The sequence below is a fragment of the Frankia sp. AiPa1 genome (assembly GCF_023243075.1).
Lineage (GTDB): Bacteria > Actinomycetota > Actinomycetes > Frankiales > Frankiaceae > Frankia.
Window position 1 is genome coordinate 1 of record NZ_JALKFZ020000162.1, and the last position, 57,671, is coordinate 57,671.

Annotated in this window: 43 protein-coding genes and 1 pseudogene (1 of these 44 running past the window's edge); 15 read left to right on the forward strand and 29 right to left on the reverse strand. The window is 71.8% G+C overall.

Translation table 11 applies throughout. The annotated features are described in order from the left end of the window. Positions 1-25 precede the first annotated feature (25 nt). Both MXD95_RS18600 and bsaP read left to right on the forward strand, forming a co-directional pair. On the forward strand, positions 26-256 hold the full coding sequence (locus MXD95_RS18600) for a biotin/lipoyl-binding carrier protein (protein ID WP_250641972.1): 231 nt from the start codon (positions 26-28) through the stop codon (positions 254-256). Between the two features lie 63 nt (positions 257-319). After that, positions 320-538: a biotin synthase auxiliary protein BsaP gene (gene bsaP / locus MXD95_RS18605; protein ID WP_250641935.1), complete on the forward strand. Its 219-nt coding sequence runs from the start codon at positions 320-322 to the stop codon at positions 536-538. A gap of 126 nt (positions 539-664) precedes the next feature. Here the strand turns inward: bsaP and bioB are convergent, their stop codons facing one another. From bioB to MXD95_RS18620, 3 genes are all read right to left on the reverse strand, one after another. Further along, a complete protein-coding gene (gene bioB, locus MXD95_RS18610) occupies positions 665-1,750 on the reverse strand; it encodes a biotin synthase BioB (protein ID WP_374122071.1) in 1,086 nt (361 codons plus the stop codon). A 239-nt stretch (positions 1,751-1,989) separates the two neighbouring features. After that, on the reverse strand, positions 1,990-2,706 hold the full coding sequence (gene bioD / locus MXD95_RS18615) for a dethiobiotin synthase (RefSeq protein WP_250641936.1): 717 nt from the start codon (positions 2,704-2,706) through the stop codon (positions 1,990-1,992). Positions 2,707-2,797: 91 nt separating this feature from the next. Continuing rightward, positions 2,798-4,033 carry an 8-amino-7-oxononanoate synthase gene (locus MXD95_RS18620; RefSeq protein ID WP_250641974.1) on the reverse strand — a complete coding sequence of 412 codons (1,236 nt, stop codon included), beginning with the start codon at positions 4,031-4,033 and terminating at the stop codon, positions 2,798-2,800. A 161-nt stretch (positions 4,034-4,194) separates the two neighbouring features. On the opposite strand from MXD95_RS18620, the gene MXD95_RS18625 reads away from it, so the two are divergent. Then, positions 4,195-5,658: a sensor histidine kinase gene (locus MXD95_RS18625; RefSeq protein ID WP_251078620.1), complete on the forward strand. Its 1,464-nt coding sequence runs from the start codon at positions 4,195-4,197 to the stop codon at positions 5,656-5,658. 473 nt (positions 5,659-6,131) lie between these two features. Here MXD95_RS18625 and MXD95_RS18630 read toward each other — a convergent pair whose 3' ends face one another. After that, positions 6,132-6,380 (reverse strand): WhiB family transcriptional regulator, encoded by a 249-nt coding sequence (locus tag MXD95_RS18630; protein ID WP_250641938.1) that lies wholly within the window; start codon positions 6,378-6,380, stop codon positions 6,132-6,134. Between the two features lie 536 nt (positions 6,381-6,916). On the opposite strand from MXD95_RS18630, the gene MXD95_RS18635 reads away from it, so the two are divergent. Then, positions 6,917-7,687: a glycerophosphodiester phosphodiesterase gene (locus MXD95_RS18635; protein WP_250641939.1), complete on the forward strand. Its 771-nt coding sequence runs from the start codon at positions 6,917-6,919 to the stop codon at positions 7,685-7,687. 49 nt (positions 7,688-7,736) lie between these two features. Here the strand turns inward: MXD95_RS18635 and MXD95_RS18640 are convergent, their stop codons facing one another. Then, a complete protein-coding gene (locus MXD95_RS18640; protein WP_250641940.1) occupies positions 7,737-8,792 on the reverse strand; it encodes a diacylglycerol/lipid kinase family protein in 1,056 nt (351 codons plus the stop codon). A gap of 154 nt (positions 8,793-8,946) precedes the next feature. Here MXD95_RS18640 and MXD95_RS18645 point away from each other — a divergent pair, with 154 nt between their 5' ends. Continuing rightward, positions 8,947-9,483, forward strand: coding sequence for a hypothetical protein (locus MXD95_RS18645; RefSeq protein ID WP_250641941.1), 537 nt, complete (start codon positions 8,947-8,949; stop codon positions 9,481-9,483). A 46-nt stretch (positions 9,484-9,529) separates the two neighbouring features. Here MXD95_RS18645 and MXD95_RS18650 read toward each other — a convergent pair whose 3' ends face one another. From MXD95_RS18650 to rfbC, 4 genes are all read right to left on the reverse strand, one after another. Continuing rightward, entirely contained in the window at positions 9,530-10,657 is a 1,128-nt protein-coding gene (locus tag MXD95_RS18650; protein WP_250641942.1) for an RNA polymerase sigma factor SigF, read from the reverse strand. Next, entirely contained in the window at positions 10,654-11,190 is a 537-nt protein-coding gene (locus MXD95_RS18655) for an ATP-binding protein (protein ID WP_250641943.1), read from the reverse strand. Before MXD95_RS18655 ends, MXD95_RS18650 begins: the two co-directional genes overlap by 4 nt. 367 nt (positions 11,191-11,557) lie before the next feature. After that, positions 11,558-12,118 carry a GNAT family N-acetyltransferase gene (locus MXD95_RS18660; protein ID WP_250641944.1) on the reverse strand — a complete coding sequence of 187 codons (561 nt, stop codon included), beginning with the start codon at positions 12,116-12,118 and terminating at the stop codon, positions 11,558-11,560. Then, on the reverse strand, positions 12,115-12,765 hold the full coding sequence (rfbC, locus tag MXD95_RS18665; protein WP_250641945.1) for a dTDP-4-dehydrorhamnose 3,5-epimerase: 651 nt from the start codon (positions 12,763-12,765) through the stop codon (positions 12,115-12,117). The genes MXD95_RS18660 and rfbC overlap by 4 nt, the downstream gene beginning before the upstream one ends. Before the next feature lie 1,111 nt (positions 12,766-13,876). Between rfbC and MXD95_RS18670 the strand changes: the two genes are divergently transcribed. Further along, positions 13,877-15,106 carry an NAD(P)-dependent malic enzyme gene (locus MXD95_RS18670; protein ID WP_308301525.1) on the forward strand — a complete coding sequence of 410 codons (1,230 nt, stop codon included), beginning with the start codon at positions 13,877-13,879 and terminating at the stop codon, positions 15,104-15,106. 191 nt (positions 15,107-15,297) lie between these two features. On the opposite strand, the gene MXD95_RS18675 is transcribed toward MXD95_RS18670, so the two are convergent. Further along, a complete protein-coding gene (locus MXD95_RS18675; RefSeq protein ID WP_250641946.1) occupies positions 15,298-15,666 on the reverse strand; it encodes a hypothetical protein in 369 nt (122 codons plus the stop codon). A gap of 191 nt (positions 15,667-15,857) precedes the next feature. Here MXD95_RS18675 and MXD95_RS18680 point away from each other — a divergent pair, with 191 nt between their 5' ends. Beyond that, complete coding sequence (locus tag MXD95_RS18680; protein WP_250641947.1) at positions 15,858-16,832, forward strand: zinc-binding dehydrogenase; 975 nt, start codon at positions 15,858-15,860, stop codon at positions 16,830-16,832. Positions 16,833-16,865: 33 nt separating this feature from the next. Here MXD95_RS18680 and MXD95_RS18685 read toward each other — a convergent pair whose 3' ends face one another. The 3 genes from MXD95_RS18685 to MXD95_RS18695 form a co-directional block, all read right to left on the reverse strand. Beyond that, complete coding sequence (locus MXD95_RS18685; RefSeq protein WP_250641948.1) at positions 16,866-17,045, reverse strand: DUF6104 family protein; 180 nt, start codon at positions 17,043-17,045, stop codon at positions 16,866-16,868. 124 nt (positions 17,046-17,169) lie between these two features. Beyond that, positions 17,170-21,054 carry a multifunctional oxoglutarate decarboxylase/oxoglutarate dehydrogenase thiamine pyrophosphate-binding subunit/dihydrolipoyllysine-residue succinyltransferase subunit gene (locus MXD95_RS18690; RefSeq protein ID WP_250641949.1) on the reverse strand — a complete coding sequence of 1,295 codons (3,885 nt, stop codon included), beginning with the start codon at positions 21,052-21,054 and terminating at the stop codon, positions 17,170-17,172. A gap of 1,510 nt (positions 21,055-22,564) precedes the next feature. Further along, complete coding sequence (locus tag MXD95_RS18695) at positions 22,565-23,755, reverse strand: thiamine-monophosphate kinase (RefSeq protein ID WP_250641950.1); 1,191 nt, start codon at positions 23,753-23,755, stop codon at positions 22,565-22,567. 255 nt (positions 23,756-24,010) lie between these two features. Between MXD95_RS18695 and MXD95_RS18700 the strand changes: the two genes are divergently transcribed. After that, a complete protein-coding gene (locus MXD95_RS18700; protein ID WP_250641951.1) occupies positions 24,011-25,366 on the forward strand; it encodes an acetamidase/formamidase family protein in 1,356 nt (451 codons plus the stop codon). On the opposite strand, the gene MXD95_RS18705 is transcribed toward MXD95_RS18700, so the two are convergent. Next, positions 25,346-30,253 carry a PDDEXK-like endonuclease domain-containing protein gene (locus MXD95_RS18705; RefSeq protein ID WP_250641952.1) on the reverse strand — a complete coding sequence of 1,636 codons (4,908 nt, stop codon included), beginning with the start codon at positions 30,251-30,253 and terminating at the stop codon, positions 25,346-25,348. The two genes, MXD95_RS18700 and MXD95_RS18705, sit on opposite strands and share 21 nt — an antisense overlap. A 480-nt stretch (positions 30,254-30,733) precedes the next feature. Here MXD95_RS18705 and MXD95_RS18710 point away from each other — a divergent pair, with 480 nt between their 5' ends. Beyond that, entirely contained in the window at positions 30,734-34,258 is a 3,525-nt protein-coding gene (locus MXD95_RS18710; RefSeq protein WP_250641953.1) for a UvrD-helicase domain-containing protein, read from the forward strand. Here the strand turns inward: MXD95_RS18710 and MXD95_RS18715 are convergent. The 3 genes from MXD95_RS18715 to MXD95_RS18725 form a co-directional block, all read right to left on the reverse strand. Next, positions 34,237-34,752: a hypothetical protein gene (locus MXD95_RS18715; RefSeq protein ID WP_250641954.1), complete on the reverse strand. Its 516-nt coding sequence runs from the start codon at positions 34,750-34,752 to the stop codon at positions 34,237-34,239. The genes MXD95_RS18710 and MXD95_RS18715 overlap by 22 nt on opposite strands. A gap of 220 nt (positions 34,753-34,972) precedes the next feature. Further along, the gene (locus tag MXD95_RS18720) at positions 34,973-35,536 is read right to left on the reverse strand and encodes a dihydrofolate reductase family protein (protein ID WP_250641955.1); all 564 of its coding nucleotides are present in this window, start codon (positions 35,534-35,536) and stop codon (positions 34,973-34,975) included. A gap of 101 nt (positions 35,537-35,637) precedes the next feature. Continuing rightward, positions 35,638-36,375: a class I SAM-dependent methyltransferase gene (locus tag MXD95_RS18725; protein ID WP_250641976.1), complete on the reverse strand. Its 738-nt coding sequence runs from the start codon at positions 36,373-36,375 to the stop codon at positions 35,638-35,640. Between the two features lie 791 nt (positions 36,376-37,166). Here MXD95_RS18725 and MXD95_RS18730 point away from each other — a divergent pair. After that, complete coding sequence (locus MXD95_RS18730) at positions 37,167-38,351, forward strand: aminotransferase class I/II-fold pyridoxal phosphate-dependent enzyme (protein ID WP_250641956.1); 1,185 nt, start codon at positions 37,167-37,169, stop codon at positions 38,349-38,351. Between the two features lie 83 nt (positions 38,352-38,434). Here the strand turns inward: MXD95_RS18730 and aat are convergent, their stop codons facing one another. From aat to MXD95_RS18740, 3 genes and pseudogenes are all read right to left on the reverse strand, one after another. Next, positions 38,435-39,172: a leucyl/phenylalanyl-tRNA--protein transferase gene (gene aat, locus MXD95_RS18735; RefSeq protein ID WP_250641977.1), complete on the reverse strand. Its 738-nt coding sequence runs from the start codon at positions 39,170-39,172 to the stop codon at positions 38,435-38,437. 219 nt (positions 39,173-39,391) lie between these two features. Beyond that, positions 39,392-39,571 (reverse strand): annotated as a pseudogene (locus MXD95_RS29725) (hypothetical protein); the annotation flags it as partial. Positions 39,572-39,604: 33 nt separating this feature from the next. Further along, positions 39,605-42,067, reverse strand: a complete 2,463-nt coding sequence (locus MXD95_RS18740) for a putative bifunctional diguanylate cyclase/phosphodiesterase (RefSeq protein WP_250641978.1) — start codon at positions 42,065-42,067, stop codon at positions 39,605-39,607. Positions 42,068-43,608: 1,541 nt separating this feature from the next. Here MXD95_RS18740 and MXD95_RS18745 point away from each other — a divergent pair. Further along, positions 43,609-45,417, forward strand: coding sequence for an NsdA family TPR-like regulatory protein (locus tag MXD95_RS18745; RefSeq protein WP_250641957.1), 1,809 nt, complete (start codon positions 43,609-43,611; stop codon positions 45,415-45,417). A gap of 177 nt (positions 45,418-45,594) precedes the next feature. Further along, positions 45,595-46,197: a hypothetical protein gene (locus tag MXD95_RS18750; RefSeq protein ID WP_250641958.1), complete on the forward strand. Its 603-nt coding sequence runs from the start codon at positions 45,595-45,597 to the stop codon at positions 46,195-46,197. A 287-nt stretch (positions 46,198-46,484) separates the two neighbouring features. On the opposite strand, the gene MXD95_RS18755 is transcribed toward MXD95_RS18750, so the two are convergent. From MXD95_RS18755 to MXD95_RS18795, 9 genes are all read right to left on the reverse strand, one after another. Further along, positions 46,485-47,666: an MSMEG_0565 family glycosyltransferase gene (locus MXD95_RS18755; RefSeq protein WP_250641959.1), complete on the reverse strand. Its 1,182-nt coding sequence runs from the start codon at positions 47,664-47,666 to the stop codon at positions 46,485-46,487. After that, a complete protein-coding gene (locus MXD95_RS18760) occupies positions 47,663-48,646 on the reverse strand; it encodes a carbon-nitrogen hydrolase family protein (RefSeq protein ID WP_250641979.1) in 984 nt (327 codons plus the stop codon). Before MXD95_RS18760 ends, MXD95_RS18755 begins: the two co-directional genes overlap by 4 nt. 2 nt (positions 48,647-48,648) lie before the next feature. Further along, positions 48,649-49,947: an MSMEG_0569 family flavin-dependent oxidoreductase gene (locus MXD95_RS18765; RefSeq protein ID WP_250641960.1), complete on the reverse strand. Its 1,299-nt coding sequence runs from the start codon at positions 49,945-49,947 to the stop codon at positions 48,649-48,651. Beyond that, entirely contained in the window at positions 49,944-50,849 is a 906-nt protein-coding gene (locus tag MXD95_RS18770) for a carbon-nitrogen hydrolase family protein (RefSeq protein WP_250641961.1), read from the reverse strand. The genes MXD95_RS18765 and MXD95_RS18770 overlap by 4 nt, the downstream gene beginning before the upstream one ends. Beyond that, positions 50,849-52,282 (reverse strand): MSMEG_0567/sll0787 family protein, encoded by a 1,434-nt coding sequence (locus tag MXD95_RS18775; RefSeq protein ID WP_250641962.1) that lies wholly within the window; start codon positions 52,280-52,282, stop codon positions 50,849-50,851. Before MXD95_RS18775 ends, MXD95_RS18770 begins: the two co-directional genes overlap by 1 nt. Before the next feature lie 7 nt (positions 52,283-52,289). Further along, a complete protein-coding gene (locus tag MXD95_RS18780) occupies positions 52,290-53,348 on the reverse strand; it encodes an MSMEG_0568 family radical SAM protein (protein ID WP_250641963.1) in 1,059 nt (352 codons plus the stop codon). A 3-nt stretch (positions 53,349-53,351) separates the two neighbouring features. Continuing rightward, positions 53,352-53,873: an MSMEG_0572/Sll0783 family nitrogen starvation response protein gene (locus MXD95_RS18785; RefSeq protein WP_248815047.1), complete on the reverse strand. Its 522-nt coding sequence runs from the start codon at positions 53,871-53,873 to the stop codon at positions 53,352-53,354. 255 nt (positions 53,874-54,128) lie between these two features. Further along, complete coding sequence (locus tag MXD95_RS18790) at positions 54,129-54,956, reverse strand: amidohydrolase family protein (RefSeq protein WP_250641964.1); 828 nt, start codon at positions 54,954-54,956, stop codon at positions 54,129-54,131. 182 nt (positions 54,957-55,138) lie between these two features. Further along, the gene (locus tag MXD95_RS18795; protein ID WP_250641965.1) at positions 55,139-56,023 is read right to left on the reverse strand and encodes a DUF2127 domain-containing protein; all 885 of its coding nucleotides are present in this window, start codon (positions 56,021-56,023) and stop codon (positions 55,139-55,141) included. A 220-nt stretch (positions 56,024-56,243) separates the two neighbouring features. Between MXD95_RS18795 and MXD95_RS28995 the strand changes: the two genes are divergently transcribed. From MXD95_RS28995 to MXD95_RS18810, 3 genes are all read left to right on the forward strand, one after another. Beyond that, positions 56,244-56,375 carry a CGNR zinc finger domain-containing protein gene (locus MXD95_RS28995; protein ID WP_250641966.1) on the forward strand — a complete coding sequence of 44 codons (132 nt, stop codon included), beginning with the start codon at positions 56,244-56,246 and terminating at the stop codon, positions 56,373-56,375. Between the two features lie 89 nt (positions 56,376-56,464). After that, complete coding sequence (locus tag MXD95_RS18805; RefSeq protein WP_250641967.1) at positions 56,465-57,148, forward strand: class I SAM-dependent methyltransferase; 684 nt, start codon at positions 56,465-56,467, stop codon at positions 57,146-57,148. A gap of 405 nt (positions 57,149-57,553) precedes the next feature. Beyond that, positions 57,554-57,671, forward strand: partial view of a DUF6924 domain-containing protein gene (locus MXD95_RS18810; RefSeq protein ID WP_250641968.1) — the 5' portion only. It continues 44 nt past the right edge of the window; 118 of the gene's 162 nt are visible here — the first part of the coding sequence; the start codon lies at positions 57,554-57,556; its stop codon lies beyond the right edge, outside the window.

Sequence of the window (57,671 nt, forward strand, 5' to 3'; positions counted from 1 at the left end):
CCCACCGCCGGTGAAGGGGGCGTCGATGACCGAAGAGGTCCGCGCGGAGATGGTCGCGAACGTGTGGAAGGTCGTCGTCGGCGAGGGAGACGCGGTGGCGGCAGGGGATGCGCTGGTCATCCTCGATTCCATGAAGATGGAGATCCCGGTGATCAGCGAGGACGGTGGCACCGTGGCGCGGATCGCGGTTCAGGAGGGCGATGTCGTCCAGGACGGCGATCTGATCGCCGTCGTCGAGTCCGTGGTCGCAGGCTGATACCTGGCGATCGACGCCTCGTCCCGGCGGAGGCGTCGCGCCGCCGTACCTGGGACCACCTGTGTGCCATGCCTTAAGCTGATGTTCATGGACGCCTCGTTCTGTGACCGTTGCGGTCAGCTTGCCGGTGTGGGTAACCATGAGGCGTGCGCACGAGCCCGCGAGCTGGAGCCACCGCGTTACTGCCGGATCTGCCGTCGGCGGATGGTCGTGCAGGTGACTCCCGCAGGCTGGTCGGCGCGCTGCGCCGAACACGGGCTCATGACGGCGAGCAACGCCTGACGATCTGTCGTCGGCCGCTGCCGGAGTACCGCGCCGCGAGCGGCGCCTGCGCGGTGGTGCGCAGGCCGGTCTCCTCTGCGGGGCAACGCGTCCGTTCTGCCCCCGCAGAGGATTCTGAGCCGCCGGTCAGAGGGTGGACTGCAGGGACTTGATCGGCATGCTGAGGTCGGCGAGCATCTTCAGGTCCGCTTCGGCCGGCCGGCCCAGCGTCGTCAGATAGTTGCCGATGATGACGGCGTTGATACCGCCGAGCATCCCCTGCACCTCGAGATCGCCGAGGGTGATCTCACGGCCGCCGGAGTAGCGCAGAATCGTGCGTGGCAGGGCGAGGCGGAACGCGGCGATGGCCCGAAGGGCATCCCGCGGCTCCACCGGGGGAAGGTCGCCGAAGGGGGTGCCGGGGCGCGGGTTGAGGAAGTTCAGCGGAACCTCGTCGGGCTGGAGCAGCGCGAGCTGCGCGGCAAGCTCGGCGCGCTGCTCCAGCGACTCGCCGACGCCGAGGATCGCGCCGCAGCACAGCTCCATCCCCGCTTCGCGGACCATTTCGCAGGTCTCCCACCGCTCCTCCCAGGAATGGGTGGTGACGACCTTCGGGAAGTGCGACCGGGCGGTCTCGAGGTTGTGGTTGTAGCGGTGCACGCCCATCGCGGCGAGCTCGTCCACCTGTTCCTGGGTGAGCATGCCCAGCGAGCAGGCGACGTTGATCTCCACCGCGGCCTGGATGGCCGCGACGCCCTCCTTGACCTGGGACATCAGCCGCTGGTCGGGCCCCCGAACGGCCGCCACGATGCAGAACTCGGTCGCCCCGGTCGCGGCGGTCTGGCGGGCGGCGTCGACCAGGGACGGCACATCCAGCCAGGCCGAACGGACCGGCGAGTCGAACTTGCCCGACTGCGAGCAGAAGTGGCAGTCCTCCGGGCAGCCCCCGGTCTTCAGACTGACGATGCCCTCGACCTCGACCTCGGGCCCGCACCAGCGCAACCGCACCTCGTGGGCCAGCGCCAACAGGTCGCTGAGTGACTCGTCCGGCAGTCGCAGCACCGCGAGCACGGCGGCCGCGTCCAGGCCTCGTCCACCCTCGAGCACCTCGCGGCGGGCGTACGCCAGGATCGCCGCCGCGTCGGCCGTCTCCTCGTACGGGGAAGCGTCGGCCGGCTCCAGCGGGGATCCCACCGACGCGGGGGCGGGATGCACGGTCACGGGTGCGGTCACGGTGGCCTCCAGGCGAGGACTAGGCGAACGGGGTCGGGTGGATGGTCGGGTCTGCGCCCGTGGTTTCGTCCCCGTGGGTCTGTGGTCGTGGGTCTGTGGTCGCGGCGGCAGCGGGTGGGGGCTTCTGCCCGTGGTCGGATCGTGAGGGCGGGCGCCACCATTGTCGAGCTCTGGCGGTGGGGGCGCTCCCTTTTTGGGCGCGACATGGGGCACTTTCGCCACCCGTCCGGGACTGCACATTACATTCTGTTGCTAATGTGAAACTCTCGTATACGGAACGTGCCGTCAAGGGCGGGTTCCAGTGATCGTCGGGCGGTCGCGAGGAAGTCGGCCCGGTTCAGCCGGCCGGCGCCGGCCGGCAGCGCTCCGGACAGTGGGCGGCCGGCGAGGGTCGCCAGGTCGGCGAGATTGCTACGGCAGGCGAGGTCCGGCTCGGCCGGCCAGGAGCCGATCACCACCCCGGCGAGGTCGAGGCCGCGGTGCGCGAGAGCCTCGAGGGTCAGCGCGGTGGTATTGAGCGTACCGAGTCCGGCGGCGGTTACGACGAGGACGGGCGCGCTCAGCATCCGGGCCAGGTCGGCGAGGGTGGCGCCGTTGTCGTCGTAGCGCACCAGCAGGCCGCCCGCACCCTCGACCAGCACCAGGTCGTGGTCGGTGGCCAGCTTGTCGATCCGGACCGCGACCTCGGCGAGGTCGAGCGGAAGGGTCCTCGCCCGGCGGGCGGCCGCCGCCGGCGCGAGCGGATCCGGGTAACGGGCCCACTCATGGACGTCACGCAGGCCGGTGAGGGCGGTCACCAGGTCCACGTCGCCGGGCTCCCCGGGCGCGAGCCCCGTCTGCGCGGGTTTCACCACAGCGACGGACCGGCCCCGGTCGTGCGCGAGCGCGGCGCGCGCGGCGGTGACGATCGTCTTGCCGATCTCGGTACCGGTGCCGCTGACCACGAGGACGCTCACGCGTCGACCCGTCCCGTATCCACCGGACGTCCGGGGACCGTTGAGCCTCCCGGAAAGGCCGGACGGGCCGGGACCTTCGGACGCCGCGCGGTCATCGGGCCAGCACGCCGGCGGCGGCGAAGGCGTCGGTGACCAGATCGAGGTCGGCCCGGGTGAGGTCCGCACGGGCGGCCAGGCGCAGCCGGCTGGTGCCAGCCGGGACCGTGGGCGGCCGGAAGCAGCCGACGGCGACCCCGTGCGCGCGGCAGACCGCCGCGGCGGCGAGCGCCACCTCGGGCTCGCCGAGGACGACCGAGACGACCGCCCCGGCCGGCGGGGGCGCGCCGGTCAACTCGGCGAGATGGCTGGCGTGCGCCCGCACCCTCGCCGCCAGCTCGGGGTGGGCCCGCAGATGGGTCAACCCGGCGAGCGCCGCGCCGACGTTCGCGGGGGCAAGCCCGGTGTCGAAGATGAAGGTGCGGGCGGTGTCGATCAGGTGGTCGCGCAGGGCTGCCGGGCCGAGGACGGCGCCGCCGAGCCCGCCCAGGGCCTTGGACAGGGTCGCGGTGGCCACCACGTCCGGCGCGCCGGCGAGTCCGGCGGCGTGCAGCGCTCCGCGACCACCCGGGCCGACCACCCCGAGACCGTGGGCCTCGTCGACGACCAGCAGCGCGCCGTGGGCGCGGGCGACGGCGTGCAGCGCGGTCAGCGGGGCGGCGTCGCCGTCGGCGGAGAACACCGACTCGGTGACGACGAGCGCCCGTCGCCAGCCGCCGGCGTGCAGCGCGGTCGCGACGGCGGTGACGTCCGCGTGCGGTGTGATCACGACCTGGGCCCGGGACAGCCGGCAGGCGTCGACGATCGAGGCATGGTTGAGCGCGTCCGAGATGATCAGATCGCCTGGGCCGGCCAGGGCCGTGAGGCAGCCGAGGTTCGCGGTGTAGCCCGAGGAGAACACCAGAGCCGCCTCGAAGCCGAGGTGCGCGGCAAGGGCTTCCTCCAGCTCGTCGTGCAGCGTCGTCGATCCGGAGACCAGCCGGCTTCCAGTGGAACCCGCGCCCCAGAGCCGCACGGCGCGCACCGACCCCTCGACCAGGGCAGGATGGCGGCCGATACCGAGGTAGTCGTTGCCGGCCAGATCCACCCGCGCCACGCCATCCCACTGTGCCCCGCCGGATGCTCGTGCCCCGCCGGACAGCTCCTCCTCGCCAAGCGGCTGCGCGTCGGCCGTGCGGGGATGCAGTTCGCGGCGCAGCCCGGCGGCGCGACGGGCCCGGGCGTGCTCGTCGAGCCACGCCAACGGCCCCGCGGGACCGTCCGGCATGGCCGGTATGACACCGTCCGGCATGGCCGGTATGACGAGGTCGGCCGGAGCGGGCCCTGGGGTGGGTGCGTCGTCGACGGTCACGACGGCGAGCGTACGGGGCATCGAGCACGGATGTCGGGTGCCCGCCAGCTCACAACAGTCGCTGGTCTGGCAGTGTGCAGGCCGTGGGAACCCTGGCCGACATGCTGCGCGCGAGCACGGACCTCAGTGACGACGACATCGACCACCTGCACGCGCTTGTCGCGGACTGGGCGCTGCTCGCCGACCTGTCGTTCGCCGATCTGCTCCTGCTCGTGCCCGCCCGGTCGGGCTCGGCCTCGGGGCGCGGCGGTCATACCAGCGGTACCGAGTTCCTGGTCGTCGCCCAGGTCCGGCCGACGACGGGACCGACGGCGTACCACAACGACGAGGTCGGCAGCGTCGTCATCAACCGGTGGGTCGTGCAGAATGCCTGGCGCGAGCATCGGATTGCCCGGGAGGGCGAGCCGGAATGGGACGGCGGCGTGCCGGTGCGTACCGAGGCGATTCCGGTGCGGCACGGGAACGAGGTCATCGCGGTGCTTGCCCGCGACACGAATCTGGTGAACCCTCGCACGCCCAGCGACCTCGAGTCCTCGTATCTGCAGGGGGCCAACAACCTGGCGTTGATGATCGCGGAGGGTGCGTTCCCGTTCCGCGGGAGTTCCGCGGAGCTGTCCGAGTCGCCGCGGGTGGGTGACGGGATGATGCGGCTCGACGGCGCGGGCAAGGTCGTCTTCGCCAGTCCCAACGCGCTGTCGGCCTACCGCCGCCTCGGGTACACCGGCAACGTCACCGGCGAGGACCTGCGCACGGTGCACCGGGCGCTGAACCTGCCCGCGACGACGCCCGCGGTCTGGCACGCGATCGGACGTCGCCGGCCGGTCGAGGTGGAGGCCGCGGTCGGCAGCACGGTGGTGCTGCTGCGGGCGATTCCGCTGTTCCCAGGTGCGACCCGGGAGGTGCTCGTCCTGGTGCGGGACGTCTCGGAGCTGCGCCGGCGGGAGGCCCTCCTGCTGAGCAAGGACGCGACGATCCGCGAGATCCATCACCGGGTCAAGAACAACCTGCAGACCGTGGCCGCCCTGCTGCGCCTGCAGATGCGGCGGACCAAGGTGGACGAGGCCCGGGCGGCACTGCGGGAATCGGTGCGCCGGGTGACCTCGATCGCGGTGGTGCACGAGACGCTGTCGCAGAGTCTGGGCGAGAGCGTGCCGTTCGACGAGATCGCCGATCAGATCACGTCGGTGACGGTGGACCTCGCCTCCACTGGGACGCGGGCGAACACCCGGCGCTCGGGGTCGTTCGGGCACCTGCCCGGCGAACTCGCCACGCCGCTGGCACTTGTGCTTTCCGAGCTTCTGCAGAATGCTGTAGAACATGCGTTCGATGGCTCGGCGGGCTCGATCGAGATCCGTGTGGAGCGCTCGACGGGCCGGCTCGACGTCGTGGTCGCCGACGACGGCGCCGGCCTGCCGGAGGACTTTCAGCTCGAGCACTCACCTCGGCTGGGGCTGCAGATCGTGCGCCAGCTGGTGCTGGGGGAGATGCATGGCACGATCAGGCTCCAGGCGGGTCCGCAATCCGGGACGGAGGCGCTCCTGTCCATCCCACTTTCTGAAAGTTGAGTGTTTAGGGCCGCGGGCGGTGGGTATCCCCTGGATGTGTCCCTCGTCCGTGGTCGGTGTGGCGATGGCCCACGCCTTCGCGCGGGAGCGGTTGCTGTGGCGTTCGTCACGGGCGCGGTCTCACGAGGGGGCGCGCGACGCAGCCGGCCCGATGCGGGAACCACGGTCGTTGCGGAGCCGCCCGGGGTCGGCAGCGTGAGCGCCGTGGGTGCGGAAAGCGAGACGGCCGCTCCGTCCGCGTCGCGCCGCATCACTGCGGCGGACGCGCGGACAGAACGGCCGATGGTGCTGCCAGGCTCGTCAGCGCGCAAGCACGTCACGTGGCCTGGCTTCGAGCGGGAGCCGCTGTGGCCGGTCAGCGGAAAACAGAAACGTTCCGGCGCTCAGGGCCTGCCGCAGGTGGAGGTCGGAGATCCGACCTGGGTCAGTGCTGCACCCCGGTCCGCGGCGCGTGGCCACCGGGGGTGGTGCGATCAGGCGGTTCGGACCCGGAGGCGAACCTGGCGCTTGAGCGCTCGGCGTTCGTCCTCACTCATCCCGCCCCAGACTCCGGAATCCTGCCCGGTGTCCATTGCCCAGTTCAAGCAGTCACTAGTGACTGCGCACCGCGCGCAGACGGCCTTTGCCTCTTCGACCTGGCGTTCCGCCGGACCGGTAGTACCGATCGGGAAGAAGAGCTCGGGATCCTCGTCACGGCAGAGCGCTCTGTGGCGCCAGTCCATGCGTCCAACTCCCTCTCTCGTCTCGGGCCACACTGCACATGAGACGCTTTGCGAGCCGCTACGGTTGTGCCGCGGATGAAATTCTCATGAGCAGCTTGTCTGCTCGGCCCCGGCGGCGGGCCGTGGAGCGGGTTCCTGGCGGTCGGTAAGTCCAGGTGCACGTGCATCCACCTCGGACATTCGCCACCCTCCCACCGGAACCGGCAGGGGCGCAAGAACCTGCAAGCGTCTTCACACCCTGTCTGGCCTGCACTTGTCCGGCAGGGACACACAAGGGCCACGCACCGCGACCCGGTTGCCGCTCATGCGGCAGGGACATAAGTACTGGTTGCCAGGGGTTGTCAGAGGGCGGGGTCCCCCGGCGCCAGTCGCCTGTGCGGGCGCTGGCGAGCCGTCGGGCGCGGCCCCCGGCCCGCGATGCCATCTCGGCATCGCGGGCCCTTCAGGGGGGGTGTGGGGGCCCTGCGGGGTCAGTCCACCCGGCAGCCAGGCTGCCCCGACACGCGCACAGCGCCGCGGATGGCAGGGTTGGGCCCATGCAGGTACTCGGTCATCGCGGTAGTAAGGTCCCTGGCCCGGAGAACACGGTCGAGGCGGTGGACGCGGCGCTGCGGGGCGGCGCTGACGGTGTGGAGATCGACGTGCGCCGTAGCGCTGACGGCGATCTGGTCTGCGTGCACGACGCGCGGCTGTCCCGGCCGGTGGGTCGAGCCGTCATCCGCCAGCCCACCGCGGTGCTGCGAGCTCGCGGCATCCCCTCGCTCGACGAGATGATCGATGTCTGGGCCGGGCGCGGCCGACTGGTCTGTGAGATCAAGAACCAGCCCGGCCAGCCCGACTTCGACGCGCCCAGGGAGCGCACCGCCCGGGCGCTGGCCGACGCCCTGCGGGCCCGCGGCCTCACTGGTGCCCGGCCGGACGCGGCCGATCTGGCGGCGGGTGCCGGTGGGATCACCGTCTCGTCCTTCGACTGGTTCGCGATCGAGGCGATCCGGGACGCTGAGCTGGCGGTCACCACGGCGTTTCTCACCATGCCGCGGATGTCGGTCGGGGGCGGACTCGCCTACGTCCGCTCCGCCGGGCACGCGGAACTGCATCCCCACATCAGCGCGGTGCTGGGTTCCGGGTCGGGGAACGCGGCCGCCCGGGCGCGCGAGGCGGGGGTCCGGCTCGTGGTCTGGACTATCACCGCTCTCGCCGAGGCAGTTGCCCTGCGTGACGCCGGGGTGCCTGGGGTGATCTGTGACGACCCGGCCGGGATACACGCGGCGCTGGCCGGCGACGGGCTGCCCGGGGAGGCAACCTGAGGTCAGCTGGGCCCGAGGTCAGCCCACGCCGACCCAGGCGACGCTGACCTCAGGCGACGACGCGCAGGGCGCGCGGGTGGTGGCTGAGCAGGATCTCGGTGCTTTCCCCGAGATATTCGCCGTCCATCTGCACCGGGACCGGGTCGGCGGACCGGAACCGGATCGTGGCCATGTCATGACGGCGCACCACGTTGCGCCCGTGCGGCCCGCGGCCGTCGGAGAGCATCTGCCGGCCCGTGCGCAGCACCGCGGATGTCCGGAGCTGGTGTAGTCCGAGCAGGTCCAGGCCGGTGTCGAACGACGCGTCGGGGCAGGCGAGGACCGGGCGCTGTTCGAGGTAGGTCCACGGCCGAGTGTTGCAGACCACACCCAGCGCGATCTGCCGGTCCTGCGGGTCAGCCTCGCTCTCGGCGGGATGGGCGCTGTCGCCCCCCCGCTCGGCCGCGTCTCGCACGGTTGCCCCGGTGTCGCCCGGCGCTGGGCTGTCCGCGATGCCCCGTCGGCTCGGGGAGAAGGCGTCCGTCGTCTCCAGGTCGAGGACGGGTGCCCGCCGGCCCGTGCCGCGCAGCAGCTGGGCGGCGGCCGTTCGCAGGAACAGCCCTGAGGAGTTGCGACGGCCGCCGCTGCGCTTCTCCTCGACCCGTTGCACCACCCGTGCGTCCAGACCGACCCCGAAGCAGAAGCTGAACCACCGGCGTTCGTCGCCGTATTCGGCGTGACCGACGCTGATCCGACGGCTGCGCCCCTCCCGCAGGGCGTCCAACAGCTCGCCGGTGGCCTCCACTGGCGACGCGGAGTAACCAAGAGCGCGGACGAAGACGTTGGTGCTGCCACCCGGGACCACCGCGAAGGCCGGGCCATCCGCCAGCGGACCGTTCTGCAGCAGGCCGTTGACGATCTCATTGACGGTGCCGTCGCCCCCGAGCGCGATGACCACGTCCACTCCGAGCTCGACGGCTCGCGCGCCGAGTTCCACTCCATGCCCGCGGCCCTTGGTGACGACCGTGTCCAGGGAGAGGTCCGCCGCGAGCGCGGTCGCGAGGACGTCCCGAACGCGTTCGGTCGTGGTGGTCGCGACGGGATTGACGACCAGCAGCCCTCGCATGCTTCTACCGTAGCCCGCCCGCCCAGGTCGGGCGTCGGCTGGGAAATCTCTCACATCGGTCTCACTCAACGGACGGATCGGTGCGCGTGCGGTGGCGGCTGACAGCCCCGTCCGGTGCGGCTGATCTGAGTGGGTCACGGCATAGTGTCGTGGTATGGATTCGACCAGCGACGCGCGGCGGCCGTCGGCGGGCCGCGTCGACGCGCTGCGCGCGGCGGTGCGCGTCGCGTCGGCGCCGGCGAAGGTCGCGAGCCTACTGCTCGCCCTTGAGGCGCTCGCCCTCCTGGCGCTGGGGGTGCTACAGATGCTGCGCGGCTTCGGTTCGGGCATCGACGACGTGTCCCGGGCGGAGATGGGCGGGCTGCTCGCCCTGCTCGGCGGGGTCGGGGTCGGGGTGCTGGCCGTGGGGGTACTGCGGCGGGGCGCGTCGTTCCGATCGCCAACGTTGGTGGTGCAACTGCTGTGCCTGCCGGTGGGCTGGGCCCTGGTGCAGGCCGGACTCTACGGCTACGGAATACCGCTGCTGGTGATTCCGGTGGTGATCGTCGTGGCGCTGCTCCTCGCGGGCGGTTTCGGCCCGTCTGCGCCGGACGTCCCACGAACCGGGCCAGCGGCGCCTGGCACCAGCTCGCCTGGTCGTGGCGGCGGGTCCACGGACCGTGGCACCGGACCCGCGGACCGGGCCTCCTGACCGGATCTTCCCGAGGGAGGTGTCAGGTGGGCACGGCTGGCTGAGCTCAGCTGTCCTCGAGCAGGCCGCGGCGGAGCTGGGCCAGGGTCCGAGCGAGCAGCCGGGAGACGTGCATCTGGGAGATGCCGAGCTCGGTGGCGATCTGGGACTGGGTCATGTTCCCGAAGAAACGCAGCAGCAGGATCCGCTTCTCCCGGGGCGGGAGCTTCTCCAACAGCGGCTTGAGTGACTCGCGGTACTCGACGCCCTCCAGGGACTCGTCCTGGACACCCAGAGTGTCGGCCACGGCCGGCGCCTCGTCGTCGCCGGAGTCCGGTGCGTCGAGGGAGACGGCCGAGTAGGCGTTCGCCGACTCCAGGCCCTCGAGGACGTCCTCCTCGCTCATCTGCAGGTGCCGCGCGATCTCGCTGACTGTGGGCGAGCGGCCGAGGGTCTGCGAGAGCTCGGAGGTCGCCTTGGTCAGCGAGAGCTTGAGCTCCTGCAGGCGGCGGGGTACCCGGATCGCCCAGCCCTTGTCGCGAAAGTGCCGCTTGATCTCGCCGACGATCGTCGGTGTGGCATACGTGGAGAACTCCACGCCCCGCTCGGTATCGAACCGGTCCACCGACTTGATCAGTCCGATGGTGGCGACCTGGACGAGGTCGTCCAGCGGCTCACCGCGGTTGCGGAAGCGGCGGGCGAGGTACTCGACCAGGGGCAGGTGCATGCGCACGAGCTGGTCGCGGATGGCGGAGCGTTGCGGGTCGCCCTCGGGCAGCGCCGCGAGCTGGACGAACAGGGAACGGGCCAGCGCGCGGTCGGGGGAGTGGGCGCGCTCCGTGCCCGAGCCCTCGGCCTGGTTGGCCCCGTCGCCCGGGGCCTGCGGGCCGGCGGCGCCGGCCGCGGCGTCACCGGCCTCGTTGTGACCTCCGGTGGAGTCGGGCGGCTGGCCCTGTCCAGGGCTGCCGGTGCCGGTACTGGCGGCCCCAGCTCCGGCGGTCCCAGCACCTTGAGCGGCCGCGTCATGGCTGCTGCCCGGGCGAGGACCGCTCGTGGGAATGGCGGCCTGGCGCTCGTCGGGGTGCTCGTCCACGGCGGCCGCGCGCTGGCTGAGCGAGGCGACCGGGTCGACTGCGGGGATGCCCTGGTCGGGTGCCATCCTGGGTGAGGTTGGGGTTCTCCCGGTTGACGTCACGACGTACCTACCGCATCACCCAGTGAAGTCGTGTCGGCGGCGCCGGAACCCCGCACGTGGCCCGCGGGCGGCTCACCGAGATCCGCCCGCACCCCGCGGCGCTTCTGCAGCGTGATGCTCACCTTCGAGCCCGGACCGGTGAAGGTCTCGACGTCGCCCGCGAGGGCCTTGAGCACCGTCCACGCGAAGGTGTCCTCCGAGGGCGGCTCGCCGTCGAGGCTCTCCACCGTCACCAGGACGTGCATGACTCCCGGCGACAGGGTGAAGGTGCAGTCCAGCGACGAACCCGGCACCGCCGAGACGAGCAGTAGCGCGCATGCCTCGTCGACGGCGATCCGCAGATCCTCGATGTCGTCAAGGGTGAAGTCGAGCCGGGCCGCGAGGGATGCCGTCGCGGTACGCAGCACCGTGAGATAGGCGCTGGCGGCGGGCAGGGTCAGCGCTACGACGTCGCGCAGGCCGCCGGAGTGAACGGTGGGGCCGTCGATGGTGTCGGAGTTCCCCGCGCCACCGGTCGAAGGCGTCGGATCCACGTTCCTACCCCCAAAGAGCCTGCGTTGAGCGAGGAACGGTGTCCTCGCGGTGGCCGGAGCCATGTGAACGATGATGGTGCGGATGACTGTCTTCCCACCGACCGACTCGGTCACGCATCATCCGGGCGGTCGTGATGTCCCTCATGCCCGGATGGGGTGCCTGTGTCGGCGGCTGGCGGCGGCCATCACCTCCACCGTACCCAGCCGCCGGGGGGTGCCGCAGGTCGGGTGATCGTGAGGTGTGCCCGGGGTGCCGCGGCGGCGAGTGCCGGATCTGCCGCCTGGCCGGGCTCCCCCATCCGGGTGGGCCCGGCGCCCGGGACGGGCCGGCGTGGACGGCGGGTTGGACGTCCGTTCAGACGACCGTTCAGGCGTCCGCGGCGAGGTGGGTCAGGGCGTCGCCGGCCAGGCGCCAGGTCGTCCAGCCCGGCATAGGGCCGGCTGCCAGGGCCCGGTAGAACCCCTGCGCCGGGGTGTTCCAGTCGAGCACGGCCCACTCGAGCCGGCGGTATCCCCGCCGCACGCAGATCGCGGCGAGCGCCGAGAGCAGGGCACGGCCGTGGCCGCTGTGGCGGTGCTCCGGCCGGACGAACAGATCGACCAGATACATCCCGGCCTGCCCGGTCCAGGTGGAGAAGGTGGGATGCCAGATCGCGAACCCCACCACCGGCGGAGCTGCTCCCGACGCGCGGTCCTGGGTCGCGGGGGCGTCCCGGTCCGCGGCGCGCTCCTCGGCGTCGCCCACAGCGCCCACAGCGCCCGCGTCGGCGGCGACCAGGCAGTAGGCGCTCGGGGCCGCGCCGAACAGGGCGCGATGCAGGTCGGCGGCGGTCATCGCGACCGCGCTCGGCTCGCGTTCGTACTCGGCGAGCGACCGGACCAGCTCCAGGACGGCGGGGACGTCCCCCGGGCCGGCCACGCGGATCATCTCAGGCCGCCCGTGCCCACCCCGGCGCCGCTGAGGGCGTCGGGTCCGATGCTGCGCAGCTGTGCGTAGAACGCCTGGCACTCGGCGTAGGTGGGCAGCAGGCCCGCGGCCTCGGCCTCCTTGAGGGTGGGGGCCGCGGCGTCCTTCTCCGAAAGCAGGGGCGTGATCTCCGCCGGCCACGGCAGGTCGAGATCCGGGTCGAGCGGGTGGATCCCGTGTTCCCGGCCCGGGTTGTAGGGCGTCGAGCAGAGGTAGGTGATCGCCGCGTCGTCGGTCAGGGCCAGGAACGCGTGCCCAAGGCCCTCGGCGACGTAGAGCCCGCGGCGGTCGATGTCGTCCAGCAGGACGGCGGCGAAGTCCCCGAAGGTCGGTGAGCCGATGCGGATGTCCACAACACAGTCGAGCACCTGGCCGCGTACGCACGTCACGTACTTCGCCTGGCTCGGTGGTACCTGGGCGTAGTGCACGCCGCGCAGTGTGCCGCCGCGGCTGACGCTGTGGTTGGCCTGCCCGAGGGCGAGTGGATGGCCCAGGACCTCAGCGAGCACATCGGAGCGGAACCACTCCAAGAAGGTCCCCCGGCTGTCGGAGTGCTGACGCGGGGTGAAAACCCAGGCGTCGGGAACCGATAGTTCGCTGATCTCCACTACACGGACGGTACCGGTTCCCCGGGACGTATCCCAGCAGGCCGCACCGCCTTACCCGGGCGCGTTGACACCCACGTGTGGCTCTTGCGGAGGGCGGGCTCCTCCTGTGGGACGCGGCCGCGGTCGCGACGGTGTGTGTCCTTATCGCGCGGTGGACGAGCTCCCGCCGAAGGCAACGCTCGTTGGTGTGGGTGGGTTGCCGGTTCTTCCTCGCACTGTGTGACGACGCTGACGGTCCGCCTCGGTCGCGCCGGGGCGCGCGATCGACCGGCGCGGGCTGCGCCTTCGTCGTACCCGCCGGGGGATGAGCGGCTTTTCGGGCGACGCGCGGCCCATCGTCGGCATTCCGTTTCCGCGATTGTTCTTATCGCCGTGGCGAAGACCTCGCCCGGCCCCGGTGTCTGGGCGGCCCGCGACCCTCGGCGGCGCCCGCTACCCGCAGTGACGCCCCTGACCTGCGTCGATATCGGACTGGTCGCGCGATGCCGGGGGTGTTGCCGCGGGCCCGCGTCTCGAAAGCGCGCGCATGATGATCGGCGACGGGACGTCCGGGAGGATGAAAGCGGATATCCTCGACGCATGAAGAAGGGCCCCGACATGCACCGATGACCTCCTGCCTCGGATGGGGCGTCAGACGAGGAAAACCGGCCCGAGGTGGCGCTCGGAATGTGGCTGGTGACGCTTCGGCCACGCCGCTGCCACGGGATATGGGCGGGCATGGTGTGAGAGTGTTTCCAGCGATGTTCGCCGCGAGTTCACCGGCGTCCGTCGGTGGTGTGCCGCGAGAGCCGACGGGGCCGGCTGATGTCCGTCGGCGGGTTCGTTGCCGTTCGCCAGCCCTTCGCCCATGATTCGCCGGCCCCTCTGTCGACGGTTCACCAAGAGCGAAGCGTTCGCGCGTACCGTGACGGTCCCCGTGCCATATTGGACGTACCACCGGGACACCCCCCGGATCTTGTCCCACCTCACATCATGAGGTGGGACAGCTCAGGCTCGCCTTCTGCGTGGACGACGCACGCATCCAGGGCGGGCGACCTGTACCCGCGGCCCCGGAAAGGGACCACGACCGCCCCCGCGGGTCCACCGCCGGCTTGTCCGAGGAGCAACCTCCGTGACCGCAACCACTGACCATTCGACTCTCGATTCCCCCGCCGCGGCGGACCTGGCCGCGGTCAGCCCCCGGCCCTCCGATGACGACCCCGCGTTCGCGCTGCACCGCGGCGGCAAGATCGGGGTCTCCCTGACGGTGCCGCTGGAGAACCGCGAGGACCTCTCGCTCGCCTACACCCCCGGCGTGGCGCGGGTCTGCACCGCGATCGCCGAGGCGCCGGCCCTCGCCGACGACTACACCTGGCGGGCCAACACCGTCGCCGTCGTCACCGACGGCACCGCCGTGCTCGGTCTCGGCGACATCGGCCCGGCCGCCTCCCTGCCCGTGATGGAGGGCAAGGCGGCGCTGTTCAAGCAGTTCGGTGGGGTCGACGCGGTGCCGATCGCGCTGGACTGCACCGACACCGAGGAGATCGTCGAGACGGTGGCCCGGCTCGCACCGAGCTTCGGCGGGATCAACCTGGAGGACATCTCCGCGCCCCGCTGCTTCGCGATCGAGCGGCTGCTGCAGGAGCGCATCGACATCCCGGTCTTCCACGACGACCAGCACGGCACCGCCATCGTGGCCCTCGCCGCGCTGGAGAACGCCGCCAAGTTCACCGGGCGCAGCCTCGGTGACCTGCGCGCTGTCGTGTCGGGCGCGGGCGCTGCCGGAGTCGCGGTCACCCGGATCCTGCTCGCGGCGGGCATCGGGGACATCGCGGTCGGCGACAGTCGCGGGATCATCTACCCCGGCCGGGACAACCTGACGCCGGTCAAGGCGGCGCTCGCCGCGGAGACCAACAAGGCGGGCCTGACCGGCTCGATCAACGACGCGCTGCGTGGCGCCGACGTCTACCTCGGCCTGTCCTCGGGCAAGGTGCCCGAGGAGTCGGTCGCCACCCTGGCGCCGGAGGCGATCATCTTCGCGATGGCGAACCCGGATCCGGAGATCGACCCGGAGGTCGCCCACAGGCACGCCCGGATCGTGGCGACCGGGCGTAGCGACTACCCGAACCAGATCAACAACGTGCTGGCGTTCCCCGGCATCTTCCGTGGCGCCCTGGACGTGCGAGCAAGCCGGGTGACCGAGGGCATGAAGCTCGCCGCCGCCGACGCGCTCGCCGCCGTCATCGCCGACGAGCTTGCCGAGGACCACATCATCCCGAGTGTCTTCGACAAGCGGGTGGCCCCCGCGGTCGCCTCCGCCGTGGCCGCCGCCGCCCGGGCCGACGGGGTCGCCCGCCGCTAGCCCCACCCGGCAGGGCGTGGACCAGCGCACGGGACGGCAGGGACACGAGGCCGCGGTGTGAGTTCCCCGGATCAGGGGATGCCGGGGAACTCACACCGCGGGACCGCGGGCGGAACGTACGCCCGCACGGTCGATCCCGCGGCCGTGGGTGCGAGGAACCGGGGAGTCGGGGAGCCGAGGAGCCGGGGAGTTCAGACGCGGCCGCAGCCCGGGCAGGGACGGTGCTCGGCCGCGTCGACGAGTGGGCGCAGTGTGCCGCAGCCCTGGTAGGAGCAGCAGACGAAGTCCGCCGCGGCCACGGTGATGACCGCGGTACCGTTGACCACGATCGTGGGTGGCGCCTCCGGTGTCGGCACGGCCCGGTGTCGCCGCCAGCCCAGTCGGCGACGCCCGTGCCGGCGTTCGGTGGCCTCCGGCCGCGCCGTGGCGTCCGACGGCGTGGCGGCGTCCGACGGCGTGGCGGAACTCGGCCGCTCAGCGATACCCGGCCGTTCAAGGCCATCCGATCGGATGGTCCTGATCGGGATGCTGTATCGGTCCGGATCGTTGTGGCGGCTCACCACGGCCTGCCCGCTGTGCGCCAGGGCGCGTCCGCCGTGCCGCTGGCTTTAGTCGTCACCACGGCGTTGAGTTCAGCACAACGATGGGTCGCCTGTGTGCGGCGGGGCGGATGGTCCCGGTTCGCGCGGATCCGTGGCGCGTCCCGTGCGGATCGTTCGCATCGAATCCACGCCGGCCGTAGATTCGGGGCGTGCTCGCAGCCGCCGCCGTCCGGCTTGATCCGCAGGACCCACTGGGCGGGCTGTCCGTCGGGCAACAGCCGGCGCCGGAGCCGCCGCCGGGCTGGGTCACCGTGCAGGTGCGCGCGGCCTCGTTGAATCATCACGATCTTTTCAGCCTTCGTGGAGTGGGGCTCGCGGCCGATCGTCTCCCGATGATCCTTGGTTGCGATGCGGCCGGAGTCACCGCGCAGGGGGAGGAGGTCGTCGTGCATGCCGTGATCGGGGATCCGGCGGCGGGCGGTGGGGACGAGACCTTGGATCCGCGCCGGACCCTGCTCTCCGAGCTGCACCCGGGCACCCTCGCCGAGTCGGTCGCGGTGCCCCGCCGAAACCTGGTGCCCAAGCCCGCGGAGTTGTCCTTCGAGCAGGCGGCCTGCCTGCCGACGGCCTGGCTCACCGCGTATCGGATGGTGGTCTCGCGGGCCGGCCTGCCGTTGGCCGGCGGCGGGACCCTGCTGGTGCAGGGCGCGGGAGGCGGGGTGGCGACCGCCGCGGTGCTTCTTGCCAAGGCAGTGGGGCACACCGTGTTCGTCACCTCGCGGGACGCCGGCAAACGGGAGCGGGCCGCGGCGCTTGGCGCGGATGCGGTGTTCGAGTCCGGCGCCCGGCTACCGAGCCGGGTCGACGCGGTCATCGAGACGGTGGGCCAGGCCACCTGGGGCCATTCGCTGCGCTCGTTGCGGCCAGGCGGACGCATCGTGGTGTCCGGGGCGACCAGCGGGCCGAATCCGCCGGCCGAGTTGAACCGGGTCTTCTTCCAGCAGCTGTCGGTCATCGGCTCCACCATGGGCAGCCGCGACGAACTCGTCGGCCTGCTCGCGCTGCTGGTCCGTACCGGCATCCGCCCGCCGGTCCAGCAGGTATGGCCGCTGGGGCAGGCCCGGGAGGCGTTCGCCCGCCTCGCCGCCGGGGACGTGTTCGGGAAGCTCGTCCTGCGGCCCTGACGGTCGCGGGCCCCGCCGCGGGCCCCGGCGCGATCAGAGATCGATGTCGTCGTCGGGCCGGGCGAGCCAGGTGGCGAGCCGCTCCACGGCGTCGGCGAACTGCGGATGGACGTCGACGAACGCCCGCATCGCCTCGGCGAGGCCCTCATAGGTGACGGTCTCCTCGCCGCGGCGGTCGACGAGCTCCTCGATGCCGCGATCGGTGAAGTACATCCGCGCTCCGGTTTCGGGCCTTGCCCATACCCTCCCGGCTCCGGCAGCGCCACCGCCCGCGGGAAGCTGGAGATCCCGTGCGCAGACGGTGACCAGCCGGCGCCGGTCGGGTCCAGGCTCGACGTCAGTTGTCGAAAGCGGCCTCGACGAGGGCGTGCTGCTCGCGCTCGTGCACCCGGGACGAGCCGGAGGCTGGCGCGGCCGCGGCCCGCCGGGAGATCCGGCGTAGCCGGATGCCGCGGGGCAGGGACTCGGCGAGGTTCAGTGCCATGTGCGGGTAGGCGCCCTGGTTGGCCGGCTCCTCCTGCACCCAGGCGACGTCGGTGACGTTCGGGTACCGCTCGAGCAGCGCCGCCAGCTCCGGCCCGGGGGTCGGGTAGAGCTGTTCGACGCGCAGCAGCGCGAACTTCTCGGCCTGGTCGTGCTTGCCCCGAGCGCTGGCAAGATCGTAGTAGATCTTGCCAGCGGTGAGTAGCACCCGGCGCACCGCGGCCGGGTCGGCCACCGCCGCGTCGTCGATCACCGGCTGCCAGCCGCCACCGGTCAGCTCCTCGACGGTGGAGGTGGCGGACTTGAGCCGCAGCATCGACTTCGGTGTGAAGACGATCAGCGGCCGGCGCACCGGCGAGAGGGTCTGCCGGCGCAGCAGGTGGAAGTAGCTGGCGGGCGACGACGGCGCCGAGACGGTCATGTTGCCGTCCGCGCACAGGGAGAGGAACCGCTCGATCCGGGCGGAGGAGTGGTCCGGCCCCTGACCCTCGTAGCCGTGCGGAAGCAGCAGCACCAGCGAGGAACGCTGCCCCCACTTCGCCTCACCGGCACTGATGAACTCATCGATGATCGACTGGGCGCCGTTGAAGAAGTCGCCGAACTGCGCCTCCCACAGGACCAGCATGTCCGAGCGGGCGACCGCGTAGCCGTATTCGAAGCCCATCGCCGCGAACTCGCTGAGCAGCGAGTCGTAGACGTAGAAGGCGCCGACGCCCTCGTTGTTCTCGGTACCGCTCAGGCCGTAACGCAGGGTGCGCAGCGGGGTGTGGTCCTCGGCGGTGTTCCGGTCGACCAGCACGGCGTGGCGCTGGCCGAACGTGCCGCGCCGGCTGTCCTGCCCGGTGAGGCGGACCGACCGGCCGTCGAGCAGGAGGGAACCGAACGCGAGTGTCTCGGCCAGCGCCCAGTCGATCGCGCCGGTCTCCACCATCTGCGCGCGGCGTTCGATCTGCGGGCGCAGGCGCGGATGCACCGTGAAGCCATCCGGCAGCGTGACCTGCGTGTCGATGATGCGCTTGACCGCCTCCAGCGGCACCGCCGTGCTCACCGCGGCGGCTGCGGCGGCCTCCTCCGGCGTGGTGATGATCCGCGGCTGCGGCGCCGTACCCGACGGGGTGGTGTCCCGGGTCTGCGCGAAGGCCTTCTCGAGCTCCGCCCGGTAGGACTTCATCGCCTGCTCGGCCTGGTCGCGGGTGATGTCCCCACGGCCGACCAGCGCCTCGGTGTAGAGCTTGCGCACCGAGCGCTTGCTGGCGATCGTGTCGTACATCAGCGGCTGGGTGAACGAGGGCTCGTCCATCTCGTTGTGGCCGCGCCGCCGGTAGCAGACCAGGTCGATGACGACGTCCTTGTGGAACTCCTGGCGGTACTCGAACGCGAGCGCCGCCACCCGCACACACGCCTCCGGGTCGTCCCCGTTGACGTGGAAGATCGGAGCCTGCACCATCCGGGCGACGTCGGTGGCGTAGACCGAGGAACGGCTCGACTCCGGCGAGGTGGTGAAGCCAACCTGGTTGTTGATCACCAGGTGGATGGTGCCGCCGGTGCGGTAGCCGCGCAGCTGGGAGAGGTTCAGCGTCTCGGCGACGACACCCTGGCCGGCGAACGCGGCATCCCCGTGCACCAGGACGGGCAGGACGGTGAAGCCAGCCACACCCTTGTCCAGGATGTCCTGCTTCGCCCGCACGACCCCCTCGGTAACCGGGTCGACGGCCTCCAGGTGGGAGGGGTTCGCCACGACCGACACGTCCACCGAGCGACCGGAACGGCCGCTGTAGACGCCGTCGGCACCCAGGTGGTACTTGACGTCGCCGGAGCCGTGCGCGGTCTGCGGGTCGAGGTGGCCCTCGAACTCGTCGAAGATCTGCCGGTACGACTTGCCGACGATGTTCGCCAGCACGTTGAGCCGGCCACGGTGGGCCATGCCGATGACGACCTCGTCCATCCCGGCGTCGGCGGCGCGGTCGAGCACCTCGTCGAGCGTGGGGATGGTCGATTCGGCGCCCTCGAGCGAGAACCGGCGCTGGCCGACATACTTGGTATGCAGGAACGACTCGAACGCCTCCGCCGCGCCGAGGCGCTCCAGCACGTGCAGCTGCTCGGCCGGATCGGGGCGCTCGGCGGACCGCTCGACCCGGGCCTGGATCCAGGCCCGCTCGTCGGGCTCCTGGATGTGCATGTACTCGATGCCGACCCGCCGGCAGTACGAATCGCGCAACACGCCCATCACGTCGCGCAGGGACATGGTGCGCTGTCCGGCGAACCCGCCGACGGCGAACTCGCGGTCGAGATCCCACAGCGTCAGCCCGTGACCGATGATGTCCAGGTCAGGGTGGCTGCGGATGGCGAACTCGAGCGGGTTCGTGTCGGCCATCAGGTGGCCGCGTACCCGGTAGGCGTGGATCAGCTCCAGCACACGGGCGTTGTGGTCGAGGTCGCCCTCGTGCACCACCGGCCGGTCCGAGACCCAGCGGACGGGCTCGTAGGGCACCCGCAGCGAGCGGAAGATCTCGTCGTAGAACCCGTCCTCGCCCAGCAGCAGCTGGTGCATCCGGCGCAGGTACTCGCCCGACTGGGCACCCTGGATGATGCGGTGGTCATAGGTGCTGGTCAGCGTGATCGTCTTGGAGATCGCGAGCCTGGCCAGCGTGTTCGCCGCCGCGCCGGAGAACTCCGCCGGGTACTCCATGGCACCGACGCCGATGATCGTGCCCTGGCCCTGCATGAGCCGCGGGACCGAATGCACGGTGCCGATGCCGCCCGGGTTGGTCAGGCTGATCGTGACGTCACTGAAGTCGTCCATGGTCAGCTTGTTCGCCCGCGCCCGGCGCACGAGGTCCTCGTAGGCCAGCCAGAACTCGCGGAAGTCCAACGCCTCGGCCTTCTTCACCGCGGCGACGACGAGCTGGCGGCCCTTCGGGGTCACCAGGTCGATCGCGAGGCCCAGGCCCACGTGCTCCGGCCGGACGAGCGTCGGCTTGCCGTCGACCTCGGCGTACGAGGCGTTCATCGCCGGGTGGTCGGCCAGGGCGCGGACCATCGCGTAGCCGATGATGTGGGTGAACGAGACCTTGCCACCGCTGGACCGGGCCAGGTGGCGGTTGATGACGATGCGGTTGTCCGCGAGCAGCTTTGCCGGGAACGCCCGGACCGAGGTGGCGGTCGGAACGTGCAGTGAGGTCTCCATGTTGCTGACCACACGGGCCGCCGCGCCTCGCAGCGGGGTAGTAGCCGCACCCGTCGGGCTCGTCGCGCTCGGCCTTGCCGCCGGCGTCGCGGTCGGCGATGACGCCGGGGCCGCGGCGAGCTTGGCTCCCGCCGCGGGCGTGGCGCCCGCAGTCGGCTTGGCCCGGGCGGCTGGCGCGAGCTGGCCGGAATCCGGTGCGGGGGTGGCCGATGGCGCGGGAGCCGTTGGCGTGCCTGCCGCCGGTGACGCCGGTGATGATGCGGCCGGCGATGATGCGGCCGGCGCGGCGGAGGCCGCGGATGTCACGACGGCGGCCGCCGCGCTGTGGGCGGACTCACCACCCGTTGGTGCCCCGTTCGGTGCCACGCTGGCCGCCGCCCCGGTCACGCCGGAGCTGGCCGGCGGCACGCTCGGGTGGTAGTCGGAGAGGAACTCGCGCCACTCCGGCGAGACGCTCTCCGGATCTTCGAGAAACTGCTGGTAGATCTCGAAGACCAGCCATTCGTTAGGTCCGAAGTCAGGTCCGGACGCAGGAACCGTTGGTGCTGTCACGGGGCCATTCGCCTCTATCCACGGTCTCACTTCACGGCCTCCGAAAGGCCCTTCTGTCACCGTCTGCTCAGGCTACCCGCTGACGCCGAGCACGGTGTCGGCGGATCCGTCCGGTCAGGTCACACGGACACTGCGTGCCCTCCCGATGTCGGCGCGACACCCCGTTCCTGCCTCCGGGCACAGCCTCACCCGGAAGGCGTCCCTCACCCGGAACGCGGCCTCACCCGGAAGGCGGCCGCACGGGAAGGCAGCCGCGCCCGGGAGGCACTCACTAGCCACGTCCTAACCACGTCCGGAAGGTGGCCGCGCCCGCAAGACGCTCATCAGCCACGCGCGGAAGGGTCATCCCGCCAGAAGGCGGGTCCGTGACCTGATCCTCATCCTCGAGCAGGCCCGGGGCAGGCCCGGGGCAGGCCCGGGGCAGGTGCTTGGTGACGGGCGAGGGCTGGGACGCTCGTCGCGCTCGGGCTGACCTGGCGGGATCGGAGCCTCCGGCCGCGGTCTCGACGGGTGGGAGCCTCGACAAGTGGGAGCCTCGACAAGCGGGAACACGGTGCCGTGGCCGTCCGTTATGCTTGGCAGCGCCGGTCCGCATCATGGCCCCCGGACCCAATAAATGCCGCTTCGAGCGGCCTACGCCCGTGAGGCGACCTGGCGGGCCGGCGCCCAACTTCTTCGCACTCGCGCGGCGACGCGCCCTTCGGCGCGTCGTTACCCGCGTGGCCCTCTCGCCTCGGCTCCGGCCGCGATGACCCATGGCCGTCCCGCCCGACACCCGCCGGACCGAGTATCCGCGGCCGTCTCGGCCGGCCCGACGCCCGCCGGACGGCGAGCCGTCGTCGTCCGAGCTACCGCCTTGTTCCACCTTCTGGTGGAAGGTCCGCTGTGCGCCGTTGCGCGGCGGTTCGTTCGCCTTGGCCGTGGCTGGTGCAGATCCCGCGATAAGGCCACGCTATCTGCACTTTTAAGGCACTTCGCGCTGTTCGTCGGCTCGGTCCATCGGAGGGAACGCGGCGCTCCGGACGATCGAAGTCGACCACTGGGCCGAGGGCTGGCAGTCGCACGCCGACGGTTAGCCGAGTGGATGGTGGTCACGTGGGCAGCTGGTCAATAAATACAGCCTGAAAACGCCAGTAACCCTTTGTGTGCCATTCCTGGGGCGAGGCTTATGTGCGACCCGCCTCAGCTCTGGTCAGGTCACGAGCGGGCGATGCCGGTAATACGGATGGTCGGACCTCGGGCCGGCGTCGCCGCTCGGTCAGCGCTCGGTCAGTGGTGGGCCGACGACGGCCAGTGGAGGCTGGGCTGCCCGCGGGTAAACGTCGGGCGGGTGCCGCTGGCAGGTGTGGAAGCTCCGTTACGCCGCAGTATGCCTGCCCACTCGAACCAGTCTTCGTGGCCGAACTCGTCTCCACGGCAAATTCCGCTGACCCACCCATGAGCCCCGGCGCCATCGGACGCCAGATGTCACGCTCTGTGACGGTGATTCCTGGAGGGGGGCGGCCAAGATTCAAACAGGTCGCCGTGGGGGGGACGGGTCGGGGTTGCCGAAGTGGTTCCAGCCGCCGGCGCGGAGGAGTGGATGGCCGCCGACCGTCACACCCGTCCCGGGCAGGACGGATCCGATCCGCAGGCACCCGGGTGGTAGGGGGGCGGACGGCGGAAGGCAAGCGACCAGGGCATGGTCCTCCCCGCCGGTGAGGGCCCAGTCGAGCGGATCCACGCCGAGGTGGACGGCGGCTGAGCGCATCGCCTCGTCGATCGGGAGGGCGGCGGCCCGCAGATCGATGCGGACCCCCGAAGCGGCCGCGATGTGGCCGATGTCCTGGACGAGTCCGTCCGAGATGTCGCACATGGCGCGGGCGCCGAGTGCGGCGAGCGTCGGTCCGAGCTGGTACGGCGGCCGGGGTCGGCGGTGCGCGGCAACGAGACGGTCCCACCCGCGCATGGCGACCTCCTCGGCTTCGACGTCTCCCCGGGCGACGGGTTCGGGTCCCGCGTCCCGGTGGACCGCGGCGTTTCGGTCATGGCCGGGGTGATCGCCGCTGGAGCCGGCGCCCCCGCGGGGGAGAGCCGCGGGCTCGGTAGCGCCCGAGGGCACCCGGAGGGGAGACGTGCGCAGGGGTGTGGGGGGCGAGGGAACGGGAGAATCGGAGCCGGAGAGGGGGTAGTCACCGGAGGCGAGTAGGGCGAGTCCGGCAGCGGAAGGGCCGACGGAGCCGGCGAGAACGACGGTGTCGCCGGGCCGGGCGCCGGAGCGCAGGACCGGGGGGCGTCCGCCCAGATCGCCAAGGGCGGTGACGCCGAGCATGATCGTGTCCGCGGAGCTGACGTCGCCACCGGCGACGGTGGTGCCAGCCCGGGCGCACTCGGCGGCCAAGCCGTCCGCGAGGGCCAGGGCCCAGGCCAGCTCGGTCTCGCCGGGGGCGGCGAGGCCCAGGAACAGCCCGGTCGGACGGGCGCCCATCGCGGCGACGTCCGCCAGGTTCTGGGCGGCGGCTTTGTGTCCGACGTCCTCGCCGCTGGACCAGTCTCGGCGAAAGTGCCGCCCCTCGAGGAGTAGGTCGGTGGTGACGACGACCCGACCGTCGGCGGCGGCGAGTACGGCCGCGTCGTCTCCGGGGCCGACGAGAACGTCCAGGCCTCGCCTGAAGCGGGCAGTGACTGCCCGGATCAACTCAAACTCGCCGATGTCCCGCAATTGCGGATTTTTGGGCCCGAATTCCGCCGCATTCACGGGTCTGCTACCTCTCGCGCCACGGAATGACCTCGATTGCAACATCTGTGTGACTTTTTTGTCACATTTGACTGAAAATCTGACCCGCGTGAACCTGCGCTGTCGATGTGCATCCCGCGTACCCCCAGCCAGGAGGCCGGCGGGTGCACGGGCGTGGGTCCAGGCGACTCGTCACGGTGCGAGTCTGCCCGGACGGTCCCGGGCCCGGTAGAGCCGTCCGTGGCGTTGCAGCCAGGCCGCGGCAAGATCGAGGGTAAGCACTATCTTCCCTCCACCCCGGAGACCGTCACCTGGGGCGAACTGCCGAACGCCCTGTCCAGACCGGTCCTGTCCGTTGATTCGGGCGCCACCGTCACCGTGGACACGGTCAGCCAGGAGGGGATCCTCGGCGACCAGGGCCGCGATCCCGACGCCTTCCTCGCCGGACTCGGCGTGGCATCCGCGGAGGTGCTCGCCGACGCGCGGGCCATCGCCGCGTCCGGCCTGCCCCACCAGTTCGGCGTGGACGCGCCGCACGTCGTCACCGGGCCGCTGCTCGTGCGGGACGCGGAGCCCGGCGACGTCCTGCGCATCGAGGTCGTGTCGTTGCATCCTCGGGCGAGGTACGGCATCGTCTCCAACCGGCATGGTGCGGGGCTGTTCGCCGGGGAATTCCCCGAAGGGCCCCCGCCCGAGCGGGACGCCAGCGCCCGGCACTGGCAGCGCTTCGGCACTGTTACCACCCTCTGCGCGGTCGAGCGCCGACGCGGCCGCCTGTTCGGCATGCTGACCAGCGTCAGCGGCACCCGTACCCGCTTCCCGCTGGATCCGTTCCTGGGCGTCATGGCGATCGCGGTGGACAGTACCACCGAAATCATCCCGTCCACGTCGGTCGGACTGCACGGTGGAGCGTTGGACTGCGGCGATCTCGGCGTCGGAGCCCGGCTCTATCTTCCGGTCCAGGTCGCTGGTGGGCTGTTCGCCGTCGCGGACCCGCACTACGCCCTCGGGGACGGCAGGATCGGCTCGACGGCGCTCGAGGGCCCGCTGCGTGCGACCCTCCGGCTGTCTACCCTGCGTGACGGTGCGGTCCGGGCGGCGCTGGGCGCGCTGCGCGAGCCGTTCATCGAGACGGAGTCCGCCTGGGTGACTATGGGCGTGGATGCCGAGTTGCCCGAGGCGGTTCGCCGGGCCGCGCGTTCGGCGTTGGTGTTCCTACACAGCCGGATCGGGCTGGACCGCGCCGAGGCCATGGCCTACCTGTCGGCCGCCGCGCAGGTGGCGGTGGGTCACGTCGGGCCGGGCCCGGGTCCGCGGACGGCGTTCTGCCGGATCCGCCGTGCCGACTTTCTGGAGCCGCCGCCCGCCCGCGCCCGGCTGGCCGCCCGTCAACCCTTCGCTCGCATCGTCGGCGTCGGCGACGAGGCGGAAGCCGATTCCGAGCAGATCGAGCGGGTGGTGAGCCCCGACCCCACGGTGGCACCCGAACCGGTGGCGATGTCGGACCGCGACGGCGCGGGCGACCACCTGGAACAGGACCTGCCGGTAGCCGAACATTCGAGCGCTCTTCCTGATCTACCTGGCCTGCCCGGGTAGATCGGCTGGGAGGCCCACGGCGTCGTCGAGTCCCTCCAGGTCCGACAAGGCGATCGGACGCCAGTGGGCGCGGCGTTCGCCCGAGTGGGCCCGGCCGGGGGAGCGTTCGGTCGTGGTGCCGGTGAGTTCGGCCGGGTTCGTCGTGTCCTGACCGGCCGTGGCGGTGCGTGGCTCGATGCCGGCGGCGGTCAGCCGCGGCCAGAGAGTGGCCAGTGCGGTGTCGGGATCGAGCTCGAAGTCGGATTGCCGTACCCGCCAGAACTGCCATCCCGCCCGGCGCAGGTCCCGCTCCCGCTCGAAGGAACGGGCGATGTCCTGCGCCCGGATATCCTCGGCGCCGATGCCGGCGGCCACACGGTCCGTGCTTTCGACGGGGCCGCCGTCGTCGTCGCAGCCGATGGCGAAGCGGGCCCGTCCGCCGCTGACGACCAGGTCGATCCGCTGCCCCCCGATCTCCAGGCCCGGGGTAACCAGGTAGCCGCGTTCGGCGAGACGGCGGTACACCCGCTGGGCGAACAACGAGCCGAAGGCGGGATGCGGACGGTCCTCGGGCACGAGCAGCGGCGGGCTTAGCTCGTCGTCCGGCGTCGGCAGGCCCGTGCGCGAAACGGACAGGACGTATCCCAGATAGCTGTGGCGCAGGTCGCGATGGTCGAGGTCGGCCAGCGTCACCGAATGGAACAGCCAGACCTGATCGCGGGCGCGGGACGCGGCGACGTTGAACCGCCGCTGGTACTCGAGCCTGGTCAACGCCACCGGTCGGGTCGCCGGCGCGACGACCAGCGAGACGAACACCACATGCCGTTCGTCGCCCTGGAAGTCGGCGGGTGTGCCGACCCGAAGCCGCCGGCGCCGATGCTCGGCCGAGGACATCCGTTCGGCGAGCAGGTCCCGGATCAGTGCCGCCTGGGCCTGCCCCTGAACCACCACGACACCGAAGCTCAAGCCCACGTAGCGGGGATCTTCCGCGCAGGTCAGCACCTGCCCGACCAGCGCCTCGGCCTCCGCCCGGTTACGTGGACCGGCGGGCGTCGGAGTGGTCGAGCCACCCAGGACGTGCCGGGCGAGCAACGGCGGCAGGCGGTCCGCGCCGAACTGGCGCAGCGGCACCAGCGGCGCCTCCCGGTAGAACATCGCCGACGACCATTCGATGATCTCCGGCATGCACCGGAAGTGCTCCCGCAGCCGGACGACCTCACCGAAGCGGGTGCGCAGGAGACTGAACAGGCTCGACCGTGGGCTGAAGCCGACCCGCAGCCAGGCCGGGACGTCCGGCAGCAGCGCGTCGAGGCGGTCGAACACATCGTCGAGCTCGCGGTCCGAAACCTCGGGCGGGGTGCACTGCCGGTCGTCGCCGACCACGATCACCCGGGGGGCGAGCCAGAGCAGGAACAGACTGTCCAGCCCGGCCTGGCTGCCCTCGTCGACGATGACGACGTCGAAACTGTCCCGGACCGGCGGGATGGTCGAGAGCACCTCGCGGATCGGCATCACCCAGGCCGGGACGGCCGTCTGGGCGAGGGCCATCGCCTCGCGGGCGGCCTGCCGGTAGCGCTCGGCATGCTGTCCACCGAGGGTGGCCCCGGCGGCGACCGCGTCGGTGTAGGCGCGCAGTGCCGCGGACTGCTCGGCGCCGAGGCGTCCCAGGCAGTGCCGCCAGGCCCGCGCCCCCGCGAGCTCGGCGGTGGCCGCGGCCAGAACGTCCTCGGCCGCGTCCAGCTCGGCGTCCAGATCGACGACCGCCGCTGCGCCGTCGGCGTGGAGCCAGTCGGCGGCCAGAGCCCACGACCAGGCGGCACCGAACGAGCCGAGCCGGACAGCCCAGACGTCGCTTCCGCCCGCCGCCGGCCGGTTCGCCGTGCTCCGCAGGTCGGCGAGGAGGAGATCCACGAGGGCGGGATGGGAGACGCGGACCTGGTCGAGAAGGTCGTCGCGTCGGAGGACGGCCCGCTGCCGGATCAGGTGCGCCGAGACCTGCGCGACGGCGAGGGAATACGCCCGCGGGTCACGGTCGCGGGATGCCGCCGCCACCGCGGCGAGCGGGCCGGGTGCATCCGGGTGGGCGGCGAGCTGCTCATGCTCGGCGGTGACCTGGTCGAGCCGCGTCTGGGCGCTGGCCGCGACGTTCGCCGGCGCCTCGGCGGGGAGGACGGCGGCGAGCTCGCCGATCACGCCGGCATCGGTAACATTCAGAATGTATCCGGGAGCGAGGCGCGCCGCGGCGGCGAGGAACTGGTCGCGGGCGGCCACCAGCGCGCCGATGCGTTCGATCACCTCGTGCTGTTCCCACAGCCGGGATACCGCGACCTCGATCGGCAGCCCCGGATCCGTCGGATGGCCGGCCAGCGCCCAGGCCCGCCCGGCGGCGTCCACGGCCCGCCCGGCGCGCAGCCGCAGGAGCACAAAGTCGAGCAGCTCGGGAGTGGTCGGGGGCAGCCCGTCGACGGTGACCTGCGCCAACAGGATCTCGGCGGCGCGCTGAACCTTCGGCTTGAACCGCCGGCGCAGCCCACCGCCACCCTCGAAGTGGGCCCGCAGCGCCTCCCCCTGGGCCAGCAGGACGGACGGGTCGGACGCCGAACCCACCGTCTCCGCGTCCCGTTCATCGTCGCCGGTGCCGGTGCCGGTGCCGTCAGTGTCGATGCCGGCGCTCTCGGCGTCAGGGCTGGCGTCGGCGGCGGGGGGCAGTGCCACCTCGTGCAGGCCGAGATCGGCCAGATGCCGGGCGGCCTCGGCGACCTGCGTCGCGGCCGCGTCGACCTTCGCCCACACCAGCCGGTTGTGTTCCGCGAGGGCGTCGTCGACGGCGGTGCGGACCCAACCCTGGTCCGCCAGCTGGGCGGCACGGTCGTGCACGCGGTCGAGCGCCCGGACGAGGGCATCCAGCGTGGTCCGGGCGCACTCGGCCGCGGCCGCCGGGGCGGCGGCGAGGGCGTCCAGCAGGCTGGCCGCCCTCGCTGTGAGGCCGGCCCGCGCCGTCAGCATGGCGGCCCGGGTCGTGTCGCCGGCCGTGACCAGCTCGGCGAAACGGTCCGGTGGAAGCACCGCCCACCGCGTCCCGGCGGCGACTCGTCCGTCCGAGTCGAGGTCGCCCGGGACGGGGACGTCCGCGTCTGTCGGGTGCGGGGGATGCGCCAGGAGCAGGGAGTACAGCTCGAGCGCCGCATCGTCGGTCAGCGGCGGGCGAGGCGCCGTCGCCCGTGGGGAGGGCGGCTGTGGCGCTGGGACCGGCCGGGGCATCCAGTCATGGGCCGGGCGTTCGGCGCGGACCCGGGCCGCGATGCCCGCGCGGGTCCCGGCCCAGCCCGGGGCGATCGCGGCCCGCGGGTGAACGGTGCGTTCGTCGGCCCGGACGGCACGGGCCTGTGCGGCCAGCGTGTCCCGGTCGCGCAACGCCTGGTCGCGGCGTGTGGTGGCCCGCGCGATCCGGCGATCCAGAGTTTCGGGGCGGTAGCCGGCCCGCTCGGCGGCCAGCGCGCTCACACTCGCGGCAAGCTCGGGCGCGCCGATCCCGGCGTCGGCGGCGCGACGCCCGTCCGACGTGGTCAGTCCGTCGTCATCGTCGGCACCATCGGTGTCGGTCAGGGAGACGCACAGGTCGCGCAGCTCGGCGGGCAGTTTCGCCCGCAGTACCCGCAGGGCCTGCGCCTTCTGGCTGGTGACGAGGACCCGCTGGCCCTCGGCGAGCAGCGCGCTGATCAGGTTCGCGATCGTGTGCGTCTTGCCCGTCCCCGGTGGACCCTCGACAACGACGCCGTTGTCATGGCGCAGCCGTTCCAGCACCAGGGACTGCTCGGGGCTGGTGGGCAGCGGCAGCAGCGGGTCGGCTCCGAGCAGGGCGCCCTCGGTGGCGCCCTCGGCGGCGAGCCAGGCGATGCGCTCATCGGTGTCCAGGGTCGCGACGAGCTGGGCGAGTCCCAGGGGCGGCGGGCCGTCGCCACGCAACGCGTCGAGCATGCGCTCGCAGTAGCTCAGCAGCGCGGCGGAGTCGCGGACCCGAAGCACCAGCGCCGGCGCGAACGTCACCCGCGGGCCGCTGTCCCGCTCGGGCGCCGTCCCCGTCCCCGGCACCGGTGGCGGTGCGGTCTGGGGGTCGAAGCCGGCCGCGGGGATGTCCAGAGCCAGCGTCAGCCATTCTCGCAGCAGGCGAGCGTCCTGCGGCCCCAGGGGAGTGGCGGGCCGGTTGCGCAGGCGTTCGTGCAGGTTGTTGGTGCGTTCCCGGTGGAACGCGGCGGCGCCGTCGAGCAGTGGCCCGTCGGTCAGCCGGGTCGTCGCATTCGCTGGCAGCCGCACCCGGATGTCCGAGGTGACCGGATCGATCTCGCAGCGCACCCGGGTGGACAGCAGGTGCTCCCGGACGGGCGGTCCATCCGGTGGCTGCCAGGTGAGCAGCCCCGTGGCGAGCACCAGCTCCAGCGCGTCGCCCTCCTGCGCGAGCCGGCCAGCCAGCGCGTTCAGCGTGTTGTGCAGGGCTCGACGCTCGGTGTCCGCGCGCGCCCGCGATGCCCAGACCCGCCACCCCGGCAGCCATTCCCGGTAGGCCGCCTCCCGTGCCGCGGCCTCGGTCCGGCCGTTCGTCGTCAGCGCGGGTGGGCGGTCGGGGGAGGCGCTCGCGGGATCGGGCAGAAGCACATGCCCGGCGAGGATGGCGGGCGGCGGCGGGGCCGGCGGCAGGGAGGAAGCGCCCGGCGCTGTCAGCAGGACCTCGCCCGGACCGGCATGCTCGGACACCGGTACGCCGGACGGAAGATCAGCCAGCCAGACGGTGAGCGGGTGTTCCTCGACCGTCCGCACCCGCGCGCCCCGGGCCAGGGCCAACTCGTGCAGGAACCGCACCAGCCGGTAACACCGGTCGGCCAGTGCGGCGCGCCGCTCGTCCGCCGTCATCCGCCCTGCCTCCCTCCGCGCCGGGGCCGCGAGCCACTGCCACATCTGGGCTCTCGCCTGATCAACCTGAATCAGTGAACCTACGCATCATGACGGTTCGCTCCCACGGCCCGACGGGCGGGACGTTCCAGACGACCGTCGACAAACGGGTCAGGCCGGACGGGCGAACACCGCGAAGTCTGGCACATCGCCGCCGCGAAATCAAACATATGTTCGAATAGATTCGCGGGCGCGCGGAGCGTCCGCGGTGACCGGCGGGAGGGTGGCGCACGTAGCGATCATGGTGTTCCGCGGAACCGCTCCGAGCGGGCCGCCCATCGGCGATCATGGTGTTCCGCGGAACACCGCGAGCCCCCACCCGGCGCCCGCCGCCGCGGAGATGGGTGGGCGTGGTCCCGACGTTGGCCAGCGGGTGGCTGGGCGGCCATCGTGGCGTGCCGGCGCGAGGCGAGCTGGGCGGGTGCGACAACATACACATCTGTGATGTCACGGTTCTATGCGGATTTGCACATCCACTCCCGGTACTCGCGGGCGTGTAGCCGTGACTGCGATCTCGAACATCTCGCCTGGTGGGCCGCTCGCAAAGGAATCAAGGTAGTCGGTACGGGGGACTTCACCCATCCGGCGTGGTCACAGGAACTGGCCGACAAGCTGGTGCCGGCCGAGCCCGGGCTGTTCCGGCTGCGGCCGGACCTCGAGGCCGAGGTGCTGCGCACGCTGCCGGCGTCCTGCCGGACAGCCACCCGCTTCATGATCTCAAGTGAGATCTCCACGATCTACAAGCGGGGCGAGAAGACCCGCAAGGTGCACCATCTGCTGTACGCGCCGACCCGGGAGCAGGCCGCCAGCATCACCGCCGCGCTTGCCCGGATCGGCAACCTGGCCGCTGACGGACGGCCCATCCTCGGCCTGGACTCCCGGGACCTGCTGGAGATCGCGCTGGCCGGCGGGCCCGGGTGCTATCTCGTCCCCGCGCACGTCTGGACGCCGTGGTTCGCGGTTCTGGGCTCGAAATCGGGCTTCGACGCCGTCGAGGACTGCTACGTCGATCTGGCTGACGAGATCTTCGCGCTGGAGACGGGCCTGTCCGCCGACCCGGAGATGTTCTGGCGGATCTCGGGGCTCGACCGCTACCGGCTGGTCAGCAACTCCGACGCCCATTCCCCGCCGATGCTCGGCCGGGAGGCGACCGCGTTCACCTGCGAGCTGGACTATTTCGCGATCGAGGCGGCACTGCGCGGCGGGGACGGTTTCGCCGGCACGGTCGAGTTCTTTCCCGAGGAGGGGAAGTACCACCTGGATGGTCACCGCAAGTGCGGGGTGGTGCTCACGCCAGAGCAGACCCGCGAGGTCGGTGGACGCTGCCCCACCTGCGGCGGGCTGCTGACCGTCGGCGTCCTCAACCGGGTGGAGGGGCTGGCCGACCGTCCGTCCGGTACCGTCCCGGCGACGGCTGGCGCGGTCAGCTCGCTGGTGCCGCTGCCGGAGGTCGTCGGCGAGATCCTCGGCGTGGGGCCGAAGAGCAAGGCGGTCGCCAGCCAGGTGACCTCGTTGGTGTCCCACCTCGGTCCCGAGCTCGGCATCCTCGGCGACGTCCCGACCGACCGCATCGCCGAGGTCGGTTCCGCGGAACTCGTCGAGGCGATCACCCGGCTGCGCCGCGGCGAGGTGATCCGCCAGGCCGGCTACGACGGCGAGTACGGCGTCATCCGCCTGTTCACCCAGGACGAACTGTCCGCCAGCGCCGACACCCTGTTCGACCTCGCCCCCGCCATCAGCCCAGCTCCTGCCGCCGGCAGCGGCGCGCCTTCGAAGGGCCGGTCCGGTCCGGCCAGCGGGAAGCCGCGACGGCACAGCGCCCTCGCGGCCGGGACGGCGCCGGCTGGCGCCACCACGCCCACCGGGCCAGACGCCGGCGCCGACATCGGTGCCGGCTCCGGCGTCAGCTCCGGCATCGGTCTCGGCACCGGCACCGGTGTTCCGCGGAACACCCCGGGACCAGGCGGTGGCGACGGACGCGGCGAGGTGGACGGGCCATCCGTCCTGGACGGATTGGATCCGGACCAGCGGCGGGCCGCGGGGCATGCGGCCGGGCCGCTGCTGGTCCTGGCCGGGCCGGGCACCGGCAAGACGCGCACGTTGGTGCACGCGATCGCGCACCGGGTCGCCGAGCTCGGCGTGCCGGCCGGTGAATGTCTGGCGGTCACGTTCACCCGGCGGGCCGCCGGCGAGCTCACCGAGCGGCTCGACGCGCTGCTCGGCGAGCGGGCCGCGGATGTGCTCGCGACGACGTTCCATGGCCTTGGCCTCATGATCGTCCGGGAGCAGCATGAGCGGCTGGCCCGCGGCGCGCACGTCCAGGTCGCCGACGACGCGGTGCGCGCCGAGCTGCTCGACGCGGCGCTGCACGGCGAGGGGGACGCGCACCGGCGTCGGCAGATCACGGCGGGGATCGCCGAGCTCAAACGGTCGCGCGCGCTCGGTGTGGCCGGCCGGGACCATGACCTGCTCGGCGTCCTCGCCCGCTATGACGCGGCGCTGCGTGACCGGGACATGGTCGACCTCGACGATCTGGTCGTCCTGCCGCTCACCCTGCTGCGGGACTCGCCCGACCTCGTCGCCCACTATCGGGACCGGTTCCGCCATGTCTGGGTCGACGAGTACCAGGACACCGACGAACTCCAGTACCGGCTGCTCGCGCTGCTGTGCCCGCCGACGGCGAACCTGAGCGTCATCGGCGATCCCGACCAGGCGATCTACAGCTTCCGCGGCGCCGACGTCGGCTTCTTCCTCCGCTTCGAGCAGGACTACCCGGGCGCCCGCACGGTGGCGCTCACCCGCGGCTACCGCTCGACGCCGACGATCGTGCGGGCCGCCCTGGAGGCCATCGCCCCGGCGAGCCTGGTCCCCGGCCGGACCCTCACCGCCATGCGCGGCGCGTCCGGCGACGGCCCGGTGCTGCTGCGTCGGCACCGCACCGAGGCCGAGGAGGCGATCGCCGTCGTCGACGGCATCGACGCGGCGCTGGGCGGCACGTCCTTCCACGCCCTGGACTCCGGTGTCGACGGCTCGGTCGACGCGGGCCTGTCCTTCGCCGACATCGCCGTGCTGTACCGGACGACGCGGCAGGCCGAACCCGTCATGGAGGCGCTGGCGAAACGGGGCTTCCCGTTCCAGCGCCGCTCCCACCTCCCGCTGGCCGACGCGCCCGCCGTCGCCGCTCTGCTCGCGCTGCTGCGCACCTCCCCCGGCGAAGGCAGGCTGGTCTCGTCGCTGGTCCGCGACGCCGCCGGCCGGGCCGCAGCACTCGTCGACGCGATGCGCACCGAGCTCGGCACGACCGACCTCGGCGCCCTGATCCCGCACACCGCCCTCCCCGGTTTCGACGAGGACGCCGGTTTCGAGCAGCCGGCCGGCTTGGGCGGCCCAGCCGGCTTCGGCGGGCTTGACCACAGAGCCGGCCTCGAGGGTTTCCCGGGCGGCCGGGTGCCCACCGAGGCGGAGCTGCGCCTCGCCGTCGAACTGCTGATGCCCGCCGCCGCCAGCGCCGGCACCGACCTGGACGCCTTCCTCACCGCGGTGACGATGGCCAGCGAGGTCGACGGCTACGACCCGCGCGCCGACCGCGTCTCGCTGCTCACCCTGCATGCCAGCAAGGGCCTCGAATTCGGCCTGGTCTTCCTCATCGGCTGCGAGGACGGCCTCCTCCCGATGCGCTTCGGCCCGCGTGGCGCCCCCGGGTCCCAGCCGACGACCATGTCAGCCGCTGGCCAGGCGGAGGAGCGACGGCTGTTCTTCGTCGGCATCACCCGCGCCCGGGACCGCCTGGTCCTGTCCTCGGCGGCCCGCCGCCCCGGCCGCGGTGCCGACGCCGAGACCCGCCCATCCCCGTTCCTCGCCGACATCAGCGCCGCCCTGCTGTCCACCGAGCCAGCCGACGGAGCATTTACGCCCCGCCGCCGCGCCCGTCGCCCCTCCACCGGTCAGCAACTTCGGCTCGTCTGATGGTGTTGGGGTGGTCGTCGCCGAGGCGGGCGGACCAGTTCTGGTGAGCCCGTGCGGCGAGCTGGCGGCTGGTGGGTCACGGCGACCGGCAGGTGATCCGCCGGCACACCGCGGGCCATGACCTCCAACGTCCGTTCGTGGAGCAGTCTCAGGTAGTCGGAGGCGGGGGTGCCGGTGTCGGCGAGCCAGGCGCCGGCCTGTTCGAGGGCCAGGGGCAGGTCGTCCACGGCCGCCGCGATCCGCTCGGCCTCCCCGTCGCTCAGCCGTGGGACACGCCATTGGAGCAGGGCGATCGACTGGTCCCGGGGCAGCGTGTCGACCTCCACCGCCCCGGTGACCCGAGACCAGGCCGGATCGCGGGTGGTGACGAGCACATGCCCCCCGCCACCCGCGGCGGACAGCAGCCCGTAAAGATCGGTCGGCGCTTCGGCGTTGTCGAGGATGACCAGCCGTGGATCTCCTGCTCGCGGCCGGGTTCGCCCGGTGAATCTCACTGTCAGTGATGGTTCGCGGGGATGGCGGCGCTGCCGATGGGCACGATGTCGCTTCTACCGGAACTTATGCCCGATTTGCCCCTTCGTAGCCCGGTAGAAGCGACACGGAGGTTTTCCGGGGGCGGTCCGACGGTCACAGGCAGCAGTGAGACGGCGGTGGCGGGCCGGCGGTGGGGAGATGCCTCGCGCATCGGGACGAGCGGAGCTGGTGGTGTCCTGGTTAGTGGATGACGTCGAAGATCTGCTTCTGGACGCCGTTGGCGTAGGCGGCGGAATCCACGAGCTTCAGGGATGTCTTGTCCTTGTCGGCCGCGCTGAACAGGCGCTTGCCGGCGCCGAGCAGGACCGGGAAGACGAGCAGGTGGTAGCGGTCGACGAGGCCGGCGTCGGCGAGGCTCGCGCCCAGGGTGGCGCTGCCGTGCACGGCGATCGGGCCTCCGTCGGTCTTCTTCAGGGCGGCGACGTCATCGACGGAACGCAGGATCGTCGCCGGCCAGCGCGGGTCGTCCGCTGTGAGCGTGGTGGACACGACGTAGCGGGGCATCGCGTTGTAGCCGGCGAAGTCGTCCATGGTGGGCCAGATCGGAGCGAACGCCTCGTAGCTGGTGCGGCCCAGCAGCAGCGCGGTCGTGTCTTCCTGCTCGCGGCCCTTGAGCTCGTACGCGGCCGGGTCGAACTCGATGTCCTTGAACGTCCAGCCGGTGTTGCGGTACCCGGATTCGCCGCCCGGCGCCTCCATCACACCGTCGACGGACACGAAGGCGGTCACGATCAGCGGGCGCATCAGTACTCCTCCGGTAGGGGACGCGGGTGCCCAACGTCAGGCGTCCCGCCTCCGAGTGCCGGAGCAGGGGCGACGGTCTCGGGCTGCGGGGTGCTCGGCGCTCAGCGCTTGCGCAGGACCATGGCGAGGTTCCAGGTGACGATCTCGCGGGCGCCGGGGACCTTGAGGATGTGCTTGGCCCAGTCCGGGAGGTAGCGGGGCATGGCGTCGAGGACCTCGACGTCGGAGCGGCGCCGGGCCCAGGAGAGCGTGTCGGCGACGGAGACGGGGAACAGGGTGCGGCCGTAGATGTTCTTCGGCGCGTGGCCCTTGCGGCGCTCGAAGCGCGCGGCAGCGCGGTCGCCGCCGAGGTAGTGCCAGGGGGCCGTCTCGTGGCCGCCCCAGGGGGACAGCCAGTTGGTGTAGCTGAGGAAGATCAGCCCGCCGGGGCGGGTGACCCGCACCAGCTCCGAGCACATCCGCCACGGGTCCGGGACGTGCTCCAGCACGTTGGACGTGTAGCACAGGTCGATGCTGCCGGTGAGGAACGGCAGGTCCAGCGCACTGCCGCGGACCCGGCCGGGCACATCGATGCTGGCCGCCTCCATCTCGGAGACGTCCGGCTCGACCCAGACGTAGCGGGCACCGGCATCCAGGAACGCCGAACGGAAATAGCCGGGGCCGCCGCCGACATCCAGGATGAGCTGGCCGGTCAGCGAGGTGTAGCGCTGGAGCTGACGGACGGAGTCCGCGGCGATCAGCGAGTAGAAACCGGCCGGGTCGACCGGCTCCTTGCGGTGCGCGAGGAAAAGGGTCTTCGACCGGCCCAGGCCCCAGCCCGAGTACGGCAGGGTGCGCACGAGCGGCGTGTCCTCGCTGCTCCCGTTCGCCGGGGGCGCCTCGCTGCCCACCGGCGACACCGGGCTAACCGCCGCCGATGCCGGGCCACCCGCCGGGGATGTTGTGCTGCCCGCCGGGGATGTGCTGCCCGCCGGGGACGTCGTGGTGCTCGCCGGGGATGCCGCCGTGTCAGACATGGCGGGCACGATAACACCCGGGCTCGCGGGTCGCGTCGGGCCGGCACCCGGGGTGCTCGCCTGCACGCGGTACGCGCCCGTCCGATCTGGCGGTGGGCGCGGCGACCCACGGGGAGCCCGCACGCCCGTTCGACGTGGACCGGGCTCTCGGGAACGGGACGGCGTGTCTGGTCCGCTGCGGGCGAGGCGGCCGTGGCCGTGGCCGTGGCCGTGGCCGTCGGGACTATGACGGAATAGGCCGTTCGTCCTACTTGCGAGCAATCAAGCAAAAATTTCGGACTCTTCGGCTTAACGTGTGCCCGCGGTCTTTTCTTCCGGTGTGGATTCGCGCTCCGTGCTCTCTGACCCTGTCGGTGACATGTCCCGGCACCTCAAGGATCGGTGATGACCTTGCTGCATGCACAAATTACCCCCAAGGCGGAAGATGTGCCCCTTTTTCCGCTTTCGCCGCAGGTGGGACGGGTGACGGAATGACGCAGATCTCCATACCTGCCGAGGTCCCCGCGCAGGTGGGAACGGTGAAGGCCGCTGCGCCCGCGCCGGTTGACGCATACTCGGGCGCTTGGCGCTCCGTGTTGGACCAGCCGCTGGGTCCACGCGCGGAGCTCGACCGAATGCGGGAAACTGCCCCATTTTATGACACGACGGTCTATGAGATCGACGGACGTCGGGTGCGGATCGGCGACCACTGGCTGACCGATTTCGCGTCGTGCAACTATCTCGGGCTCGACCTCGACCGGGAGGTCATCGCGGCGGTGCCGCAATACCTGGACCGCTGGGGAACGCACCCGAGCTGGTCGCGGATGATTGCCAGCCCCGAGCCCTACGCCGCCATCGAGGCCGCGCTCGCCGACCTGCTCGGCGCGCAGGATGCGCTGCTGCTGCCGACGATCACCCATATCCAGCTGTCGGTGCTGCCGGCGCTGGTCGCCCAGGGGTCGCTGTTCGTCGAGGTGCACGCCCATCAGACGGCGCACGACGGCGCGGTGATGACCGCCGCCCGCGGCGGCACGGTCGCGCGCTTCCGGGAGGATCGGCTCGACCGGCTCGAACGCCGGCTGCGCAAGGCACCCTTCCCCCGGCTGATCTGCGTCGACGGCGTGCACAGCATGACCGGAAACGCCCCGCCCCTGGCCGAGTTGCTCCAGGTGGCCCGGGCGCATGACGCACTGCTCTACATCGACGACGCGCACGGCTTCGGCGTCGTCGGTGAACGGACGCCGCACGAGACGAGCCCCTATGGCGCCCGCGGCAACGGCATCGTGCGCCATCTTGGTCAGTCCTACGACAACGTGATCCTCGTCGGCGGATTCTCGAAGGCGTATTCGTCGCTGCTGGCGTTCGTCGCCTGCCCGACCCCGGTGAAGAACTACCTGAAATCCGCCGCCGGTTCGTACATCTTCTCCGGCCCGTCGCCGGTGGCGTCCCTGGCGACCGGCCTGGTCGGCCTTCAGATCAACGAGCGCCGCGGGGACGAGCTGCGGGCCCGGCTGTACGCGCTCACCCGCCGGCTGCTCGACGGTGTGCACAGCCTGGGGCTGCGCACGCTCAACACCAGCGGCTTTCCGATCATCGAGATCCCACTGGCGGACGCGGACGACGCCGAGGCGCTCGGCCACTTCCTGTACGAACGGGGCGTGCTCGCGGGCGTCGTGCCGTACCCGATCGTGCCGCGGGAGAACGTCGGCATGCGGGTCCAGGTCACCGCCGCGAACACCGAGGCCGAGATCGACGATCTACTCACCGTGCTCACCGACGCGCATGCCCGCTACCCGCTGGCCCTCGCCGACGGGCCCTGACCGTCCTTCCGACCCGCCGCCGTTGCGGCACCGGCGGCGGTCTCCGCGTGCATCCCTCGTCCGGCCACCCGGCCACCCGGCGGTCAGCCGGACGAGGGGGCGAGCCGGCTGACCGGGAGGCGGTCGCGGGCCAGGCGGACGTCGGCGTCACGGACCCGGGTGAGCACGGTGAGGTAGTCCCGGCGTGGAACGTCCCGGGCCCCGAGCGAGATCAGATGCTCGGTGGTCAGCTGCACGTCGAGCAGGACACCGCCGGCGGCCCGGAACCGGGCGTCGAAGTCAGCGAGGGCGATCTTGGATGCGTCGGTGCGGACATGGAACATCGACTCGCCGGCGAATACCCCGCCGACCCCGACGCCGTACATACCCCCAATGAGCTGGTCGTCGCCGTCCCAGACCTCGATGCTGTGCGCCCAGCCCAGGGCGTGCAGCTCGGCGTAGCCGTCAACGAGCTCGTCGGTGATCCATCCGGACTCCCCGCCGCGCTGACAGCCGCGGACGACGTCGACGAACGCCTCGTCGATCGAGGTCGTCCACCCGCAGCTACGCATCCGTTTGCGCAGCGAGCGGCTCACCCGCACCGCACCGGCAGGGATCACCGCGCGCGGGTCCGGGCTCCACCAGGGCAGGTCATAACCGCCGGCGCTGTTTGGTGACAGATGACGGATCCGCCGGGCCGCGACCGCCGCGCGCAGCATTCGGTAGTAATCGACCAGATCCATGACCCCCGTCGCGCCCTGGTCAGCCGCACCGCCAGAAGGCACAGCTCCACCGGAGGGTTCGGTGCTGCCCTGGGGGTTGGGGGCGCCATAGCCGTACACGCTGACGACTCCGTCGACTCCGTCGACGCTTGTGACTCCGTCGACGCCGGTGAGGCCGTCCATATGGGCGGGCTCGTGCGAGCGTGTGGGGCCGTCGGCGCTGATCGTGCTGGCGGTCGTGCCGGAGCCAGGGCCGGCAGCGGTGTCGCCCGCGCTGTCGTGGCTGGCACCTTCGTCGACGGGGCCGCCATCAGTGGAGCCGCCGTCAGTGGGGTCATCGCTGGGCCAGGGGAAGGCGCCCACGCGGTAGGCACCGATCAGCGTCGCCGGATCGAGAGTTCCGCCGACCGCGACCGGGGCGCGGCGAGGGCTGCGCAGCAGCGAGACGCCATCCCAGACGCTGGGTCCGACCGGATGCGGCGGTGCGGTCAGTGCCACCGGCTCTCCTCGTTCTGACACGCTCGTGGCAGCGCGCCGCTTCTGGCACGCCGGTCAGGGCGCGCTGGTCATGGCATGGCGGGGGCCGTGATCGGCGGCCGGCGCCAAGCCCGTCGCCATCGTCTCCTGGCATCGATGGAGATGTTCGGTAATCAGCTCGGCGGGACCAGGCTCACCCAGGAAGTAGCCCTGTGCGAGGTCGCAACCGACGTCGCTGAGCATCCGCACGGCTGCGGCGGTCTCCACGCCCTCGACCACGATCCGCAGGCCGAGCGCGTGGGCGAGACTCACCGTCGAGCGCACGATCTCCTCGGCCCGCGCGTCGCTCGCCATCAGACGAAGGAAGGACTTGTCGAGTTTGAGCACGTCCACCGGTAGTTCGAGGAGCCGGGCGAGTGAGGAATAGCCGGTGCCGTAGTCGTCGACGGCAATTCTGACGCCGAACTCACGCAGCCTCGCGAGAATATTCGCCGAACGCTCCGGGTCGAGCATGAGTGCGGTCTCGGTGATTTCCAGTTCGAGGGCCGCGGGGGGTAGCCCGAATCCGGCGAGCAGCGCGCGTATCTGGAGCGGAAACTCCCGGTCGAGGAGGTCGGAGGCGGAGATGTTCACGGCGACGGCAACACCCAGCCCGGCGTCGCGCCACCGCCCGGCCTGCTCGAGCGCGGTACGCAGCACCTCGCTGGTGAGCAGCCGGATGAAGCCGGCCTGCTCGGCCAGCGGGACGAACACCTCCGGTCCGAGTAGCCCGCGGGTCGGGTGCCGCCAACGGACCAGGGCCTCCACCGACTCCGTCCGGCTCGTGTCGAGTTCGACCTTGACCTGGTAGTGGACCTCGATCTGGCCGGTGCCGAGTGCGGCGCGCAACGACTCGACCATGTCGAGACGGTCTCGGCTGCCGGCGTCGAGGCCCGGGCGGAAGGCCTCGAAGCCGCTGCGGGCCGCCTTCGCCGCGTACATCGCGACGTCCGCCCGGCGTAGCAGCGTCTGGGCGTCACCTGCCGACTCCGCTTCGGCCTCGGCGGTGTCGGCCTCGGCGGTGTTGACCAAGGCGGTGTGCGCGGGTGCGGTGTCTGCCGGGGTGGTGCCAGCGAGGGTGGTGCCAGCGAGGGTGGTGCCAGCGAGGGCGGTGTCAGCGAGGGCGGTGTCAGCGAGGGCGGCGCCCGCCAGGTGCATCTCGGCCAGGTGCATCTCGGCCGGGGGAGCGTCGGCGTTGTCAGGATGGACGGCCGCGCCGATGCTCGCGCTGACGTGCAGGGTCATCCCGCCGACGTCGAACGGCTCGGCGAGGACCGCGAGGACACGGTCGGCGACCCGCCGCGCCGTGTCCGCGTCGGCCCGCTCCAGCAGCACGGCGAACTCGTCCCCACCGAGGCGGGCGAGCAGATCACCGGGGCGCAGCGCCCCGCAGATGCGCGAACCGACCTGAACGAGCAGCGCGTCACCCGTCTGGTGCCCCAGCGAATCATTAATCACCTTGAAACGGTCCAGGTCGAGCAGCAGCAGGACGAAGCTGACCGACCCGCTGCCCCGCTCAAGGCCGTCGAGCCGTTCGAGGAAGGCGCGCCGGTTCGCAAGTCCGGTGAGATCGTCCGTGCGCGCGAGCGTGCGGCTGTCCGCGAGTTGCTGGATCTCGACGAAGGTGAACCCGGCGCGGGCAAGCGCGGCCAGCACCGTCGCGGCGGCAAGGCCGGTGGTCACCGGCGGCAGGCTGATGGTGGCGCCGAGTACCAGCAGACCGAGCGCCACCGCCGCGAGCGCCAGCGGCACGGCGATGACCCCCCAGCCGGACATCATCGCCGACGGTTGCCAGCGCGGCCGAAGCCAGGCGGCGAGCGCCGGTGTGGTCACCGAGAACAACCACAGGGTCGACAGCGCTCCGGCCGGGGGAGTGCTGCCGGACTCGACGATCACCAGCAGCAGGGAGTCGGCGACCGCGAACCCCACCAGGCCGGCACCGAGCAGCCACCACACCCGTCCTGGCCGCCAGCCCAGAAGACCGAACACCGTCGCCACCAGCAGAATCAGCAACAGGTCGGCCAGGGGGTAGACGACGTTCACCGCCATCGTCCAGATGTCGTACTGGGGGTTGGCCCGGGTCATCATCACCCCGATGCCGCTCGTCAACGCGCCCACTCCGAGCAGGCCGACCAGCGTGTCCAACCAGACGCTGCGGTGCAGCCGGACCAGGCGGCGGCGCAGCAGCAGGATCACTGCCAGGTAGCAGGCCGGGTAGAACAGCAGCCAGCCGATATCCGCCGGTGTCGGCGTGAGCGTCGCGGCCTGCCCGCCAACGGCGATGTTGTGGTAGATAACGCCACCGCTGTAGCTGACCAGGCCCAGGCCGAGTAGCGCCCAGGGCTGCCGCTCCCCGCGGACGAGCGCCGCCCGGGACAGGCAGATCCCACCCGAGCCGAGCGCGACGCAGAAGCGCAACGACAGCGCCTCCGCGCCGATCCACGGCAGATCCACGAACGATGCCACAGCCAGGATCACGGTGACGAGCAGCAGCAACATCTGGGCCACCCGCACGAGGCGGAATCGCCGCGGCGGGCCGGGTGAGAGCGAGATGGTCAGCCGGTCACCCACCCGCCGCACCGCCAGTGCCCGTGGTTGGCTCCATGCCCGTTCCTGCGTTCAGGGCCACGCATACGCCGTCGCCCGCCGTCCGGACCATGCCTCGCGCCGCAGCCGCATCCGCCTGTCTGACGCCGGTCACGGCGGTCCCTCCGGGCACGCGGATGGCGGCCACGGGATCGGCTACCGATCCGCTCATATCTGGATTGTCGTACAGCGGCGTTTCGTGGGATAACGGGTGGAAGTCTGTCGGGGGATGCCTGTGGTGACGTTGGGTATGGCGAACTCTCTGTGTGCGGACGGGTTGGGTCAGGCGACGGTCGAGCTCGATTTCGCCGGCTGCTCCCCCGAGATGCCGCGCTTCCTCGTGTAACGGACAGTGGGCATCCACTGGGACAATTATCCCGATTATGACCGTACCGCGAGGTTTGCCGGGATCTTGTGGGGCTCGCGTTGGTCCCGCCCACATGGGCCAGCCTGCGGGTGCGCGGGCCGACGGATCTCCCTGCGGCGATCTCTTTGGTCCTCGGGCTCGCGCGGCTATATGGGATCGGTGTCACGGAATGTGACGTCGGCTGTGCGGTGACGCCCTGCCGCCCGAAGCGGGCCTGCGGAGTCGGCCAGGGCGTCGGTTGATGGGCCGGATCCCTCGGGCCCGCGGCACAACCGCCGTGATCGTTACCGTCCTAGGTCGGTCCCTTCCGCGTGCCGCCGATGGGCGTGCCGTCGGCACAGCGTCCGCGGATTGACGCCCAGCAATAATGTCCCGCGGTTCGATGTGCCCGGCGTCGATGGCCCCACATCGAGCTCCTCGGATTGATCGTGACCAGAGCGGGAGCAGGGTCGGATCCCGGGGCATCCGGGCACCGGACAGGAAACGGACATCGGCGGGCAGGAGTTTACGAATCCGGGGGTTCACACGGCTTGGAGCGGCACTCTGACTATCCTGATCTCGACGGAAGGAGTGACCGAGGGAACGGGGTTGAAAAATGCCTGCAGACAAACATCCGGGTTGGGTACCGAACACGCTTCGACGCTTTCGTGAGGCACATGGCCTCACCCAGGACGGCCTTGCCGAACGGGTCCGCGGTCTGCCGGAGAAGGAGGGATTCCGGCCACCCGCAGCCACTGCGGAAATGATCCGACGTCATGAACTTGGCAAGGTTTTCCCCGGTGTTGCCTACCGTCGGGCATACTGCCGACTGTTCGGCGTCACCGAGCCGGAGCTGGGCTTCAGACCACCGTTGTCCGGTGAGTCGGTGGATGGCCAGCGCCTTCACGGCGGGTGGCCGGACGCCCCCGGCGGCTCCGGCAGATCACCTTTCGAAGCCGCGCCGCCAGGACCGTCAAGGCGCCCGGCGGCCCTCCAGCCGGACGCACCATCCCCGGACGGCGCGTCGTGCGGTGTGTCGTCGCCGGTCATCGGGCCGTCGGGTACCGGGTCCTTTGAGGCCGCGCCGTCGGCCACCGGGTCGTCGCGGATGGAATCAACGGGTGCGGAGTCGTCGGGTGCGGAGTCGTCGGGTACCTGGCCGTCCCGTTCGGGGGCGTCCGCCGCGCAGCAGGTGCACCCCGGACCGTGGGTCGGTGGCGGGCCGCCGCGCCGTGGTGCGCCCGCCCCAGGCGCCGCAGCCTGGACCAGGCGTAACAGCGAGGTCTTGGCCGCCTACCTGACCGTCGCGGTGAACAATCCGCTCCGCGCTCGGCCAGCGGCTCCACCCCAGGTGCTCGGATCAGCCGATCCAGGACCCACCTCGCCTCGTCCCGACGCCGGTGCTCGCCCAGTTCTCGCCCAGTCCGTCGCCCTGTCCTCGCCCGGTACTGCCCCGCGCCCGTCCGTTCCCTCTCATCCGGACGATCCTGCTCGCCTGGATGACCGTGCTCGTTCAGGTGACCGTGCTCGTTCAGGTGACTCGGCCGGCGCCGCATCGACGTCGGCTCCCGGGGACGGCGACGGGCGCGATCCGTCCGGGTGGGACGCCGTCCGGCTCGCGCACGAATGGCTGATCACCGAACCGCCGCAGATCACCGAGCTCGCCGCGGGCCGTCACGTCGGTGCGGCGCTGGCCGAACGGGTCGAGGGGCGCGTCGAGCAGTTCCGCCGACTCGACGATCATATTGGCGGCCGTGACCTGGCCAGTGTCGTCGAACGGGAACTGGTCGCGACCGTCGCGATGCTGCGCGAGGCGGTGTACGACGCGCCCGTCGGGCGGCGGTTGCTGGCCTCGGTCGCCCAGCTGTGCCAGCTCACCGCCTGGATCGCGGTGGACGCCGGTCGTCCCACCACGGCCCGGCGCGTCCTGACCGGCGGGATCCGGGCCGCCCACGCCAGCGGTGACGTCGCACTGGCCGCGAACCTGATCTCCACCCACTCCTACCATCTGGTCAACCAGGGTGACCTCCGGCATGGCGTGCTGCTTGCCCAGACCGCCTGCGCGGGCATCGGCCGTTCCACGCCACCGGCCGCGCAGGCCCTGCTGGCCGATCGACTGGCCTGGGCCTACGCGCGGGCGGGCGACCGGCGGTCCTGCGAGCGCACCCTGGCGCAGGTCGAACGGCTCTACGACCACGCCGACGGCGCAGCCCGCCCCGACTGGGCCTACTGGCTGGACCAACGCGAGATCGATGTCATGGCCGGACGCTGCTGGACCGAGCTGTGTCGCCCCGAACGAGCAGAAGCTCGGCTCCGCGCGGGTCTGGCCGGCTACGACCCCCTGCGCGCCCGCGAGGTCGCTCTCTACGAGTCCTGGTTCGCCGAGGTGCACCTGCTGCGGGGCGAGGTCGAGCAGGCCTGCGAACGCGCCACCCGCATCGCCCGCCTCGATGCCCGGGTGAACTCGGCCCGCACCTCTGACCGTCTGCTCCTGCTCGCCCGTCGCCTCGTCGGTTATCGCTCGGTTGCCGCCGTACGGGACTTCACCGAGGTCTACCAGTCCCTGCGCTCGGCGACCCCGTATCCGCGACCGTTCCCTGCACCAGGGCAGCCCTCACCAGGGCCGCCGTCCTCCGCGGCGCCGTCGCCCCGACCGCCGTCATCATCCGGGCCTTCGACGCCCTCGCCCTCGCTTACCTCGACCAGGTCGTCGCCGAGGCCCGCATCGTCGACCGGGCGTTCGTCGGCCGGGCCATCGCCGACCAGGTCATCCTCGACCAGATCGTCATCGGAACGCCCATCCTCGTCCGGACGTTCGTCGAGCGGGTCGTTGTCGACAGCGGAGACGTCCCTGCCACTATCCTCCTGCCCACCACCGCCAATTCCGTCCCCGGCGCCGTCCGGAAGGCGCGGCTGATCGTCTGGCGGCGCCTGCTGCGGGGGTGGCCTGGGAGGAAGTTGCATCAGCAACTGAACCTGCGATGGCGGCGGGCCGTGCTGACAGGTGCGGTGGCCCTGTCCGGGACGCCCCTGGAGATGACACGGTGGTCGTCGGTGCGTTCGAAGTCGAGCGTGCCGCACCCGGATCGGAGGCGTGGTGGGACCCACTGAGATCAACGGGTTGCCGGCGCACGTGCTGCTGGTGCACGTGGTGGTCATTCTGGTGCCGCTCGCGGCACTGCTGGTGGTGCTCGCGGCGGTATGGCCGGCGGCGCGGCGCAGGCTCGGCCTGATCACTCCGTTGGTCGCTCTGGTGGCACTGATCAGTGTGCCGGTGACGACGCATGCGGGGGAATGGCTGGAGAAGCGGGTGTCATCCGATCCGCTGGTGCGTCGACACACCGAACTCGGCGGCGAGCTGCTTCCCTGGGTGATCGGACTGTTCGTGCTGGCCCTGGCCGGCTGGTTGTGGGCTGGTTACTCGAGTGGTGGATGGCCGTTCGTCCGCACGGGTGCGAGCGCGGGTTCGGGTGCGATGGCCGGTGCGGGCGAGGGTTCCGCCGCCGGTGGGGCGTCCGCCGTGACGAAGGCGCCCGCGCGGGGGGCCGGGCTCGCCGTGATGATCGTGCTTGCCGTGCTCAGCGTCGCGGTCTCGGTGGGCGCGGTCGTGCAGGTCTACCGGATCGGCGACAGCGGTGCCAAGGCCGTCTGGGACGGCAGCTTCAGCCAGACCCCCCAGGCACAATCCAAGGGCTAAGCGAGTATTAGGCAACTGATTCCGTTTGTGGAACTGTCCGTTTCCAGGCCGACGAGGAACAGGGCCCGAGCCCGGATGAACGCCACGCGCTGCTCGGGGCGGGGTCTATGCGGGTTGCCGTGGCGGTGCCAGCGCCTTCTGGGATATCGACGTACCCATACACGCAGTGACATTGAAGTTGCGCGTGGGTTTTGGTCAATCTGTTGCGCCGGTCCCAGGCCAGCGCCTTTGGGCCGACCTGGCTTTCCGAGGTTTTCGCGCATCTGGTCAGGGTTGCCGGGCGGGGGTCAGCCCGGCTCTGACGCGGCCAGGTGGTGGTAGAGGGCGAGGTGGGCGCGGGTGGCGGCGGCCCAGGTGTAGCGGGCGGCGAGGGTGCGGCCGGCCGCCGCGAGCGCCGGGTCGCGGCGGCCGGCGGCGGTGAGCAGGGCGTCCGCCAGGTCGGCCGGGGTGGCGGCGTAGCGGACCGTGGGGCCGAGGACCTCGCGCAGGACCGGGAGATCCCGTGCCACCACCGGAACCCCGGCGGCGAGGGCCTCCAGGGCGGCGAGGCCAAAGCCCTCCTTCGTCGAGGGGAACGCGAACACCTCGGCCTGGGCGACCAGCGAGGGCAGCAGCTCGTGGTCGACCGGGCCGAGTAGGCGCGGGGTGACGCCGAGCCGGGCGGCGGTGGCGAAGACCTCGGCACGGTAGTCGCGGTAGTCGAACAGGGTCTCCCCACCCGCGATCACGAGGTTTAGATCCGAGGTGTTCTGGCGGGCGGCCCGGATCAGGGCCATCGCCTCGACCAGGTCGGCCGTGCCCTTGCGGGGCTCGATGCCGCCAACAGCGAGCACGTAGCGTCCCAGCTCGTCCGCCCAGGCGCGGCGGGCGGTCCGGTCGTCGGCTGCGGCGGCGAAGCGGGCCGCGTCCACGCCGTTGGGGATCACATGAGGGCGGATGCCCCAGCCGCTCTCCACCTCGGCGGCCACCGCGGCCGAGACGCACACATGTGCCCCGGGGGCGACCACGGCGCGTTCGTGGCAGGCGGCGAGCTGCGGGGTGGTGAACGTGTCGAGATGGTGGATGGTGCGTATGCACCCGGCGGGTGACGCCGGCCCGTCGGGTCCGGCGGCGTCGAGCACCGCGTTCGCGCTGATGCAGTCCTGGGCGTGCACCGCGTCATAGCCGGCCGCGTCGGAGGCAGGTGCGGTGCCGCCAGTACCGAAGGTATGCGCGCGCAGGGCATCGGCGAGTACGGCGATGGAGCGGACGATGCGGTCGCCGACCGGCTCGTCCGCGATCTCGGGGAACGGCACTGCCCGCACGCCGACGCGAGGATCGACGGGACGAAAGAAACCGCCGTCCCCGCCGCGGGCGAGCGTCCACACGTCGACGGTGGCGCCGAGGTCGACCAGCGCCTCGGCAAGCGCCAGGGTGTGCACGACCCCCCCGCGCGGGCGGGTCGAGTAGGTCAGCAGCGCGACCCTCATCCGGGGTCTCCGTCCAATCCAGGGTCCGGGTCCAATCCAGGGTCCGCGTCCAATCCAGGGTCCGGGTCCAATCCGAGGTCCGCGTCCATGTCGCGCCCGGACTCCCCGTCCCGTCCGGGTTTCCCGTGGAACTCCTCCGGGTCGGGTTTGCGTGCCTCGGGTGGGCCGTACACGTCGGGACGACGTTCCGCGAGGTGGTGCAGGACGAGACGGGCCCGGTCGATTTCCGCGTCGACGTCCAGTTCGGCGACGGCAAGGCCGCCCTTGGCCCAGGTACGGGCGAGAACATCCCCGCCGGGGCCGACCACCTTGGCCTGACCGAAGAAGCTCAGGCCGCCCATCGTTCCGGTCTGGTTGGACGAGAGCCAGACGATCTGGTTCTCGGCGGCCCGGGCGCAGTCGTACAGGTCGAACAGACGGGCCTGCCGGTCCTGGGCCAGCCGTTCCGCGCGTCGGGTGAGGCTCGCCGGCCAAGCGGACAGGCAGGCGACGATGTGGGCGCCGTCGAGGGCAAGGGTACGGGCGGCCTCGGGGAACGTCTTGTCGTAGTCGACGAGCATGCCCATGCGCCCGAGCGGGGTGTCGAACGCGGCGATGCGCTCGCCGGCGGCGTAGACCAGCGCCTCACCAGACGGCTGGTGGACCTTCCGGTAGTGGCCGAGCACGCCGTCCCCGTGGACGCACACCGCCGAGTTCCAGCGCTGTCCGCCGGCGAGTTCGGTGAAACCGAGGCAGACGAGCATGTCGCCGGCCAGCGCCGTGACCCGGCGGATCTGCGGGCCGGCGGCGTCCACCGCGGGCGGCAGGGCGTCCGGGTCGGGGGAGCGCAGGTCGGCGAGGTACCCGCCGAGCGCGCCGCCGGGCAGGACGACCAGCGCCGCCCCGGCCCGGCGGGCCGCGTCGATGATCGAGCTGATCCGTTCCAGGGAACGGTCCAGGTCCCGACCGAAATGAGCACCCGCGGCGGCCAGGCGCAGCACCGTCAACTGCGCCCCGCCCCTGTCGGCCTGGCTCCGGCCTGGCGCCGCAGGCCGATGTGCTCGGCCAGGTGGGCCGCGTCCTGGGCCAGGCCGGCGAACCGGCCCGACCCCCAGGTGTGCTGCCAGGGCAGGCCGAGGAAGTACAGCCCGGGCACGGCCGTGACGCCACGCAGATGCTGCGGGTGGCCGGCGCCGTCGAAGACGCCGGCGTGCAGCCAGCGGTAGTCGCGGGTGAACCCGGTTGCCCAGACCACCGCGGCGATGTCGTCGACGCCGAGCCCGGGACCGGTCGAGGTGGCGGGCCGCCAGACCGGCTCGTAGCGGCTCGGGCCGGTCGTGACGTCCAGGCCGTTCGTCGTGATGTGGGCGTCGATCAGCGTGTTGATGCCGTTGTAGACCTCGTCCGCGGCGTCCAGGTTGGTCGTGAGATCGGCGGCGAAGTGAAACCGGCTGCCGGTGAGGTCGACGAGCCGGCCGTGCAGCGTCATCCCGGCGCGGGCCAAGGCACGCAGGTCGATGTCGCGTCCGCCGTCCCGTCCGGTGACGTAGTGATTGGTGCGGTCCAGGGCGCGTTCCTCGAGCGGCCGTGCGGTGACGGGTTTCGCGTAGTGGCCGGTGTCGTGCATCCAGGCGATGACATCACGACCGCGGTAGCGCCGCGCGAACCGTGGCGCGTTGCCGACGGCGAGGTGCACCCGGCGGCCGGCGAGGTGCAGATCCTCGGCGATCTGTGCCCCGGACTGGCCGGTCCCGACGACCAGCACCGCCCCCGCCGGCAGCGCGTCCGGGTTGCGGTAGGTGGACGAGTGGACCTGGACGATCCCGTCCGGGAGCCGCTCGGCCAGCCGGGGGATCGCCGGGGTGTGATAGCCCCCCGTGGCCACGACCACCTGATCGGCGACGATCTCGCCGGAGATGAGCTCCCCAGCGGTACGCACCACGAAGCCGCCGGCGGGATCCTCGGCGCCGGGGCCGTCGCCGCGGGGGTACAGCGAGGTGACGGCGGTGTGTTCGCGCACGGGTGGGGCGAAGCGCGCCCGGTAGCCGTCCAGCCACTCGATGATCTCCAAGCGGACCATGAAGCCGTCCGGGTCGGGACCGCCGTAGCGGTAGCCGGGCAGCTGGCACTGCCAGTTCGGGGTGACCAGGCAGAAGCTGTCCCAGCGGGCGTCCCGCCAGGTGTGCAGGGCGGTGTCGCGTTCGAGGATCGCGTGCTCGACGCCGCCCGCGACCAGATGCCAGCTCAGGGCGAGCCCCGCCTGGCCGCCGCCGACGATGACGACGGGGAGATGCTCGCTCACGGCTGGACCCGTCTGGTCGAACGGGTGCCCGGCTGGTCGGCGCGGCCGAGGTAGGCCTCGGGGCGCCGGTCGCGCAGATGGAACATGCTGGCGCGGGCGGCGGAGAGCATCCCGTCCAGGTCGACGGTGGTGTAGGCGACGCCGGCGGTCGTGCCGGTGGTGGCCAGCACATCCCCGCCCGCGTCGACGATCTTGGCGCTGGCGACGAACCGCAGGCGGCCGAAGGTGCCCGCCTGGTTGGCCGACACCCAGAGCACCTGGTTCTCCAGCGCCCGCGCCTGGTCGAACAGGTCGAACCGGCGGGTCCACCGATCCTGCGCGAGGTCAGGGGAGGAGTACGTACGTGCGGCCGGCCACGCCGACAGGCACGCGACGATCTGCGCCCCGTCGACGGCCAGGGCACGGGCCGCCTCCGGGAACGCCTTGTCATAGCAGATCAGCATTCCCATCCGTCCCACGGGAGTGTCGAAGGCGGCGAAACTGTTTCCGGCCCGGTAGGAGGCGCCCTCGCCGAGTGGCTGGTGCACCTTGCGGTGGACGCCGAGCACGCCGTCGCCGCTGACGGCGACCGCGGTGTTGTAGCGGGCCGTCCCGTCGGCCTCGCACAGGCCGACGGTGACGACCAGGTCCCCGGCGAGCGCGGCGAGCCGGCGCAGCTCCGGGCCGTCCAGGTCCAGCGCCGGTGGCAGCGAGCAGGCGGCGTCGGCACCGAGTCCGGCGGCGGCCGGGCCCCCGTCCGTCGGGCCGTCGAGGGCGGTCAGGTAGCCGCCGAGGGCCGCCTCGGGCAGGACGACCAGGCCCGCGCCGTGCGCCCGGGCGTCGTCGAGCAGGGTTTCGATCCGGGTGAACGCCGCGGCCAGGTCACGTCCGAACTCCGCGGCCACCGCCGCGACCGTGATCATCAGGCGCCTCCTGGCCGGCGGGCCCGGCCGGCCGGACCGAGTCCGGTGACGGCGCCGGGCACGCCCTCGGTGAGTTCGCCGTCAGGCCAGCGCAGCGCCACTCCAGCCCCGGCGACGAGGGCGCCGCAGGCGGCGCTGGTCGCGGGGCCGGCGTCGGCGACACCGCGGCCGGGCTCGTCGGCGGTGAGCATGGCGAAGCCGGGGAAGCAGGACAGCCAGTCGGCGACGCCGACTCCGACCGGACGCGGCACGGCGGCGACGTCGAGCACCGCCGCGCAGCCGCTGGCCTCGGCGAGCATCCCGAGCGTGCCGACCGTGCCGGCCATGCTGACGTCTTTCGCCGCGGCCGGCGCGGTGCGGGCGACGACGCTGGTCATGGCGGCCAGCTCCGCCGTGCTCCGCGAGGTCGAGGAGTCCCACTGGCGGCCGGTGTGTCCGCGCCGCCAGCCGCCGCCGAGGTCGGCGGTCAGCGTCACGGTCTGTCCCGGTCGGCCACCACCGGCGGGGATCGGGCGTGAGGTGCGCCCGAGAGCCGTCACGGACAGTGCGGCCGGGACGCCGAGCTGGGTGTGGCCACCGAGCACGGGCAGCCGGTAGGCCGCGGACGCCGCCCGCAGCCCGGACAGCACCCGGGCGGCGAACGAGGCGTCCCGGGCCCCGAGGGCGTCGAGCAGACCGATCGGCTGCGCGCCCATCGCCGCGAGGTCGCCGGCGTTGACCAGCACCCCGCACCAGCCGGCCCACTCCGGGTCGCGCTCGACCAGCGACGGCACGATCGCGTCGCAGGCGGCGACCAGGTCACTGCCCGGCACGGGCGCCCCGTCATCGCCGACGAAGCCATCCCCGCCGGGCCGCAGCTCGCCGAGCAGGCCGCCCAGCGCCGCCTTCACCGCCGCGGCCTGGCGGGCCAGCCGGTCGACCGGCCAGCGCATCAGCACATGGGCCCGGCCGGCCACGACCTGCGGACGGACCGGGCGCCAGCCGAGCCGGGTGAACATCCGCGCGGGGCCGGGCTGCACCGTCGCCTCGAAGCGCAGCACGCCGGCCTGTTCCGCATACGCACACGCCGCCCGCACCAGGGCCGCGCCCACCCCGGACGCCCGGCGCCGCGCCGCGTGTTCCACGGCCAGCCGGCTGCCCCGCCACCAGCCGAGATCGGTGTCACCGGTCATGCACTGCAGGCGGACACCGCCGAGCAGCCGTCCGTCGGGGTCATGGGCGAGCAGGACGACGGTGTGCGGGTCGTCGTCGGCGCCGTCATGGTCGTTGCCGGTGAACAGGCCCTGCTCGGTGACGAACACGTCGTGGCGCAGTCGCCGGTAGGCCGCGAGCGCTCGTGGGTCGGACGTCACGTCGATCGTCCAGGCCGGCGGGAGCCTGGCCGGGGCCGACGTGCCGAGCAGGACGCCGCCCAGGTCCATCAGCTGGTCCATGGGTGCATCACCCACCGGCCGAGCGCAGGGCGCTGCACGCACCGCAGGCCGCGCAGCCGGCCCGCTGGTCGGAGCCGATCATGCCGGCCGCCCGCAGCAGCGCGGCGACCCGACTGGTCACGTCCGCGACGACGGCGGCGGGGGGAGTGCAAGCCCCGTCGACGTCGAAGGCGAGCGTGCCGGCGATGGGGCGCAGCGGCACCACGAACGGGTAGACGCCGAGTTCGATGAGGTCGGCAGCCCCCGCGACGAGTGCGTCCGGATCCTCGCCGAGACCGACGATCAGATAGGTGGACACCTGGTTGCGGCCGAAGACCCGCACGGCCTCGCGCCAGGCGGCGCGGTACTCGTCGAGCGGCACCGCGCCCTTGCCCGGCATCCAGCGCCGGCGCACCTCGTCGTCGAGCGACTCGACATGGATGCCGATGCTCGCCGCACCCGCGTCGTGCAGCTCGCGCAGGACGGTGAGATCCGCCGGGGGCTCGCACTGCACCTGCACGGCGAGCCCCGGCGCCGCGGCGACGACCGCCCGCGCGCAGCGGGCCAGGTGCCGGGCGCCGCGGTCGCGTCCGGTGGTCGTCCCGGTGGTCATCACCATCTGCCGGACGCCGTCGAGCCGCACCGCCGCCTCGGCGACCTCGGCGAGCTGCGCCGGGGTCTTCACCGCCGTCGTGGCCCCGGCCCGCAGCGACTCCTCGATCGCGCAGAACCGGCAGCGTTCGGCCTCGCCGTAGCGGATGCAGGTCTGCACGACCGTGGTGGCCAGCACGTCCGTGCCGTGCAGGCGGGCGATCTGGTGGTATGGGATGCCGCCTTCGGTGCGCAGGTCGTAGAACGCCGGCCGGCGCACCGCCTCGACGTCGACCCCGAGGTCGGTTCCGTCGAACAGCAGCCGACCCGCACGCACCCGGTAGCGGCTGGTCGGCACGATCGGCAGCGCCGTGCCGACCCCGTCGAGCAGGACATGGCCGTCGTCGGAGGGGCCGGCGCCACCCTGGCGCCGTACCGGGGCGTCGAGGGCCACCCCGCGGACCGCGAGCTCACTTCTCAGCGCGGTGCTCGTCATCGTTCAAACCATGTAGGTGGAGTTGATGATCGCACCCTTGCGGGCGTAGTGGATCACCGCGTCCTGGACGTCGAGCGGGTGCGCGGGGACGACCCCGGCGATGAGGTCCTCCTCGCGCGCGCCGTGCAGCGCGAGGCCGAAGCGGCAGCAGTAGACCGTGCCGCCTTCCTTGATGAACGTCTCCAGCGCCAGGTTGATGTTCGTCTCGCCGGGGAACGCCGCGTCGCCGGTCGTCGGGAATCCGCGGTTCGCGACGCAGTTGATCGCGCCGGGTCCGTAGAAGTAGATCGCGGACTCGAAGCCCTTGCGCAGCGCGCGGGTTGCCTGCAGGACGGCCACGAAGCTCACCGACGACTCGTGGGCGATGCCGTGGACGAGGGTGAAGTACGACTCGCCGTTCTCCGCCTGGTAATCGGGGAAGATCTTGGTGGAGCCGTAGATGTTGCTGCCTTTGGGTAGCGACGGATGCGGGATCTCGGCCAGGCTGCGGGCGATGTTCTCGGCGATCGTGTCGTCCAGGGACATCCTTGCTTCTCCTCGCTGCGGGGGACGGCTTTTTCCGGCGATACCGGCTTCCGGCGATACCGCCTTCTGCTGATGGCTGGTGTTCGGAGATGGCTGCTGTGCTGCTGGCTGGAGCGGGGTGCTCGGAGTCGGACGCGATCGGGCGCGATGCACGCATTGTCGCCGGGAAGGGACCCTGCGGGGGCGCGATCGTCCGTACCGGGATGGTGCGATGGTGAAATGTCGATATGGCGCGGGTGGAAGGCGGTGTGGAGGTCAGTCGTAGAGCGCGGCGAAGTTGGCGCCGAACACGTGCCGGGCAAGTTCCCCGTCGCCCACCGCGGCCGTCAGGCGGGCATGTTCGCCGGGGTGGTCACCCCAGGGCTCGTCGGAGGCGAACAGCAACCGGTCGTGCCCGACACCGCGGCGGTCGATCTCCGCGGCAAGCCAGCGCGGCGCGAATCCGATCGCCCAGCTCATGTCCGTGAAGACTCGTTTCCCGGCCGCGATCCAGTCGAAGAACCGACCGCCGGCCAGCTTGATGTGACCGCTCATACCGCCCCCGAAATGCACCAGATGGATCTTCGTTGTGTCGCCGTAACGCTCCACAAGCTGGCCGACCCGGTCGATGTCGCTCGCCGCGCCAGGCGAGGTGTGGACATGCACGACGAGGTCGTGGGTGGCCGCGGTGGCGAAGATCTGGTCCAGCTGGGCGAGACAGCCGGCGTCGTCGACGCTGCCCCCGAGCAGGAAGGTGGTCTTGAGCGCCCGCACGCCGTGCTCACCGGCCAGGGCGAGGGCCCGCGCGGTGAGGTCCGCGTCCTGGGGCCGTGGGGAGACGTACAGGCCGGCCCGGATGCGGTCGTCACGCGCGGCCGCCTCCAGGACCAGGTCGTTGAGGGCGAAGGTGTGGGACACGTCCGGCACCCCGTAGTTCGGGATGACCAGGGCGCGTTCGGTGCCCTCACGGTCGAGATCGGCGATGAGCTCGGCGATCGTCGCGCGGGCACCGACGTCGGGGTTGACAGCCGGACCCCCGTAGAACGGGTAGGCCGGAAGCACACCGAGGTGGCGGTGGGCGTCGGCGAGTCCGGTGGATGACATGCACATCAGTACAGGGTTCCGGTATGTCGGATTGATGAACGTCGGAACATCTTCACGTTTCGTGCGGATCGGCCCTCCCCGGCGGTAGGAGTCGGCCCCGCGTGGGTCCGTGGCGCGCAGGCTCCTTGTCTACCAGGCGGGTTCTCGCCCCGTCCGCCAGATGGTGCACCGTATCGACCCGGCTATCGCCGAACGGGTACATCCCGCTGGAACGTGCCCTGGTCATCCACCGAAACCTTATGATCTCCCGAACCCTGGTCATCGCCCGACGTCCGGTCGCCTTCCGCACCCTGGTCCGCGCCAGCCTGGTCCACCTGGGCAGCCTGTTCGACCTCGAGCAGCGACTCGGCGTGCCGCTCCGCCTCGAATGCCGCGCCACCGCCACGGACCCCGAACAACCGCTTGCTCGCGATCAGATAAGCGACGGCGGCGACGTTGATGAGCAGCGCGCCGATCCGCAGCACCGTGATCCGCTCGGTGAGCTCATAGACCTCGAGCGGCAGGAACACCGAGGTCGCGATGACCGCGAAGTACTCGCCCCAACGCCTGAGCAGCCAGAGCCCGACCGCCTCGACGATCTGCACCGCCGCATAGCCGAACAACAGACACGCCACCAGCAGCAGCGTGTTCGGCTCGGTGTGAATCAGATGGCGCAGGTGCTCGATGGTGGGGGAGTGGTCCAGGTCGAGATGCAGCACGTCAGCCAGCGGCCGCGCGGCCGGAACGGCCCGGTCGAACAGCTGCTGCACCTGTTCCTCGGAGCTACGGAACCGCAGGATGGCGTAGCCGACCAGCACCAGCAGCAACGCCCGGACGAACCGTTCCGCCGCGAGCAGCCGCAGCACGGTGGCATCCCGCAACGCCCGCCCGCGCAGCAGCAGCGGCGCGTCCTGCGCCGGCCCGGACAGCTTCGGCTCGCCGGGAACGTAGTCCCCGCAGCGCAGACAGCGCCAGCTGCGCCCCGCCGGGGTCACCGCGGTCAGCCGCGCGGCGAGCTCCGGCTCGTCCGGCCGATAGGTCGCATGCCCCTTGCGCGAACAGGCCCGCAGCTCCCAGTCCACCCGCATCCCCTTCAGCCGCCATCCCCTCGCGGCCCGCCCAGCCGGCGCCGGCCATCCCGCACCGGCCGTCCGCGTCGGTCATCCTGCACTGTCCACTCTGGCGGCCACCGAGTCTGGCAGCTCCACCGGCCGCCCAGGTGGCTCCTGGCGCGGATCCGACACCCCCGGGCGGAGCAGCCCGCCCGGAGCGCCGGTAGTGCGCCGGCGCCGGCGCCGAGCAGGGCGGGTGCACGAGTGCGCTGGCCCCGACTGCCGCGCGCTCTTCCTCGACGGATCCCGTCCCGGCCGGCGGCGCTGGTGCTCGATGAACACCTGCGGCAACAAGGCGAAGAAGGCGGCGCTGCGCCGAACCCGCTGATTGCCGTTCCAGCAAACTTTCTTGCCGTTCTGTCCGCCCGCGCCGCAGGCTACAGGTGGAGGTGGTCGACTGTGACCGAGGAAGTTTCTGTGCCGACGCACAGCGTGCCGGCGGCGCGGCACTGGATCCATGATGTGGATCCCGCGATGGATCCCACGGCGCTCTGGGAACGGTTCTACTCCGAGGGCGAGCCGTGGAGCGGACGGCCGAACCCCGGCCTCGTCGGCGAACTGGCTGCGCGCCCGATCGCCGACACGGCCCGCGCCACCGCGCTCGATCTCGGCTGCGGCACCGGCGGTGACGCGATCTGGCTGGCCGAGCAGGGTTGGCAGGTCGACGCCGTCGACATCGCTCCGACGGCGCTCGCGCGTGGGGCCGCCGGAGCGCGGGCCGCCGGCGTCGGTGACCGGATCCGCTGGGCCTGCCACAACCTCGACACCGACTTCCCCGCCGGCGCCTGGGACCTGGTCACCACGTCCTACCTGCACTCTCCGGTCGACCTGGATCGGGAGAGGATCCTTCGCCGGGCCGCGGCCGCGGTCGCCCCGGGCGGAACGCTGATCATCATTGGTCATCTGGGCTTCCCGTCCTGGATGACCGAACCGCCACCGCACGCGGACCTGCCGACCCCCGAGGAGATCGTCGCGAGCCTCGACCTCGACGGCTGGACGGTCATCCAGGCCGGTGCAGTGGTCGTCCCCAGCGTCCCGTCCCCCGAAGGCGAGCCCGGAACCCGCACCGACAGCGTCGTCCGCCTTCAGCGCGGAGGCTGACCCAAGCGCCCGAGAAGCGGCGCCAGCCACGGCACTGTCGCGCAGGCCGCGTCGAGGGTCGCCTCCGGCGACGGGTATTCCAGGCCCGAGAAGTACAGGACCGGCGTCCACGCGCCCATGTCCTCCGGGTCCCGCCGGAACTCCTCGAATCCGAATGTTCCGGCGGGACGCCGGAAGACGTCGACACAACGATCCGCCTCCGGCGTCTGGTGGCTGGCCAGCACAACCCATGACCGATCAAGCCGCGACGACACCCCTGGATAATAGCGATCCGGTGCTGGTGCCCCGCTGGCCGACGGATATGTCAGGCGGGCTGGTGCCGATCGAATCGAACAGGCCGTCACCGGCGGGCTTGAGTGCGAACTTCAGGCGCAACCAGAGGATCAGCGCGCGTCGTTGAGGGCCATGCGGCTCGGGAGTGACTCCGACGAGTTCGGCCAGGCCTTCCGCGCCCTGCCGTCCACGCTGCCTGAGATCGAGTCCAACTTCGCCTTGGGCAACGTGGACTGGAAGGACCACGTCG

Excerpts from the sequence above, each read along its gene's own strand:
- MXD95_RS18600 (WP_250641972.1), top strand. The coding sequence starts at position 26 with ATGACCGAAGAGGTCCGCGCGGAGATGGTCGCGAACGTGTGGAAGGTC.
- MXD95_RS18620 (WP_250641974.1), bottom strand. The coding sequence starts at position 4,033 with ATGCCGGACGGTGTCATACCGGCCATGCCGGACGGTCCCGCGGGGCCG.
- MXD95_RS18625 (WP_251078620.1), top strand. The coding sequence starts at position 4,195 with ATGCTGCGCGCGAGCACGGACCTCAGTGACGACGACATCGACCACCTG.
- MXD95_RS18630 (WP_250641938.1), bottom strand. The coding sequence starts at position 6,380 with ATGGACTGGCGCCACAGAGCGCTCTGCCGTGACGAGGATCCCGAGCTC.
- MXD95_RS18635 (WP_250641939.1), top strand. The coding sequence starts at position 6,917 with ATGCAGGTACTCGGTCATCGCGGTAGTAAGGTCCCTGGCCCGGAGAAC.
- MXD95_RS18640 (WP_250641940.1), bottom strand. The coding sequence starts at position 8,792 with ATGCGAGGGCTGCTGGTCGTCAATCCCGTCGCGACCACCACGACCGAA.
- MXD95_RS18645 (WP_250641941.1), top strand. The coding sequence starts at position 8,947 with ATGGATTCGACCAGCGACGCGCGGCGGCCGTCGGCGGGCCGCGTCGAC.
- MXD95_RS18660 (WP_250641944.1), bottom strand. The coding sequence starts at position 12,118 with ATGATCCGCGTGGCCGGCCCGGGGGACGTCCCCGCCGTCCTGGAGCTG.
- MXD95_RS18685 (WP_250641948.1), bottom strand. The coding sequence starts at position 17,045 with ATGTACTTCACCGATCGCGGCATCGAGGAGCTCGTCGACCGCCGCGGC.
- MXD95_RS18705 (WP_250641952.1), bottom strand. The coding sequence starts at position 30,253 with ATGACGGCGGACGAGCGGCGCGCCGCACTGGCCGACCGGTGTTACCGG.
- MXD95_RS18720 (WP_250641955.1), bottom strand. The coding sequence starts at position 35,536 with ATGCGCCCGCTGATCGTGACCGCCTTCGTGTCCGTCGACGGTGTGATG.
- MXD95_RS18730 (WP_250641956.1), top strand. The coding sequence starts at position 37,167 with ATGCGGGAAACTGCCCCATTTTATGACACGACGGTCTATGAGATCGAC.
- MXD95_RS18740 (WP_250641978.1), bottom strand. The coding sequence starts at position 42,067 with ATGTTGCTGCTGCTCGTCACCGTGATCCTGGCTGTGGCATCGTTCGTG.
- MXD95_RS18745 (WP_250641957.1), top strand. The coding sequence starts at position 43,609 with ATGGAATCAACGGGTGCGGAGTCGTCGGGTGCGGAGTCGTCGGGTACC.
- MXD95_RS18755 (WP_250641959.1), bottom strand. The coding sequence starts at position 47,666 with ATGAGGGTCGCGCTGCTGACCTACTCGACCCGCCCGCGCGGGGGGGTC.
- MXD95_RS18770 (WP_250641961.1), bottom strand. The coding sequence starts at position 50,849 with ATGATCACGGTCGCGGCGGTGGCCGCGGAGTTCGGACGTGACCTGGCC.
- MXD95_RS18775 (WP_250641962.1), bottom strand. The coding sequence starts at position 52,282 with ATGGACCAGCTGATGGACCTGGGCGGCGTCCTGCTCGGCACGTCGGCC.
- MXD95_RS18780 (WP_250641963.1), bottom strand. The coding sequence starts at position 53,348 with ATGACGAGCACCGCGCTGAGAAGTGAGCTCGCGGTCCGCGGGGTGGCC.
- MXD95_RS18785 (WP_248815047.1), bottom strand. The coding sequence starts at position 53,873 with ATGTCCCTGGACGACACGATCGCCGAGAACATCGCCCGCAGCCTGGCC.
- MXD95_RS18790 (WP_250641964.1), bottom strand. The coding sequence starts at position 54,956 with ATGTCATCCACCGGACTCGCCGACGCCCACCGCCACCTCGGTGTGCTT.
- MXD95_RS18795 (WP_250641965.1), bottom strand. The coding sequence starts at position 56,023 with ATGCGGGTGGACTGGGAGCTGCGGGCCTGTTCGCGCAAGGGGCATGCG.